This is a genomic window from Pseudomonas sp. Y24-6, assembly GCF_020295325.1.
Classification (GTDB): domain Bacteria; phylum Pseudomonadota; class Gammaproteobacteria; order Pseudomonadales; family Pseudomonadaceae; genus Aquipseudomonas; species Aquipseudomonas gregormendelii.
Genome location: NZ_JACBXG010000003.1, coordinates 457,757 through 515,427, shown reverse-complemented (window position 1 = coordinate 515,427; position 57,671 = coordinate 457,757). Strand labels below are relative to the sequence as shown.

Genomic DNA, 57,671 nt, shown 5'->3' with positions numbered 1-57,671 from the left:
CACACTGACCGCGCCAGCCAGGTTGCCGGACGGGTCGGCGCTGATGTCGCGCCCCTCGGTACCGGGTATGGCTTGTTGCCGCTCGGCCGCGCCGACGCTGGCCTCGCTGAGGTTCCAGCTGTGCGGGCCGGTGTCGCCCTGGGTACTGCCCTGGCCACTGAGGCGGAACAGGCCGTTCTGCCCGGTGGGCAATTCAAACCCTGGCAGCGCCAGTGGGTTGATTTGCTGTTGTGCCAGGTCCGGGGGCAGTTGCTGGTTGAGGGTCACGCGGGTGGAAAATGCGTTGCCTGGGGCGCTGGTGTTGGTGCTCGGGCCACTGCCGACGTACTCGAAGCCGGCACGCACCACGCTGTTGTCGAAGTCGTTCTGGGTGGTGATGTTGACGTTGCCGCCGGCCTGGATAATCGCGGCATAGCGTTGGTCGCCGGTGCTCAGTTGCGTCACGCGACCAAACTGCGGCAGTTCGGCTTCGGTGGTGCCGATGAACTGGCTCATGGCCGCCCCCAGGCCGCCGAGGTTGCCGGCGTCGTAGCCGTTGCCGTGCAGCCAGTAACGGTCGGTGAACGCCTGGGCCATGTTGACCCAGCCGCTGCCGTTGCTGGCGCGTTGGGTACGAAACACGCGCACGGTTTCGGTATCGGAGGTCTGCACGCCGGTGTTGGTGAGGTTGTTCAGCGTGGCGCTCAGGTTGCCGCTGGTGGCGATGGTGCTGCTGTGGTTGAGCAGGTCGCCGCCGTTAAGAATCAGGTCGCCACCAGCGGTGATGCTCGACGCGGCACTGGCGGCGGTGACTTGCAGTTTTTCGCGCTGCACGATTTCCCAGACGCGGTTTTGTTTGCCGCCGCAGTCGCCGGCGTTGACGCCTTCGATGCAGGGGATTTGTTCGATTTTGGCGGTGTAGATGCCCTCGTCAGAGATAGTCAGTAACGCACGGATGTTCTTGATGGTGCTGGCGGCCAGGCTCATGCGGCCGTCGCTCTGCATCAGGCCGGAGCTGTTGACGATGCTGGCGGCCCAACCACCGTCGCCGTCACGGTCGATGTCCAGGTCGCCCAGGCTGTAGAGGCTGGCGTAGCTGTTGGTCAGCGATGCGACACGCAGGCCCATGTCCCAGCCACTGAAGATCAGGCCGTGATCATTGAGCAACGCTGCCGTGGTGAGGGTGAGGTCCTGGCCGCTGCCCAGGGTGCCGTAGTTGTTCACGGCGCCGGCCTGCAGCATCAGGTCGGCGCTGGAGGTCAGGCGCCCGTAGTTGTTCAGCACGCCGGCGACGGTGATCAGGCTGTCGCCGCCGCTGGCGATGCTGGCCTCTTCAGGCAGGTGCAATTGCCCGGTGCCCAGGGTCAAGTCACCCCGGCTGCTCAGTCGACCCTTGCCGGTGTAGAGGCCTCTCAGGCCCAGGTCCAGGCTGCCATCGCTGGCGATCAGGCCGTCGTTGCGCCAGTTCACGCCGGTGCCGATCAGGCTGTTGGCGGCCAGCAACTGGCCGCTGGCGCTCTGGGTGAAGTCGTTGACGTTGACGCTCAGGCGCCCGGCCTGGATGACGCTGCTGTTGGTCCACTGGTCGGCCGTGAGGGTCAGGCCGCCCCGGGTGATGAGGTCGCCGCCGGCATTGATGACGTTGGCGGTGGCGATGTCGAAGGTGCCGTCGCCAACGTGCAGCACGGTGCCGCCGGTGTTGAGGAAGCTGCCCAGGCCCAGGCTCAGGTCGGTGTTGGCGCTTTCCAGGGTGCCGTGGCGGTTGTTCAGCAGGCCCGCGATTTGAAAGCGGCTGGCGCCTTGGGTACCGAGGGCGCGCAGTTGACCGTCCTGGTTGTCCAGGTGGGCGGCGGCGATGTTGAGGGTGCTGTCGCTCTCGAGGATGCCTTGGGCATTGCTCAGGGCACCGGCCAGGCTGAGGTCGATCTGTTGAGCGGCGATCTGCCCTGCGCGGTTGTCCAGGTCGGCGCCGTTGACGCTGAGGCGTTGTGCGGCGTAAAGGCCGCCACTGCGGTTATCGAAGTGGCCGGTGTTGAGGAGCACATCGCCCGATTGAGCGGCAAGGCGCCCGCCCTGGTTGTCGATACTGGCCGTCGTCAGGTTCAGGCGCTCGGCCTGGATGGTGCCACCCTGGCGGCTGATCCAGTGGATGCCGTTTTGCAGCCAACCGCTGAGGGTGGCGGTCAGTGTGGCGTGCAGGCTGGCCAGGACGCCGCCGCGGTTATCGAGGTTGCCGGCGTTGAGGTTGAGGTCACCGTCCTGGGCGAGGATACGACCTTGCTGGTTGTCGATATCACCGGCGACGTCCAGGGTCAGCACGCCCTGGCTTTGCAGGGTGCCTTGGTCGTTGCTCAGGCGTGCGGCTTGCAGTTGCACATTGCCGTGCTGGCTGTAGATCAGGCCGTCGGCGTCGTTTTGCACCACGCCCGTGGCGGTCAGCGTCAGCAAATCGTTGGCGGCGACTGTGCCACGCTGGCGGTTGTCCAGGCCGCCCGTCAGGAGGGTGAACAGCCCTTGGCTGGCGAGTTGGCCGCCCTGGTTATCGACTTGGCTGGCGCTCAGGCGCAAACGCCCGGCGCTGGCGAGTTTGCCCTGGGTATTGGTCAGGGCGCCGAGCAGGTTGAGGGTGACGGCGTTGTTGCCGATCAGGCTGGCGCTGCTGTTATCCAGCGCGTCGGCGGTGATGCTCAGGGCCTGCGCGGCACTGATGGCGCCACTGCGGTTATTGAGGGTCGACGCTTTTATAGTCAGGGCAGCACCGCTGTCGATCTGGCCGCCCTGGCTGTTGTTAAACTCAGCGTCGACGGTCAGTGCCTGAGCGGCGGCGCTGGAGAGGATTCCGCCGTTGCGGTTGTCGAGGCTGCCGGCGTTGACCGTCAGATTGTGCTGACTGACCAAAGCGCCGGCATCGCTGTTGAGCAAGGCGTTTTTGACGGCTATTTCAAGGTTACCGTTGCGGCTGGAGAGCGTGCCGTTATTGCGGTTGTCCAGGTTATGGGCGTTGACGACCAGCCCTTCCCAGCCGGAAATCAGGCCGTTCTGGTTGGTCACGCCAAGGCCGTCGAGCGTCAGGTACTGGCTGCTGATCAGCTTGCCGTTGTGGTTATCGAGGTGGCGGCCGGCGAGTGCAAAGCTTTGCTCGCTGGAGATCTCGCCGCCTTGGTTGTTCAGGTCGCGCAGCTGGTGGATGCCCAGCGCACCGGCGGTGGTGATCAGGCCACCGGCGTTGTTCAGGTCGCCGCCCGCCGTGCCGAAATCCAGGGCGATGGCGCTGCCCAGTAGCGATCCGCCGTTCTGGTTGTTCAGCGCGGCAGTCTGGATATTGAGGCGCTGGGTGGCGTTGATCAGGCCGTGAGCCTGGTTGTCCAGCAGGCCGTCGACGTTCAGGTCCAGGGTGTCACGGCTGGTGAGGGTGCCGCCCTGGTTATTGACGCTGGCGGCGCGCACGTCGAGGGCCGACGCGGCGATCAGGCCTTTGAGGTTGCCCAGCGCCTGCTCCACGCGCACGGTCAGTGCCTGGTTGCTCAGCAGTTTGCCGTCGCTGTTGTCCAGGCTGTTGGCGGCGAAGGTAAAGGCTTGGGCACTGGAGATTTCCCCACCCTGGTTGTTCACTTCGTTGAGGTGGCCGAGCATCAGCAGCGGTGCGCTGATCAGGCCGTTCTGGTTGTTCAACTGGCCGTGATTGAGGTTCAGGTTCAGCGCGCTGTTGCTGAACAACATACCGCCTTGTTGGTCCAGGCCGGTGACGTTGGCGGTCAAAGTCTGGTCGCTGGCGATGCGGCCGGTGTCCTGGTTGGTCACCTGGGTGGCCGTCAGTTCGAGGGTATCGCTGCTGGTCAGGTGCCCGCCCTGGCTGTTATCCAACGCGCCCGTGCCGAGACGCACAGGGCCCTTGCCACTGATGTTGCCGCGCTGGCGGTTATCCAGGCTGGCGCTGTGCAGACTGAGGCTGGCGTCGGCGACCAGTTGACCGCCCTGGTTATCGACCACGCCCAGGCTGGTCAGGCTGAGTGGACCGGCACTGGACAGGCTGCCCTGGCGATTGTTCAGGCTCGCGGCGCTCACCATCAGTGCGCCTTCGCTGTTGATCGAACCGCCGAGGTTGGTCAGGGCACCGTCGAGGCGGATATCCACTGCCGACAAGGCACTGACCGCCCCGCCGCCGTTGTCCAGGGTCTGGCCGGCCAATGAGACACGGCCCTTGGCCTGCAGCAAGCCCTGGTGTTGGTTGAGCAATTGCGCGACGCCAAGGCTCAGGTCCGTGCCGGCTAGCACCTTGCCGCCGTCACTGTTGTTCAGTTGCTGGCCGCTCAGGTTCAGCGCCGCCGAGCTGGAAAGCTCACCGCCTCGGTTATCCACCGTATCGACCTGGACGGTCAGCACGTTGGCTGCGCCGAGCAAGCCGTTGTGACGGTTATCGAGCGTGGTGCCGGTGAGGTTCAGGTTGCCCTGGGCGATCAATTCACCGCCCTGGTTGTCCAGGTGCGTCACGCTGAGATCAAGATCGCCGGTAGCGCTGACCCGTCCATCCTGGCGGTTATCCAGGTGACCCACCTGCGCCTGGAGCGGGCCGCGACTGTTGATCAGGCCCTGTTGGTTGAGCACTTGGTCCGCATGCAGGGCAAGGCTGTTGTGGCTGAGCACCCGCCCTTGCTCACGGTTGTCCAGCGTTGCGGCACTGACCTGCACGCCGTTTTGCGCACTCAGCGTGCCGCCACGGTTGTCCAGGGTTTGGCTGACGCCTGCGTCCAGGTTGCGACTGGCCGTCACGCTACCGCTGTTGCGCAGGTGCTGCGTACGGAGGCTGATATCGCCGACGCTGTTGCGGCTGTTGTCGGCGTTGATGCCGGCTTCGATGATGCCGCTGTTGGTCAGCTGGCCACCGGCGCTCAGGCTGATGCGATCACGCGCAGCCAGGCTTTGCCGGTTGCTTGAGGCGCCGCTGGTTTTAACTTCCAGTGAGGTGCCGGCGTAGACCGGACCTTGCGCCTCCAGGCTCGCCGCCTGGACGCTGATGCCTTGGCTGGACGCCGCCTGGGACAAGGTCAAATGACCATTGGCATCGATCTGGATATCGCCACCGCTGGCGGCCAGGTTGCCGGCCAACCGTACCCCGACACCGGCTTCGGTGCCCACCAGTTTGATAGCGCCGGCGTACATGCCACCCAGCGCGGTGGAGTCGATGGCCAGCTGTGGCTTGACGCTGCCGTCGTCCGCACGCGCCGTGGCATTGAGGGTCTGTGCGTCAACGTCGTTGCGGCCCGCGATCAGGGTCAGGTTGCGGGCATTGATCTGCGCATTGAGCCTGGCCGTGCGGGTGATGATCTCGAAGCTGTCGACGTTGCCGGCGTTCAGCCCCGCCCCCTCGACGCTCACGCTACCGCCATCGACCTGAAAGTGATCGAGGCGTCCGTTGTTCAGGATCGGGGTGCCGGTGGTGAGGGTGGCACGTGGGGTGTTGATGAAGCCGCAGCCGTTACAACTGATGCCATAGGGGTTGGCGACGATGACGCGCGCCGATGGCCCCGCGACTTCGGTGTACCCGCGCAGGTGGCTCGGATTACCGCCGTTGACTTCATTGAGAATGGTGCTGGCCGCCGAGCCCTGCAGGTGCGGGTTGCCGAGAATGATCCCGCCCAGTTGCGTGGCCTGGGTGCGCGTCGTGGCGTTGTTGAGGATCACCCCGTTGGCGCCGACGTTGTAGTCGCTGAACTGATTGTGCGACAGGCCACTGACATTGGGCGCGGCGATGTTGACGATGGGCACGCCATTGCCGGCCTGGCCCAGTGAGGTGCCGGGGCCGCTGACCACAATGCCATCGGCCTGCACCAGCAGCGGCTGCCAGAACAGCGCATTGGCCAGGATCAGCGCCAGGCCGCGCTTGGGCAGGCCGCAGAAGCGTTCAGGGCTTGCAGGGGCGGCAGATGGCTGGTGGGCACGGTGGGCGAAGGGACGGGTCGGCATATCAATCTCGATGCAACAGGGCGTTGTCGGCAGTGGGGTTACAGGAAGAAGTCCAGGCGAAAGTAGATCGGCGCTTCACGCTCCGTCATCGCGGCCGGGCGTTTCAGGGAATGGGCGAAGGTCACGCCGGCAGACAGGTGCTGGCCGCGGGCAAACAGCTCCAGCGAATGGCTGGAGAGCCGCCCGTGCTGATCACCGTTGTAGCGCTCGTGGGTAATTACGCCTTGGTCGTAGCCCAGGCTGGCGCCGTATTCGGCCAAGGCCGGGCGTAACCAGGCCAGGGTCAGCGGGCGCGCCCAGCGCAGGTCGTTGCGCCAGTAGGCGCCGCTGTCGCCGCTCAGCTGCTGGTCCTTGAAACCGCGCAGCGAGGACGCGCCGCCGAGGCTGATGCGTTGCGCGCTGAACAGCACATCGTCGGTGTGCTGGCCGGTGACCAGGCTGGTGAAACTCAGGGACTCGCCCGCCAGGATGAAAGGCTGCAGGTAACTGGCGGTGGCGGTGTACTTGCGAAAACGCGCCTCGGGTTCACCGGGGCCGGGATGCCCTGCGCTTTGCGCGTCGAAAGCGCCAATGCCCTGTTGCAGGCCCAGGTCGAAGTTGATGAAGGCGCTGGCGACCCGGCGACCGTGGTTGATGCCCCACTGCAGCTCGCTCAGCCGATTGCTGCTCAGGTCCAGGCGGCTGTCTTCGATGTAGGCGTTAGTGCGCAGGTGCGCGACACCGAGGCTCATCGAGGTTTTGCTTAAAGCGTCGCGATGGATCACCCGTTCTGCGCGCAGCAGGTGGTGCTGGCTGTCGCCCGATTGCTTGAAGTTGAAACCGTTGGCCTGGACCTGCGAGCGGTAATCGCTCTGGCTGTAGCTGTAGCTGAAGTTCCACCAACCCCAGGGCAGGCTGTAATAGAGCATGGCGTTTTGCGAGGTCTTGCGCCGATCGCTGACGGCATCGTGGCCACCGCGCAGCACCAGTTGATCAGCCAGGCCCAGGGGGCTGTCCCATTCCAGGGCGGTGCCCCATTGCTGTTCGCCAGTGGATTTTTGCCCGTCGTTGTTGCGCGACACGCTCGCGCGCCAGGGTTTTTGCGCCGTGTTCTCCACCCTGACCCGCGTGCCGCCCACCTGCGCGCCCGGCGCCAGCTCCATGCGGGCCTGGTTTGATGGCAACCGGTTGAGCTGGTCGACCAGTTGCTCGATCTGACGCAGGTTCAACAGCTCGCCATCGGCACCGGGAAACGCCATGGCCAGTTCACGCGCCGACAGCCCGCTGTCCTCTGCGCGGTCCAGGCCTTCAAGCGTGCCTTCGACCACGAGCACCCTGAGGTGGCCGCTGGACAGGTCCTGTTGAGGCAAATAGGCGCGACTGGTGACCAGCCCGCTGGACAGGTAGTACTCGGTGATGACCTTGAGCAGCTCATTGAGCCGGGCCACGCCCAGGCATTGGCCGAGGTAGGGTTTAAGCAGGCGCAAACGCGCGCCGGCGGGCAGGTGCCCGGCGCCCTCGATGTCGATCGTGTCGATGGCAAAGCACCGGGAATCAGCAGGCATGGCCGGTTCGTCTGGCGTGCTCGGGCTGCCGGGCAGCGCTTTGAGCTCTTCCAGCCGCTGGCGCTGCTCTTGCAATAAGCGATTCTGGCGATCACGGATAATGCCTGATCGCCGGGATTGGTAACGGGCGCGGCCAAAGTGCTGCTGATAACGCTTATATAAATAAACGAAACGCACATAAGGAATTGCGCCCTCGACAGTAATGAGGGCAACTTGGAGAACCGGGTAATAAACGAGGGGTGCTAAACTAACACTGTGATTGGTACTCGCCACCCCTTGAAACAATGCCGCTGGAGACAACGGGAACATTCCTACATACAGCGGTTAAGTTTTCCTACAGAAATTACTTACGCTTTGTTCCTGCATAGTTTTTTCGCCCAGTAGGTGCTTTGCAGGCTCTATTCAATATTCACGCTATGCGTGAGGCTAAAAACAGTCAGTAAATATTTAAGAGTCGTCGTCATTCTCAACTTTTATGAAGTCCGATCGCGGCCCGAGCCTTCGGCAGCTCCTACCGGGGGGCTTTGTTTCATTTCGCGGGATCTGGTTGGCTGGCAGGCAGCCATCGCTGGCAAGCCAGCTCCCACAATGGGCTTGGGTTCATTTCGCGAGATATGGTGGCTGGCAGGCCGTCTTTGCTGGCAAGCCAGCTCCCACAATGGGCTTGGGTTCATTTTGCGGGATCTGGTGGTTGTGGGGCCGTGGGCAATAAAAAAACTCAACAAATTCCACGCCCTGCCGAAACCCTGTGAAAGCCTCACGGATTGAATATGCCATGCGTAATAACCAGCCCATCACTCAACGCGAACGGACCTTCCCGGCTCAGCAGCGGTTGATTTCCACGACCGATGCCAAGGGCGTGATTTCCTACTGCAACGACGACTTTGTCGAGATCAGCGGGTTTTCGCGTGAGGAACTGATCCGTGCACCGCACAATCTGGTTCGTCATCCTGACGTGCCATCGGCGGTGTTCGCGCATATGTGGGGCACGCTCAAGCAGGGTCAGCCCTGGATGGGTATCGTCAAGAATCGCTGCAAGAGCGGTGATCACTATTGGGTTAACGCCTATGTGACGCCGATCTTCGAAGGCAATCAGGTAATTGGTTACGAGTCGGTGCGGGTCAAGCCGACGGCCGAGCAGATCCGGCGTGCCGAGGCGTTGTATCAGCGGCTCAATCAGGGCAAGTCGGCGGTGCCTGCCAGTGATAAGTGGCTGCCGGTTCTGCAGGACTGGTTGCCGTTCATTCTGGTGAGCCAGTTGAGTTTCATGATTGGCGCCACGTTGACGTCGCAGTGGGGCTTTGCCCTTGCCGCCGGGCTGTCGGTGCCGTTGGGCCTGATGGGCTTGAGCTGGCAGCAGCGCGGGTTGAAGCGTTTGTTGCGTTTGGCTGAGCAGACCACGTCCGATCCGTTGATTGCGCAGATGTACACCGACAGCCGTGGCGCACAGGCGCGGTTGGAGATGTCGATTTTGAGTCAGGAAGCGCGTCTGAAGACCTGCCTGACCCGTTTGCAGGACACGGCCGAGCATCTGACCGATCAGGCCAGGCAGTCTGACACCCTGGCGCACAACAGTTCGACGGGCCTTGAGCGTCAGCGGGTTGAGACCGAGCAGGTCGCGACTGCGGTGAACCAGATGGCGGCGACGACCCAGGAAGTGGCCAGCCATGTGCAGCGCACGGCGGATGCGACCCAGGAAGCCAACCGCCTGACGGGGCGTGGTCGTACCATTGCCGGGGAAACCCGTGATGCGATTCAGCGGCTGTCGGTGGTGGTTGGGGAAACCGGGATGACGGTGACGCAGCTGGCCAAGGACAGTGACGAGATCGGTGGTGTGGTGGATGTGATCAAGGGTATCGCTGACCAGACCAACCTGCTGGCGCTGAACGCGGCGATCGAAGCGGCGCGTGCCGGTGAGATGGGTCGTGGGTTTGCGGTGGTGGCGGATGAGGTGCGGCAACTGGCGCAGCGGACCAGTGAGTCCACCGGGCAGATTCATGCCTTGATCGCCAAGCTGCAGCAGACGGCCAGTACCGCCGTGCAGACCATGGAAGCCGGGCATCGTCAGGCTGAGGAAGGTGTGGCGCGGGTGCTGGAGGCGGATCAGGCGTTGGTGGGGATCAGCGAGGCGGTGGCGAACATCACCGACATGACGACGCAGATTGCGGCGGCGACGGAGGAGCAAAGTGCTGTGGCTGAGGAGATCAGTCGCAATATCAGCAATATTTCGCAGCTGGCGGATCAGACGTCGGAGCAGGCGCAGCATTCGGCGTTGTTGAGTGAAGAGCTGACGAAGACGGCGAGTACGCAGTATTCGTTGGTTGAGCGGTTTAATCGGTAGGTCAAGGTCAAGGTCAAGGTCAAGGTCAAGGTCAAGGTCAAAAGATCGCAGCCTTCGGCAGCTCCTACGGGGGGGTGTATGAGCAGAAACCCGGGGAGCTTCCGGGTTTTTTGTGGCTGATCTGGAAGTGATGTTGCCTGTTGGGGCCTCATCGCGGGCAAGCCCGCTCCCACAGTGGATTGTGGTGTTGCACAAATCCTGTGGGAGCGGGCTTGCCCGCGATGAGGCCCATACAGCCACCGCAGATGTCACTGAAGGAAACTGGCAACCTTCTGCGCAGCAGCGGCCAGATGCTGTTCGTGGGTATGCCCCGAAGCCTTCAGCGGCTTGAGGTCATGATCCCCCGCCACCAGCCAGAACACCTCGATGCTCGATGACAATTTGTACCCCTCAACGGTCTCCCGGTTGCCCAGCGCATCCCGCTCTCCCTGCACAATCAGCGTACGGGTCTTCAAACCGGCCAGGTGTTCCACCCGCGGTTTTTCCGGTTTGCCCACTGCGTAAAACGGATACCCCAGGCACACCAGCGCATCCGCGCCCAGTTCATCCGCCAGCAAACTCGCCATCCGCCCGCCCATGGACTTGCCGCCAATGGCCAGTTTGCCGGCGACATGGGGTCGCACCAAGGCATACACCTCATGCCAACATTCCAGCAGTTTGGGTGCCGGATTTGGCGGGCGTTTGCCGCCGTCGATACGCCGTTGCGCCATGTAGGGAAACTCGAAGCGCAGCACGTTGACCCCAAGCGCAGCAAGGCGCGCCGCCATGTCGTTCATCCAGGCGCTGTCCATCGGCGCGCCGGCGCCATGGGCGAGGATCAGGGTGGGCGAAGCCGCCGCTGGGGCGGCGTTCCATAACCAGCCTTTTTCCTGCACACACTGCGCCCATTGATCCCCGTCAATACTGGCCTTGTGCTCTTTGTCCATGCTTGCCTCGCTTTTAGTCTGCCTATAACTCCAGGCGAAGGACGCGCTGCCTTGTCGCACGCGTGCTCACTTCGGCTGAACCGTGGATGGGGAACCATGAACACTTCTATCAGTACCGCCTACAACTACAAGGTGGTCCGCCAATTCGCCATTATGACGGTGGTGTGGGGCATCGTCGGCATGGGGCTCGGGGTTTTTCTCGCGGCCCAATTGGTGTGGCCCGCGCTTAACTTCGATTTGCCGTGGACCAGCTTCGGGCGCCTGCGCCCGCTGCACACCAACGCGGTGATCTTCGCCTTCGGCGGTTGCGCCCTGTTCGCCAGTTCGTTTTATTCGGTGCAACGCACCTGCCAGACGCAATTGTTTGCGCCAAAAATTGCCGCGTTCTGCTTCTGGGGCTGGCAAGTAGTGATCCTGCTGGCGGCGATCAGCCTGCCGCTGGGTTACACCAGTTCCAAGGAATACGCCGAGCTGGAATGGCCGATCGACATTCTGATCACCATCGTCTGGGTCGCCTACGCGGTGGTGTTCTTCGGCACGATCATGCAGCGCAAGACCAAGCACATCTACGTCGGCAACTGGTTCTTCGGTGCGTTCATCATCACCGTGGCGATTCTGCACATCGTCAACAACCTTGAGCTGCCGGTGAGTTTCACCAAGTCCTATTCGGTGTATGCCGGTGCGACCGATGCGATGGTGCAATGGTGGTACGGCCACAACGCCGTGGGCTTTTTCCTCACGGCCGGCTTCCTGGGCATGATGTATTACTTCGTGCCCAAGCAGGCCGAGCGGCCGGTGTATTCCTATCGCCTGTCGATCGTGCACTTCTGGGCGCTGATCACCCTGTACATCTGGGCCGGTCCGCACCACTTGCACTACACCGCGCTGCCGGACTGGGCGCAGTCGCTGGGCATGGTGATGTCGCTGATTCTGCTGGCTCCAAGCTGGGGCGGGATGATCAACGGCATGATGACCCTGTCGGGTGCCTGGCATAAGTTGCGCAGCGATCCGATCCTGCGCTTCCTGGTGGTCTCGCTGGCGTTCTACGGCATGTCGACCTTTGAAGGCCCGATGATGGCGATCAAGACCGTCAACGCCCTCTCCCACTACACCGACTGGACCATTGGCCACGTACACGCCGGTGCACTCGGCTGGGTGGCGATGATTTCCATCGGCGCGCTGTATCACATGATCCCGAAAATCTTCGGTCGGGCGCAGATGCACAGCATCGGCCTGATCAACGCGCACTTCTGGCTCGCGACCATCGGCACCGTGCTGTACATCGCCTCGATGTGGGTCAACGGCATTGCCCAGGGCCTGATGTGGCGTGCGATCAACGAAGACGGCACGCTGACCTACTCCTTCGTCGAAACCCTGGTGGCCAGCCACCCGGGCTTCGTCGTGCGCCTGGTAGGCGGCGCGATCTTCCTGAGCGGCATGTTCCTGATGGCTTACAACACCTGGCGCACCGTACGGGCCTCGCAGCCTGCCGACGTCGCCACTGCCGCGCAGATCGCCTGAGGAGTCCGCGATGAAACACGAAACAATCGAGAAAAACGTCGGCCTGCTCATGCTGTTGATGGTGCTGGCCGTGAGTATCGGCGGCCTGACCCAGATCGTGCCGCTGTTCTTCCAGGACGTGACCAATAAGCCGGTGGAAGGCATGAAGCCCTACACCGCGCTGCAGCTGGAAGGACGCGACATCTACATTCGGGAAGGTTGCGTGGGTTGCCATTCGCAGATGATCCGGCCGTTCCGCGCCGAAACCGAACGCTACGGGCACTACTCGGTGGCCGGCGAGAGTGTGTGGGATCACCCGTTCCTGTGGGGCTCCAAGCGTACCGGGCCGGACCTGGCCCGGGTCGGCGCCCGCTACTCGGATGACTGGCATCGCGCGCACTTGTACAACCCGCGCAACGTGGTGCCCGAGTCGAAGATGCCGGCCTACCCATGGCTGGTCACGCAGGCGGTCGACAGCAGCCATACCGAAACCAAGATCCGCACCATGCGCACCCTTGGCGTGCCGTACACCGATGACGACGTCAGCGGCGCGGTGGCCAGCCTGAAGGGCAAGACCGAGATGGACGCCCTGGTTTCTTACCTGCAAGTGCTCGGCACTGCCATCAAGAGCAAGAGGTGAGTGATGTTTGAGATGAGCACTGGAATGATCCGCGGCCTGGGCACGGTCGTGGTGTTCGTGGCCTTCGTCGGCCTGACGCTGTGGGTGTTCAACACCAAGCGCAATCCGGAATTCGCCGAAGCGCGCCTGCTGCCGTTCGCCGACGAACCGCAACCTGACAGCCCACCAGAACCTGCAACAACAAGGAGTACCCGGTCATGACCACTTTCTGGAGTACGTGGATCTGCGTACTGACCATCGGCAGCCTGATCGGCCTGACCTGGCTGCTGATCGGCACGCGCAAGGGCGAGACCAAGGGCAGCGTCGACCAGACCATGGGCCACAGCTTCGACGGCATCGAGGAGTACGACAACCCGTTGCCGCAGTGGTGGTTCATGCTGTTCGCCGGCACGTTGGTGTTTGCCGTCGGTTACCTGGTGTTGTACCCGGGCCTGGGCAATTGGAAAGGCATCCTGCCCGGCTATGAAGATGGCTGGACCGGGGTGCACGAATGGGAAAAGGAGATGAACAAGGCTGACGCCAAGTTTGGGCCGATCTACGCCAAATTCGCGTCGATGCCCGTGGAAGAAGTGGCCCAGGACCCGCAAGCACTGAAGATGGGTGGCCGCCTGTTCGCCTCCAACTGCTCGGTGTGCCACGGCTCGGATGCCAAGGGCGCGTTCGGCTTCCCCAACCTCGCCGACAGCAACTGGCGCTGGGGCGGCGATGCCGAGATGATCAAGACCACGATCATGGGCGGTCGCATGGCGGCGATGCCGGCCTGGGGCGAAATCCTCGGTGAAGCCGGCGTGAAGAACGTGGCCGCCTACGTGCGTCACGACTTGGCAGGGCTGCCATTGCCAGCGGATACCAAGGCCGACCTGCAAGCCGGCCAGCAAGCGTTCAGCACCACCTGCACGGCCTGTCACGGCGCGAGTGGCCAGGGCACCGAGGCCATGGGCGCGCCGAACCTGACGCACCCGGCCGGCTTTATCTATGGCACCAGCCTGACGCAGCTCGAGCAAACGATTCGTCATGGTCGCCAGGGCCACATGCCGGCGCAGAATGAGCTGCTGGGCAACGATAAGGTGCAACTGTTGGCGGCTTATGTGTACAGCCTGTCCCACGGTTTGAATACCGATCGTTTGCAGGCTGAAGGCAAACGCGAATAACTCTCGACCGCTCTACTGCCGCATTCGCCTGCATGCGGCAGTTCCCTGCCCCTTTGCGACCAAGTGTCGCACCCTTCCTTAGTACGCCTTTCGGTTCCCCGGATTCGGGTCTAAGCTTGCCCAGATGCGGACTGGCATGAGCCGGTTCCAGGTCGACCCGACGCGATGCGTTCGACGAATTCGCTCGATGACAGGCCGCAAAGGCTGGTAGATACCGGCTGTCGCGCAAATCGCCTGCTGTCCCCTGATCGTTGTGTTTGAACACACCCCGTTACATCTGACCTGACCCCCTCACCTCTTTCGTCTGCTGCGACATTTTGTCCATGGGCAATTTTGTCCTTACGCGGCGCATGGAAAGGCCGCAGAATCAGCTTTTGAAAGCATTGACCCAGGTCATGGCGCGTTGCAATGACCCCCCGCTTTCTACATACTTGCGGCCGATTTTTACTCCTAATAAAACACCCAAACCGTGGAACCTTAGAATGAGCACAGCAATCAGTCCGACTGCTTATAACTATAAGGTAGTCCGCCAGTTCGCCATCATGACGGTGGTCTGGGGGATCCTTGGCATGGGGCTTGGTGTATTCATTGCCTCGCAACTGGTATGGCCGGAATTAAACTTCGGTCTGCCATGGACGAGCTTTGGACGCCTTCGCCCGTTGCACACCAACCTGGTGATTTTCGCCTTCGGTGGTTGTGCACTGTTTGCCACTTCTTATTACGTCGTGCAGCGAACCTGCCAAACGCGACTGATTTCCGACAGCCTCGCCGCCTTCACCTTCTGGGGTTGGCAAGCGGTGATCGTCGGCGCCATCGTTACCTTGCCGCTGGGTTACACCACCACCAAGGAATACGCTGAGCTGGAATGGCCCCTGGCTATTCTGCTGGCCATCGTCTGGGTCACCTACGGTCTGGTGTTCTTCGGCACCATCACCAAGCGCAAGACCAAGCACATCTATGTGGGCAACTGGTTCTACGGTGCCTTCATCGTCGTGACGGCGATGCTGCACATCGTCAACCACGCTTCCCTGCCGGTCAGCTTCTTCAAGTCCTACTCGGCCTACGCCGGTGCGACGGATGCGATGATCCAGTGGTGGTACGGTCACAACGCGGTGGGCTTCTTCCTGACCACCGGCTTCCTGGGGATGATGTACTACTTCGTTCCGAAGCAGGCCGAGCGTCCGATCTATTCCTATCGCCTGTCCATCGTGCACTTCTGGGCGCTGATCACCCTGTACATCTGGGCCGGCCCGCACCACCTGCACTACACCGCACTGCCGGACTGGGCCCAGTCCCTGGGCATGGCGATGTCGATCATCCTGCTGGCTCCGAGCTGGGGCGGCATGATCAACGGCATGATGACCCTGTCGGGCGCCTGGCATAAGCTGCGCACCGACCCGATCCTGCGGTTCCTGGTGGTCTCCCTGGCGTTCTACGGCATGTCGACCTTCGAAGGCCCGATGATGGCCATCAAGACCGTGAACTCGCTGTCGCACTACACCGACTGGACCATTGGCCACGTACACGCCGGTGCGTTGGGCTGGGTGGCGATGATTTCGATCGGCGCGATCTACCACATGATCCCGAAACTGTTCGGTCGTGTGCAGATGCACAGCATCGGCCTGATCAACGCGCACTTCTGGCTCGCGACCATCGGTACCGTGCTCTACATCGCTTCGATGTGGGTCAACGGCATCACCCAGGGCCTGATGTGGCGTGCCATCAACGACGACGGCACCCTCACCTATTCGTTCGTCGAAGCGCTGCAAGCCAGCCACCCGGGCTTCATCGTTCGCGCCCTGGGCGGTGCGTTCTTCGCCAGCGGCATGCTGTTAATGGCCTACAACGTATGGCGTACCGTACGTGCCTCGAACCCGGCTGAAGCGGAAGCTGCCGAACAGATTGCTGTAGTTGGAGCTCACTGATGAAGCATGAAGCAGTCGAGAAGAATATTGGCCTGCTGGCCTTCTTCATGGTTATCGCCGTCAGTATCGGCGGCTTGACCCAGATCGTTCCGCTGTTTTTCCAGGACGTCACCAACAAGCCGGTAGAAGGCATGAAGCCGCGTACCGCCCTTGAACTGGAAGGCCGCGACGTGTACATCGCCAACGGTTGTGTCGGCTGCCACTCGCAGATGATCCGCCCGTTCCGTGCTGAAACCGAACGCTACGGCCACTACTCGGTCGCCGGTGAAAGCGTCTGGGACCACCCGTTCCTGTGGGGTTCCAAGCGTACCGGCCCGGACCTGGCCCGTGTTGGCGGTCGTTACTCCGATGACTGGCAGCGTGCGCATTTGTACAACCCGCGCAACGTGGTGCCCGAGTCGAAAATGCCGGCCTACCCGTTCCTCGTGGAAAACAAGCTCGACGGCAAAGACACCGCCAAGAAAATGGAAGTCTTGCGCACGCTCGGCGTTCCTTACACCGACGAAGACATCGCCGGTGCCAAGGATGCTGTGAAGGGCAAAACCGAAATGGACGCGCTGGTGGCCTATCTGCAAGGCCTGGGCACCATCATCAAAAGCAAACGGTGATTTAGATGGATATCGGGATGATTCGTGGCCTGGGCACCGTTGTCGTGATGGTGGCCTTCATCGGTCTGGCGCTGTGGGTGTTCAGCCCCAAGCGCAAGTCGGAGTTTGAAGACGCTACCTTGCTGCCTTTCGCGGATGATCCCGAAGCCATCAAGCACGTCGAGCAAGCTTCTAGGAGTAACAAAGAATGACTACGTTCTGGAGTCTGTACGTCACAGTCCTCAGTCTGGGCACCATCTTCGCCCTGACCTGGCTGCTGCTGTCCACCCGCAAGGGCCAGCGCGCCGAGCAGACGGAAGAAACGGTTGGGCACTCCTTCGACGGGATCGAGGAGTACGACAACCCGCTGCCGAAATGGTGGTTCATGCTGTTCGTGGGCACCATCATCTTCGCCCTCGGCTACCTGGTGCTCTACCCGGGCCTGGGCAACTGGAAAGGCCTGCTGCCAGGTTACAACTACCTGGATAACGAAAAGCAGACCGCGTTCGCCAACGGCCAGACCGGCTGGACCGGCGTGCACGAGTGGGAAAAGGAAATGGCCAAGTCGGACGCGCGTTTCGGCCCGATCTTCGCCAAGTTCGCTTCCATGCCTATCGAAGAAGTGGCCAAGGATCCGCAAGCACTGAAAATGGGTGGCCGCCTGTTCGCCTCCAACTGCTCGGTGTGCCACGGTTCCGACGCCAAGGGCGCCTACGGCTTCCCGAACCTGACCGACGCCGACTGGCGCTGGGGCGGCGAGCCCGAAACCATCAAGACCACCATCATGGGCGGTCGTCACGCGGTGATGCCGGCGTGGGCTGAAGTGATTGGCGAGCAAGGCGTGGCGGACGTGGCTGCCTACGTGCTGACCAACCTCGATGGCCGCAAGCTGCCGGAAGGCGCCAAGGCTGACCCTGCTGCCGGGCAGAAGCTGTTCGCGGCCAACTGCGTGGCGTGCCACGGTCCGGCCGGTAAAGGTACCCCGGCAATGGGTGCACCTGACCTGACCCACCCGGGCGCGTTCATCTACGGTTCGAGCTTCGCCCAACTGCAGCAGACCATCCGTTACGGCCGCCAGGGCCAGATGCCTGCCCAGGAACAGCTGCAAGGCAACGACAAGGTTCACCTGCTGGCCGCTTACGTCTACAGCTTGTCTCACGGTGAGAAAGCTCCGGCGGAAGATGCCCAGTAACCTTTGATGCAATAAAAACGGCCCCGCCCATGTGAATGGGCGGGGCCGTTTTGTTTATGGCCTATGCTCGCTGAACGCTTCACCTGTAGGGGATTGAATTTACGGCCATAGGAGGGCCCTGGCGCTGCAAAAACTGGCCATGACTCACAAGTCAATTGATTCAAGTCATTACACCATCGGATAAATTCTCCCAACGTGACCAAAGGTCGCACCCTCGGACTAGAGCTACAGGCGTATCATTGCGCCACTGCAACACCTCTTTTTGACCGCGGTCGGCATGTACTGACCGGGGCATTTTTCCACTGCCGTGGGATGCAATGATGAGCAACCAGATACCGGTACACGACGTCACGCCACCCACCAAGAACGCGAATAACAGCGTCGACCTCTACGCCTCTCGAGAAAAGATCTACACCCGTGCTTTCACCGGCCTGTTCCGCAACCTGCGGATGATGGGCGGCGCGCTGCTGTTCCTGCTGTATTTCGGTACGGTATGGCTCAACTGGGGCGGGCACCAGGCGGTCTGGTGGAACCTGCCGGAGCGTAAATTCTTCATCTTCGGCGCCACGTTCTGGCCGCAGGATTTCATCCTGCTGTCCGGGATCCTGATCGTCAGCGCCTTCGGCCTGTTCTTCATCACCGTGTACGCCGGGCGAGTCTGGTGCGGCTATACCTGCCCGCAAAGCGTCTGGACCTGGATTTTCATGTGGTGCGAGAAGGTCACCGAAGGCGACCGCAACCAGCGCATCAAGCTCGACAAGGCGCCGATGAGCGCCAACAAGCTGCTGCGCAAGCTCAGCAAGCACTCGCTGTGGCTGTTGATCGGCTTTGTCACCGGCATGACCTTTGTCGGGTATTTCTCGCCGATCCGCGAGCTGACCATCGACTTCTTCACCGGCCAGGCGGATGGCTGGTCGTATTTCTGGGTCGGGTTCTTCACCCTGGCCACCTACGGCAACGCCGGCTGGTTGCGCGAGCAGGTGTGCATCTACATGTGCCCGTATGCGCGTTTCCAGAGTGTGATGTTCGACAAGGACACGCTGATCGTCTCCTACGACCCGCGCCGGGGTGAAAGCCGTGGCCCGCGCAAGAAAGGCGTCGACTACAAGGCCCTGGGCCTGGGCGACTGCATCGACTGCACCATGTGCGTCCAGGTGTGCCCCACCGGCATCGACATTCGCGACGGCCTGCAGATCGAATGCATTGGCTGCGCAGCGTGCATCGATGCCTGCGACAGCATCATGGACAAGATGGACTACCCGCGCGGCCTGATCAGCTACACCACCGAGCACAACCTGTCCGGCCAGAAAACCAATAAGCTGCGCCCGCGCCTGATTGGCTATGCCGTGGTGTTGCTGGCGATGATCGGCTTGCTGATGGCGGCCTTCTTCATGCGTTCGCTGGTGGGTTTCGACGTCAGCAAGGACCGTGTGCTGTACCGCGAGAACGCCGAAGGGCGGATCGAAAACGTGTACAGCCTGAAGATCATGAACAAAGACCAGCGTGACCACACCTACCTGCTTGAAGCGACCGGCCTGCCGGACCTGCGGCTGCAAGGCAAGCGTGAGATCAAGGTCGCTGCCGGGGAAATTTTCAGCCAGCCGGTGGAATTGTCCAGTGCGCCGGAGCAATTGCCATCGAGCACCAACGAGGTGAAATTCATCCTCAAGGATGCCGATGACGACAGCGTCCACGTTGAAGCCAAGAGCCGATTCATCGGCCCACAAATTCGTTGAGAGAAGTGAACATGCCTGCAGCAAATACGACGAGCCCCTGGTACAAGCACCTCTGGCCGTGGATCATCATCGCCATCCTGGCCTGCTCGGTGACCCTGACCCTGTCGATGGTGACCATTGCGGTGAACAACCCGGACAACCTGGTCAACGACAATTACTACGAGGCCGGCAAGGGCATCAACCGTTCGCTTGATCGCGAGCTGCTGGCGCAGACCCTCAAACTGCGCGCCAGCGTGCACCTGGACGGGATGACGGGCGAAGTCGACCTGCACCTGACCGGCGACAGCCAGCCAAAAACCCTGGAACTGAACCTGATCTCGCCGACCCAGCCGGAAAAGGATCGCAAGATCACCCTGACCCACAGCGACACCGAGGCCGGCCGCTATATTGGCCAGGTGAACGACAAGGTTGAAGGGCGTCGGTTTGTCGAGCTGCTGGGCGTGGAAAACGACAAGACCTGGCGCATGTTCGAAGAAGAACAGGTCAGCCATGACAAGGACCTGTTGCTGGGCGACGAGCCGCTGCAGGGTGCGGAAGACTTGAAAAAATAAAGCCTGCGCGCCCCCCCTGTAGGAGCGAGCTCGCTCGCGATGGACGTCAACGATAACGCTGGGAGCCTGATACCCCGCGGCGCTCATTCGTTCTTCGCGAGCAAGCTCGCTCCTACAGGGTTCTCAGCAGCTCCCGGAAGATCTAGATTTCCCCCATGACCACACCAACCCCCTGCTACCACTGTGCCCTCCCCGTCCCGGGCGGCAGCCGCTTCACCGCCATTGTGCTGGGGCAAACCCGCGAGTTCTGCTGCCCGGGTTGCCAGGCCGTGGCCGAAGCCATCGTGGCCGGGGGGCTGGAAAGTTATTACCAGCATCGCAGCGAAGCATCGGCCAACCCCGAAGCCCTGCCGGTGCAGCTGGTGGACGAACTGGCGCTGTACGACCGCGCTGACGTGCAGGCGCCGTTCGTGCGTCATGAAGGCGAACTGGCCGAAACCACCTTGCTGATGGAAGGCATCAGTTGCGCGGCCTGTGGCTGGCTGATCGAAAAACACCTGCGCGCCTTGCCTGGCGTCGCCGAAGCCCGGCTCAATCTGTCGAACCATCGCCTGCATGTACGCTGGGCCGATGCGCAGTTGCCCCTGAGCCAGGTCCTCGGCGAATTGCGCCACATCGGCTACGCCGCTCACCCCTATCAGGCCGACCGCGCCAGTGAACAACTGGCCAGCGAAAACCGCCTGGCCCTGCGCCAACTCGGCGTTGCCGGCCTGCTGTGGTTCCAGGCGATGATGGCGACCATGGCCACCTGGCCCGAATTCAACATCGACCTGAGCCCCGAGCTGCACACCATCCTGCGCTGGGTCGCGCTGTTTCTGACCACGCCGATCGTGTTCTACAGCTGTGCGCCATTCTTCAAAGGTGCCATGCGCGACTTGCGCACCCGCCACCTGACCATGGACGTCTCGGTCTCGCTGGCCATCGGCAGCGCCTACCTGGCCGGGATCTGGACATCGATCACTGGCGTGGGCGAACTGTATTTCGACGCGGTGGGCATGTTCGCCCTGTTCCTGCTGGCCGGACGCTACCTGGAACGCCGCGCCCGGGAGCGCACCGCCGCCGCCACCGCGCAACTGGTCAACCTGTTGCCTGCCTCGTGCCTGCGCCTGGGTGCGGACGGCCAGAGCGAGCGCATCCTGCTCAGCGAACTGCGCCTGGGCGATCAGGTGCTGGTGCATCCCGGCGCTATCCTGCCGGCCGATGGCAGGATTCTCGACGGCCAGTCCAGCGTCGACGAGTCCCTGCTCACCGGCGAGTACCTGCCGCAACCGCGCACCCTGGGCGATGCGGTGACCGCGGGAACACTGAACGTAGAGGGCGCGCTGACCGTTGAAGTCCTGGCACTCGGCCAGGACACGCGCCTGTCGGCTATCGTCCGCCTGCTGGACCGCGCCCAGGCGGAAAAACCGCGCCTGGCGGAAATCGCCGACCGCGCCGCCCAGTGGTTTTTGCTGTTGTCGCTGATCGCTGCCGCCGTGATCGGCCTGGTGTGGTGGGAGCTGGACTCATCGCGGGCCTTCTGGATCGTGCTGGCCATGCTCGTGGCGACCTGCCCGTGCGCCTTGTCCCTGGCGACGCCGACGGCGCTCACTGCGGCCACGGGCACCTTGCACAAGCTGGGCCTGTTGCTGACCCGCGGGCATGTGCTGGAAGGCCTGAACCAGATCGACACGGTGATTTTCGACAAGACTGGCACCCTCACCGAAGGGCGCCTGGCCCTGCGTTCGATCCGCCCCCTCGGTGCGCTCGACAGTGACCAGTGCCTGGGCCTGGCGGCGGCGCTGGAGAACCGTTCCGAACATCCAATTGCGCGGGCGTTTGGTCGCGCGCCGCTGGCCGCCGAGGAAGTGCACAGCACGCCGGGGCTGGGGCTCGAAGGCCTGGTGGGCGAGCAGCGCCTGCGCATTGGCCAGCCAAGTTTTGTCTGTGAACTGAGTGGCGCAGCAGTGCCGGCGATGCCCGATGAACCTGGCCAGTGGTTACTGCTTGGCGACGCGCATGGCCCCCTGGCCTGGTTTGTCCTCGACGACCGCCTGCGCGCCGATGCGCCGGCGCTGTTGGCGGCGTGCAAAGCCCGGGGCTGGCGCACACTGCTGCTGTCCGGCGACAGTTCGCCGATGGTTGCCAGCGTCGCCGCCGAGCTGGGCATCGATGAAGCCCGGGGCGGCCTGCGTCCGGATGACAAACTGCAGGTGCTGCAGCAGCTGCACCGCGAAGGGCGCAAGGTGTTGATGCTCGGCGACGGAGTCAACGACGTGCCGGTGCTGGCCGCCGCCGACATCAGTGTCGCCATGGGCTCGGCCACTGACCTGGCGAAAACCAGCGCCGACGCCGTGCTGCTCTCCAACCGCCTGGACGCGCTGGTGCAGGCGTTCAGCCTGGCGCGGCGGACCCGGCGGGTGATCATCGAGAATCTATTGTGGGCCGGGTTGTACAATGGCCTCATGTTGCCCTTCGCTGCCCTCGGCTGGATCACCCCGGTGTGGGCGGCGGTCGGCATGTCCATCAGTTCGTTGACCGTGGTGCTCAATGCCCTGCGCCTGACTCGCCTGCCGAGCGCGCCGGCCATCAGTGCCACGCCACAAACCCGCCCGCTGCCGGCCTGAGCCGCGCGGGCATGGAGTGAACCCATGCCAGCCTTATACGTGATGATCCCGGCCGCGCTGCTGATCGTGGGCATTGCGATCTACATTTTCTTCTGGGCCGTCGACAGCGGCCAGTACGACGACCTCGACGGCCCGGCCCACAGCATTCTGTTCGACGACCAGGACCCCAAGCACACGGCTGCAGTCGACGAGGCCAGCGGTCACGTGGACAAGCCTGAAGACAAGGCCCCGCCCCATGCTTGAATTGGCACCCCTGCTGGTGTCTGCGGTGATCCTGGGCCTGCTGGGTGGCGGTCATTGCCTGGGCATGTGCGGCGGCCTGATGGGCGCCCTGACCCTGGCGATCCCCAAGGAGCAGCGCAGCCGGCGCTTTCGGCTGCTATTGGCGTACAACCTGGGGCGAATCCTCAGTTATGCGACCGCTGGACTGCTGATCGGCCTGGCGGGCTGGGCGGTGGCCAACAGCCCGGCGGCGATGTTCATGCGGGTGCTTGCCGGGTTGCTGCTGATCGCCATGGGCCTGTACCTGGCCGGCTGGTGGAGCGGCCTGACCCGCATTGAAAGCCTCGGTCGCGGCCTGTGGCGGCATATCCAGCCGGTTGCCAGCAAACTCCTGCCGGTCTCCAGCCTGCCCCGGGCTTTGCTGCTGGGCGCCCTCTGGGGCTGGTTGCCGTGCGGCCTGGTCTACAGCACGTTGTTGTGGGCGGCGAGCCAGGGCAATGCGCTGGACAGTGCATGGCTGATGCTCGCGTTTGGGCTGGGGACCTGGCCGGTGCTGCTGGCCACTGGGCTGGCTGCCGAACGCGTTACCGCGTTATTGCGCAAGCGCAGTGTGCGCATGGCCGGGGGGTTGCTGGTGATATTGTTCGGGCTGTGGACCCTGCCGGGGCCGCATCAGCATTGGTTGATGGGGCATTAGGATCAAAAGATCGCAGCCTGCGGCAGCTCCTACAATGGATTGGCGTATACCCTGTAGGAGCTGCCGAAGGCTGCGATCTTTTGATCTTAATCCTCTTGATGCAAATCAAGATGCCCCATTGCCCCACCCCCTAGACTCGCCAACACTGCCAGCCTATCCGGGGGAATGCCCGCATGATGCTCGACGCCATTCGTTGGGACACCGATCTGATCCGCCGCTATGACCTGGCGGGACCGCGCTACACCTCCTATCCGACCGCCGCGCAATTCGACGCCACTATCGGCAGCTTCGACCTGTTCCATGCCCTGCGCGATAGCCGCAAGGCGCTGCGGCCGTTGTCGCTGTATGTGCACGTGCCGTTCTGCGCGAACATCTGCTACTACTGCGCCTGCAACAAGGTCATCACCAAGGACCGCGGCCGCGCACACGCCTATTTGCAGCGCCTGGAGCAGGAGATCCAGCTGATCGCCTGCCACCTCGACCCGACACAAAAGGTCGAGCAACTGCACTTCGGCGGCGGTACCCCGACGTTTCTCAGCCATGACGAGCTGCGCCAGCTGATGGCGCAACTGCGCAAGCATTTCAATTTGCTCGACGACGACTCAGGTGACTACGGCATCGAGATCGACCCGCGTGAAGCCGACTGGTCAACCATGGGCCTGCTGCGCGAACTGGGGTTCAACCGCGTCAGCATCGGCCTGCAGGACCTGGACCCTGCCGTACAGCGAGCCGTCAATCGCCTGCAGAGCCTGGAGGAAACCCGCGCAGTGATCGACGCCGCGCGCACCCTGCAGTTTCGCTCGATCAACATCGACCTGATCTACGGCTTGCCAAGACAAACGCCGGACAATTTTGCCCGCACCGTCGAGGAAGTCATCGCGCTGCAGCCGGATCGGCTGTCGGTGTTCAACTACGCCCACCTGCCCGAACGCTTCATGCCACAGCGGCGGATCAACAGCAACGAGTTGCCGACCCCGGCGCAGAAGCTGGAAATGCTGCAGCGCACCATCGAACAACTGACCACCGCCGGGTACCGCTACATCGGCATGGACCACTTCGCCCTGCCCGACGACGAGCTGGCGATCGCCCAGGAAGAATCAACCCTGCAACGCAATTTCCAGGGCTACACCACCCACGGTCACTGCGATCTGGTTGGCCTGGGCGTGTCTGCCATCAGCCAGATCGGCGATCTGTACAGCCAGAACAGCAGCGACCTGAATCTCTACCAGAACGCTCTCGCCACTTCTCAACTGGCGACCAGCCGCGGCCTGCTGTGCAATGCCGATGATCGGGTGCGCCGTGCGGTGATCCAGCAGCTGATTTGTCGCTTCAGCCTGGAGTTCGCCGAGATCGAGCAGGCATTCAACATCGATTTTCGCGGCTACTTCGGCGAACTTTGGCCGCAATTGCAGACGATGGCCAAGGACGGCCTGATCGAACTCGACAACGATCGCATCACCGTACTGCCCGCCGGGCGATTGCTGGTGCGCTCGGTGTGCATGGTGTTCGACCGTTATCTGGGACAACACAACCGCGAGCGGTTTTCCAAGGTGATCTAATGACCTGGGTCAAATCGCCGCGTGCTGGTCGGATAGTCCTCTGGTGGGTTACCCTTACGTCTTATGTGTGTTTTTCCCACAAGGATTGAAGAAATGTCCGAGCCAGTCAAACTGCGCGCTCATGGTCAGGCCCACTGCAAGGATTGCAGCCTGGCCCCGCTGTGCCTTCCACTTTCGCTGAATCTGGAAGACATGGATGCGCTGGACGACATCGTCAAACGTGGCCGCCCGCTGAAAAAGGGCGAGTTCCTGTTCCGCCAGGGCGACACGTTCGATTCCGTTTATGCAGTACGCTCCGGCGCCCTGAAGACGTTCAGCCTCAGTGATGGTGGCGAAGAGCAGCTGACCGGCTTCCACCTGCCGAGCGAACTGGTCGGCCTGTCGGGCATGGACACTGAAAAGCACCCGGTTTCCGCGCAAGCCATGGAAACCACCTCGGTGTGCGAGATTCCGTTCGAGCGTCTGGACGAACTGGCCGTGCAATTGCCGCAATTGCGCCGCCAGTTGATGCGCGTGATGAGCCGCGAGATCCGCGACGACCAGCAGATGATGTTGCTGTTGTCGAAGAAGACCGCCGACGAGCGCATCGCCACGTTCCTGGTTAACCTCTCGGCCCGCTTCCGCGCCCGTGGCTTCTCGGCCAACCAGTTCCGCCTGAGCATGTCGCGCAATGAAATCGGCAACTACCTGGGCCTGGCGGTGGAAACCGTCTCCCGGGTGTTCACGCGCTTCCAGCAGAACGAACTGATTGCGGCTGAAGGCAAGGAAATCCACATCCTCGATCCGATTCAGCTGTGCGCCCTGGCCGGCGGTTCCCTGGAAGGCTGATCACGGCAACGGCGGTTGAGCGCAACGCTTCAGCCGCCGTTATACTGTGACGTTTGCAGCCTGCCAGGACACCTCGACGATGGTCTTCGACTCCTTCGACATCAAATCCCTGATCCGCCCAGTGATCGACTTTCCAAAGCCGGGCGTGATCTTTCGCGACATCACCCCGTTGTTCCAATCGCCCACGGCCCTGCGCCTGGTGATGGACAGCTTTGCCCACCGTTATGTCGAAGCCGACTTCACGCACATCGGTGCGATGGACGCTCGCGGCTTCCTGATCGGCTCGGTGCTGGCCTATCAGTTGAACAAGCCGCTGGTGCTGTTTCGCAAGCAAGGCAAATTGCCGGCTGATGTGCTGGCAGAGGGTTATGCCACCGAATATGGCGAAGCGTTCCTGGAAGTGCACGCCGACAGCCTGTGCGAGGGTGACTCGGTGGTGATGTTTGATGACCTGATTGCTACTGGCGGGACGTTGATTGCAGCGGCCAACCTGATCCGGCGCATGGGCGCGCGGGTGCATGAAGCGGCAGCGATTATTGATTTGCCGGAGCTGGGTGGCTCGCAGAAGCTGGAAGATATGGGGATACCGACTTTTTGCCTGACGCAGTTTGCGTTGACTGATAAGTAAGTCGCCTGTTCCGACGCCATCGCGGGCAAGCCCGCTCCCACAGGGTTCTCTGTCATGCGCAGGATTTGTATACGGCGAGGATCTTTGTGGGAGCTGGCTTGCCAGCTCCCACAGGGTGCTCTGTCGTGCGCAGGATTTGTATACGGCGCGGATCTTTGTGGGAGCTGGCTTGCCAGCGATGGCGTCAGTCGCCACACCGCCAACCTCACAGCCCCATGTGCTCTCACAGGGTTCTTTGACCTGCACAAGATTTGTATACGGCGCGGATCTTTGTGGGAGCTGGCTTGCCAGCGATGGCGTCAGTCGCCACACCGCCAACCTCACAGCCCCATGTGCTCTCACAGGGTTCTTTGACCTGCACAAGATTTGTATACGGCGCGGATCTTTGTGGGAGCTGGCTTGCCAGCGATGGCGTCAGTCGCCACACCGCCAACCTCACAGCCCCATGTGCTCTCACAGGGTTCTTTGACCTGCACAAGATTTGTATACGGCGCGGATCTTTGTGGGAGCTGGCTTGCCAGCGATGGCGTCAGTCGCCATACCGCCGACCTCAAAGCCCCATCTGCTTGCTGATAATCTCGTTCATCACCTCCCGAGTCCCCCCGCCAATCGACAAGATCCGGTTATCCCGATACAGCCGCTCCACCAAACTCTCGCGCATATACCCCAGCCCGCCAAGTATCTGCACCGCATCGCTAGTAATACGATCTGCCGTATCCGTGGCAAAATTCTTCGCCATGGAAATCTCCTTGATCACACTCTGCCCCGCCGCCATTTTCGCCGCCTGGCGGTAGGTGAATTCCCGGGAAACCTCCAACGCAGTGGCCATCTCGGCCAGGCGATGCTTGAGCACCTGGAACTTGCCGATGGGCTTGCCGAACGCCTCGCGCTGACGTGCCCATTTCAGGCTTTCCTCCAACGCCAGCTGGGCGGTCATGTTGGCCATCAAGGCCAGGGCCAGGCGCTCGCTCTGGAAGTTACCCATGATGCAGGCGAACCCCATGTTTTCGCCGCCGATCAGATTGCCTGCAGGTACGCGGCAATCATCGAAGAACAGTTCGGCGGTGTCCGATGCCCACCAGCCCATTTTCTTCAACTGGCGGCCGACGGTAAAACCGGGGGTACCTTTCTCGATCAGCAGCAGGCTGACGCCGCCGAAGCCGGGCTCACCGGTGCGCACGGCGACGGTGTAGAAATCTGCGCGAACGCCACTGGTGATGTAGGTCTTGCTGCCGTTGACCCGATAGACATCGCCCTCGCGGACGGCGCGGGTTTGCAGGTTGGCGACGTCCGAGCCGCCGCTCGGCTCGGTCACCGCCAGGGCGCTGATCTTCTCGCCGCTGAGCACCTGGGGCACAACTCGATCGCGGACTTCTGGCCTGGCCCATTTCAGAATGGGTGGCAGGCCGATGTCCAGTGAACCCAGACCGGCAACCAGACCACCGGAGCCGCAGCGCATCAGCTCTTCACTGGCGGCGACCTTGGCGAACAGATCACCTTCGTGTGAGCCGCCAAAGGTTTCCGGATAACCGATGCCCAGGATCCCGGCCTGGCCGGCCTTCAAATAGAGCTCACGGGGGAAGCTTTCGGCTTCTTCCCATTGGTCGATGTCCGGCAGGATTTCACGCTCGACAAATCGTCTGACGCTGTCGCGGACCAATTGGTGGCTGGGATCGAAGTATTCCTGGAAGGCAGGCATCGGCGAACTCCACTGAAGGTCCAGTGAAGTTAACCGAGCGCTTGCTTGGTTTTCAACCAAAACATGTAGGTGCGAGCTCGCTCGCGATGGACGCTAACGATGACGCGGGAAATCTGATACCCCGCGGCGCCCTTGGGTTCATCGCGAGCAAGCTCGCTCCTACAGATATTCGGCGCCGTGTGCGGTGTGGGAGATATTCGGCGCAGTGGGCGCTGTGGGAGCAAGGCTTGCTCGCGATGGCGTCATCGCGGAGGTTACAGAGCGATCGGCTTGCGCCCCGCGAAGGAATGCGCCAGCGTCCCGCCATCCACCAACTCAAGCTCGCCACCCAGGGGAACGCCATGGGCAATGCGCGAGGCGATCAGGCCTTTGTTGTTGAGCAGCTGGGCGATGTAATGCGCCGTGGCTTCACCTTCCACCGTCGGGTTGGTCGCCAGGATCACCTCGGTAAAGGTGCCCGCCTCTTCAATTCGTGCCAGCAGTTGCGGAATGCCAATGGCCTCAGGCCCCAGGCCGTCCAGGGGCGACAGGTGGCCCTTGAGCACGAAGTAACGCCCGCGAAACCCGGTCTGCTCCACGGCGTAGACATCCATCGGGCCTTCCACCACGCACAGCAGGGTGTCATCGCGGCGAGTGTCGGCGCACTGCGGGCACAGGTCGTCCTCGGTCAGCGTGCGGCACAACCGGCAGTGACCGACGCCTTCCATGGCCTGGCTCAGCGCCGATGCCAGGCGCGAGCCACCACTGCGATCACGCTCGAGCAACTGCAACGCCATGCGCTGTGCGGTTTTCTGGCCAACACCCGGCAAGGTTCGCAGGGCATCGATCAGTTGGCGAATCAAAGGGCTGAAGCTCATGGGCAGACGTCCGACAAATCAACGAGACGCGGTTTATACCCGCGCCTCTCTTTAGCGTCAATTGCTCAGTCCTGAGCGACCCGCACCACCAGTTTGCCGAAGTTGCGCCCTTCGAGCAGGCCGATGAACGCTTCAGGGGCATTCTCGAGGCCGTCGACCACGTCCTCGCGGAACTTCACCTTGCCATCGCGCACCCACGGCGCCATGGCGCTGATGAATTCCGGCTGGCGATCACCGTAGTCATCGAACACGATAAAGCCCTGGATGCGCACGCGCTTGGTCAGCAGGGTGCGTTGCAGTTGCGGCAGGCGATCCGGACCGGTCGGTGCTTCGTGGGCGTTGTACCCGGCGATCAGGCCGCACAGCGGAATACGCGCCTTGGCGTTGAGCAGCGGCAACACCGCATCGAAGACCTTGCCGCCGACGTTTTCGTAGTAGATGTCCACGCCCTTGGGGCACGCCAATGCCAGGTCCTCGGCGAAACTCGGGCTCTTGTGATCGATGCAGGCGTCAAAACCCAGTTCCTCGACCACGTACCGGCACTTGTCTGCGCCGCCTGCCACACCCACCACCCGCAGGCCCTTGATCTTCGCCACCTGGCCGACCACCGAGCCCACTGCGCCCGATGCAGCAGCGACCACCAGGGTCTCGCCGGCCTGTGGCTGGCCGATGTCCATCAAGCCCATGTAGGCGGTCATGCCCGGCATGCCGAGCACGCCCAGGGCCATCGACGGGCTTGGGAGGCCGGAGGGCACCGGGATGACGTTGCGCCCGTCGCTGATGCTATGGCTCTGCCAGCCCGTTGCGCCGACCACCAGGTCGCCTTCGTGGAACTTCGGATTAAGCGAACGCACCACTCGACTGACAGCGCCACCGGTCATGACCTCGTCGATTTCAACCGGAGCGGCGTAGGAAGGTGCGTCACTCATGCGCCCGCGCATGTAGGGGTCCAGCGACAGGTAGAGGGTCTGCAGCAGAATCTGACCGTCGGCCAGGTCGGGCAATGCCTCGCGCTCCAGGCGAAAATTCTCTGGGGTCGGCGCGCCTACAGGGCGAGAGGCCAGGACGATACGTTGGTTGAGGGTCAATGCATCTGGCATGTGAGCTTCTCCTTGATCGTTAAATGGGGGGTATAGGGAGCAGACCTTTTTGGCGGTGGGGCGTTCGATGTTTCGTCAGGTAGACCGAGTTGACTGCTTCGCGGGCAAGCCCGCTCCCACAGGACTGCCTCTATCCTGTGGGAGCAAGGCTTGCCCGCGATGAACGGGAGCACGCCTCAATCCCTGTGGGAGCGGGCTTGCCCGCGAAGGCGGCGGGCCGGTCGCACATGAGCAACCGGCAGAAACAAAAATGCCAAGCTCAACGCCTGGCATTTTTTTGTAGCTCAACCGACGCGCTTTGGCGAATCAGAATGGCAGTTTCATACCCGGTGGCAGTTGCATGCCAGCGGTCATGCCGGACATCTTGTCCTGGCTGTTGGCTTCGATCTTGCGCACGGCGTCGTTGACGGCGGCAGCGAATACGGCTTCGAGCATCTCGCGATCATCTTCGCTCAGGCCTTCAACCATGCTTGGGTCGATGCTCACGCGCTTGACGTCGTGACGACCGGTCATCACCACGGTGACCATATCGCCGCCGGCCTTACCGGTGACTTCGGCGTTGGCCAGTTCTTCCTGCATCTTGGCCATTTTTTCCTGCATCTGCTGTGCCTGCTTCATCAGGCCGGCCATGCCACCTTTCATCATGGGAATCACCTCAAAGTACTTGGATTAAAACGGCGCCCGGCACCTGTGGCCGAACGCCTTCAGTTATTAGCCCTGACTGGCCAGGGCTTCGACAGGTTCAATAGTATGGTTACGGATCACCGCACCGAACTGCTGCATCATTTGCTGGATGAACGGATCACCATGGATCGATTCCTCCGCCTCGCGCTGACGGTTGACCCGACGCCGGGACGCGGCCTGGGCCGGGGTTTCCTGTTCGGGCTTGATCAGCTCCATGCTCAGGGTCAGCGTGCGCCCGTGGTACTGGTTCAGCGCGTCGTTGAGGCGACGCTGCTGGGTGGCGTTGAACAGAGCGCTGTGGGCCGGGTCCAGGTGCATCAACCAGTTGTCGCCTTCGACGGAGATCAGCGTGCAGTTGGCAGCGATGCTCCCGGTCATGCCGGAGATCGGCAGTTTCGGGAACAGCTCCAGCCATTGCAAGGCCAAGCCGGTGGCGGGCATGGCAGCCGGCTCGGGTTCTGGCTCGGGCGCAGGCTCGGCAGCGTGTTCACTGGCCAGCTCATCCAGGTAGCTGTAGGCCGAGTCGATGTCCGGCTCGATGTAATCCTCGTCCAGCGGCGGCTCGTCGTCCAGGTCGGTGCCCGGGGTGGCGGCATCGACTTCTGCCACGGACGGCTCGGGAATCGGCGCGGCGGCCCACTCCGGCGCGTCCGGCACCACGCTGTCTGGCGTGGGCAGCGGCATCGGCGGCAATTCGGGCTGCTCGCCAGCGGTCTCCAGCATCGGCTCGACGGCGGGCTGCAGCACGGCCTCGGGCTCGACCGGGTCGTTCCATGGCAGGTCGACCACCTCCTCGATGGCGACCGGCTCCACCACTGGCTCTGGCGCCGCAACCGGCGCAACTGGCTCAGGCGCTGGTACGGGTGCTGGAACGGGTGCTGGAGCAACAACGGGTGCAGCAACAACAGGTGCAACTGCCGTAGCGACTACCGGCGCAACAACCGGCGCGGCAGCCACTGAATTTGCGGAATCAACTGTGGCCTGGCTGATCCCCACTGGCTTTAGCGGCTGCCTCGGGGCGTCCGCCGTATCGGCCGGCCTGAACGCAAGCATGCGCAACAGGACCATTTCGAACCCGCCTCGCGGGTCCGGTGCCAGCGGCAGGTCACGGCGCCCGATCAGGCCCATCTGGTAATAGAACTGCACGTCTTCGGCCGGCAGCGCCTGGGCCAGGGCCAGCACCCGGTCGCGGTCGCCATGGCCATTGTCGACACCCTCAGGCAGCGCCTGGGCGATGGCGACACGGTGCAATACGTTGAGAATTTCCGAGAGCACGCCATTCCAGTCCGGGCCCTGCTCCGCCAGGTGCCGCACGCTTTCGAGCAAAGCCCTGGCATCGCCTTCGATCAGCGCATGCAGCACGTCGTAGACCTGGCCGTGATCGAGTGTGCCGAGCATCGCTCGCACGTCGGCAGCCATCACCTTGCCCTCACCGAAGGCAATGGCCTGGTCGGTGAGGCTCATGGCATCGCGCATCGAACCGTCGGCGGCGCGACCCAGCAACCACAGTGCATCGTCTTCGAACGGCACGTTCTCGACACCCAGTACATGGGTCAGGTGCTCGACCACGCGCTCGGGGGTCATGTTCTTCAGGGAGAACTGCAGGCACCGCGAAAGAATCGTTGCAGGGAGTTTCTGCGGATCAGTGGTGGCCAGGATGAACTTGACGTAGGGCGGCGGTTCTTCGAGGGTTTTGAGCAGCGCATTAAAGGAATGGCTGGAGAGCATGTGCACTTCGTCGATCAGGTAGACCTTGAAGCGCCCACGGCTCGGGGCGTATTGCACGTTGTCGAGCAGTTCGCGGGTGTCCTCCACCTTGGTCCGGCTCGCGGCGTCAATCTCGATCAGGTCGACGAAGCGCCCCTCATCGATCTCGCGGCACACCGAACACTCGCCACAGGGCGTGGAGGTGATGCCCGTTTCACAGTTCAGGCACTTGGCAATGATCCGCGCGATGGTGGTCTTGCCGACCCCGCGCGTGCCGGTGAACAGGTAGGCGTGATGCAGCCGCTGGCTGTCCAAGGCATTGATCAGAGCCTTGAGCACATGGGTCTGGCCGACCATTTCGCGGAACGAGCGCGGACGCCATTTACGTGCAAGAACCTGATAACTCATCGAAAACCGTCGCCACGAAGGAACACAAGCGGCTAATGCTAGCGGAGCAAGGCCAAAATTGCATCCGATGCCTCGTCTAATCTGGCTAAGATGCATGGGAGGGGGAGCTTTCAACGGCTCAGGTTTCAGACGTACCGGAGCTTTTATGCGGTTGGCCTTGGGGGCATTGTTGTTCGTGAGCTTGACCGGCACGGCCGCAGAGGCGCCGCTGCGCTTCGTGGTGCCCGACAGCTGGACCATGCCGATGGTGCAGTTTGAGCACGGTCGCCCGACCCAGGGCATCCTGTATGACGTGATGCTCAGCCTGGCGACCCAGGTGGGCGTGCCTGCGGAATTTCACGTACTGCCCCGGGCGCGGGTGCAGAGCGCCATGGAGCATGGCGAGATCGATGTGCGCTGTTATGCCGCGCAGTCCTGGCTGCCCAATCAGTCCGGCGACTATATCTGGAGCATTCCGCTGTGGGTTCAGCCCGATGTGCTGCTGAGCCGCCCTGACCCGCTGACTTCCGCCGACCCGGCCCATCTGACGCGCCAGTCGATCGGCACGGTGCGCGGCTACATCTACCCGACGCTGCAACCGCTGTTCGACGCCGACAAGCTCGACCGCGAAGACGCGCGCAACCAGGAACAGGTACTGGAGAAGCTGCTGGCAGGACGCTATCGCTACGCGGTGAGCAACCAGTGGACGATGGACTGGTTCAACCAGCGCTTGCTGCCGGAGCAACAGTTGCAAAGTGTTGCTGTGCTGCAGGAGCAGCGGGTGGGGTGTTATGTACGTAATGACCCCAAGGTGCCAGTGCAACGCATCCTGCGCACCTTGTTGCGGATGAAAATGTCCGGTGAGATCGATGACATCATTCGGCTGTATATCGGCAAGCCCTGAGATGCGGTCTCTCAGGCTCGCTTGAACTCATCCTTCAGCAAATCTGCAAACGCATCGCGCGCGCGATGCGCCGTTGAGTGCCTGTTCCATATGAAATAATTCTGGACCGGCATCAGGTCGGCAAAGGTCTGCCCGTCTATATCCCCGATCATCCTGAACTGCTCAAAAACGCCCCTTGGCACAAGGGAGACGCCTGCTCCAGAGCTCACACAACCGAGGATAGTGCCGTAGCTCGCTATGCTGGTAATGGCAGCAGGTACTCGATGCTCACCGAGCCAACTCGCCAGCGCTGTTCGGTAGGGACATCCTTCGGGCCACATGAATACAGCCTTGCCCCTCAAATCCTGCGGGGTGTGGATTTTTCCGAGGTGGGGTGAAGCGATTAACACCAGCTCCTCTTTATAGATTTCCATGTGCTCTATATCCGGATGCTGATTTTTGACCGCAATCACCGCACCGTCCAGTTTATAAGCGAGGACGTCATTCATCAGCTGCGACCATACCCCTGTGCTGAATTGCATCTGCACAGCGGGATGATGTTGATGAAACCTGGATAACAGTTTGGGCAACCTGCCGGTGGCGGAAGACTCTATCGCGCCAATGTTCAATACCCCTGACGGCTCAGCCCCAGGATCCAGCGCTCCGCGAGCCTCCTGGCACAACGAAAGGATTTTGTTTGCGTAGCCAAGAAACAACTTCCCGGAGGGGCTGATCACCAGCCCCCTGCCTTGCCTGATAAAAAGCGATACGCCCAACTCTTGTTCCAACAACTTTATTCTGTTTGTTATGTTTGACGGAACACAATGTAACAACTCGGACGCCCGAACGATACTGCCTTGCTCAGCGACCACCTTGAACATGTTCAGCTGCGACAGCTCCATTTACATATCGCTCATTTTAAGTGAATGCTTGAATCACTATAAAGCACTTGTTGCGCACTCCTCAAGCAATTAGTGTGCGGGCCTGGCCTGCTTCTAATGCTCTTCCATTTAATAGAAGCCCATGGCCGCATTAATCACTGGATACCTGATGGACGTCGAGAAAGTTTTAATCGCGCTAGGTTTTTTTGCTTTTTGTGGCGGCTTGATTGACGCTGCGGTTGGCGGAGGTGGACTGGTCCAGGTGCCGGCAATGATACACGCGCTACCCGGCCATAGTCTTGCCACAGTCTTTGGAACCAACAAACTGGCTGTCTTGGCCGGCAACCTCTGTTCCATATCCACTTACGTGAAGAGAATTAGAATTGTATGGAAGCTCATGCTTCCAACCATGATTTCAGCATTTATATTCGCTTACCTTGGCGCGCTATCGGTTTCTCTCATTCCGAAAAAGTTAATGGAATATGCAGTTTTTATCATCTTGGTGGCAATGGCCATCTACACCTTTATCAAAAAGGACTTAGGCCGATTCAGCACTGACATACAATGCGGGAGAAGACAACTCCTGCTTGGTGTATTTTTCGGAGGTTTAATCGGCTTTTATGATGGCGTCTTCGGGCCGGGCAGCGGCAGCCTGCTTCTTTTTGTTTTTGTGAAGTTTTTCGGATTTGATTTTTTAAATGCTTCAGCCTCGGCAAAACTGGTTAACCTGGGGACATTCAGCGCCGCACTGCTGTTTTTTATTCCATCGGGCAACATTTTATGGGCTGTCGGTGGAGTCGTTGGCCTGTGCAATATCGCAGGCTCGCTCACCGGGGCATTTCTAGCCCTGCGTTATGGCAGCGGGTTTATTCGAGTATTTTTTCTGATTCTACTGCTGTTCCTCATCGCGAGGATGGGACTGTCGATATCAGGTTAATCGCTATTTTCGAAGCGCAGAAATTTACAAAAATCACTGCAAGCACGCTTGCCCGTCAGAGTTCACCGCTGAGGTGATCTGGACGCTGGCGCATTTTGAGGTTTTTGACTGGTGCATCGTTGCAGGCGCAACGACTTGGAGATAGGTGGTAACCCCATCAGCCACACCCCGGCACACAATGTTCCCGCTGTGGCTGCTTCCTTCCGGATCTGACCAGGTTCACGGGTAATCGTTGCGGGGGGACCGATGGGGTCACCATAACGACACTCACCTGTCGGCGAGCCGCGCCATTGTACCTATCTGAGACGAAGTTACAACCGTTCGACAGGATAAAAAAAAATGAGTCCGGTCAATGACATGCGTTGGCCCTTAAAGATCGTCCGAACGCGGCCCGAGCCTTCGGCAGCACCAGCCGAAATTATGCTTGCGCCAATACCTCATCCGCCCGGCCACCCTCCTCCTGGATCACCAGGTGGATGAAGTGCAGCTTGGCGATCACCGCTGGTGGCAGGACGAAGGGGTAGAAATCCGGCTGGCCCATGCTGCGTGACAGTTCGTTGAGCATGCCGGCGAGTTCGATCCAGGCGTTAACGAAGGATAGGAACGCCGGGCCACCGGGGTGCTGGGGGTCGTAGAGGGTGTCGAGCGGAAATGGCTGGTAGTCGAAATCCATCTCCCGGGCGCTCATGCCAAACCCCAATGCGGTGTCCACGGCGTCCATCATGTGCAGGTAGTGCGCCCAGGTTTCGGCCCAGTCTTCCCAGGGGTGCATGGTGGCGTAGGCGCTGACGCAGTGTTGCTGCCAGTCCAGGGGGGCGCCCTGCTGGTAATGGCGATCGAGCGCCTCGGCGTAGCTGGCGCGATCGTCGCCGAACAGATTGCGAAACGGCTCCAGCCAGTGGCTGTTGGCGATCAGGCGGTCCCAGTAGTAATGACCGACCTCGTGGCGGAAGTGCCCGAGCAGCGTGCGGTAAGGTTCGTGCATCTGCACCCGGATTTTTTCCCGATGGGCGTCGTCGGCTTCCTTGATGTCCAGGGTGATCAGGCCGTTGGCGTGCCCGGTGGTGGGCGCCTGCCCTTCGAGATCGACGCCGATGAAGTCGAATGCCAGGCCGGTGTCTTCGTCGACTGTCTTGGGAATCACTTGCAACCCCAGGCTGACCAGTTGCGCCACCAGACGGCGCTTGGCCGTCTCGACCTTGCGCCAGCGTTCGTGATTCTCGGTGATGGTCAGGTCCGGAATGGTGTGGTTAAGGCTGCAGGCCATGCACAGGGCGTTGTGGTCATCGGCCGGCAGCAGCCAGTTGCAGGCGGCTGGGGAGTCGAGGTTGGCGCAACGGCGCAGCAGCCCTGCCTCGGGCTCGGCGTCGAGCAGCCAGGTGTCGGGCTGCGGGCCGGGTTGCAGGGAGGACAGGCGGCTTTTTTCCGGCTGATAGCCCAGCATTGCCGAGCAGGCCAGGCACTGGCTGTTACTGAAGAACAGCGACTGCCCGCAGCGGCACTGCCAGACCTTGCTGTTGCGGGACGTCTCGCTGATAAAAGGCGCGGCGATGCGGGAACTGAGCTGTTCGAAGAAGCGGTACATGGCGATCTCTCCCTGGGGCTGGCCAAGACTAGATCATTGGGGCCGGGATATCGTTCCCGGAGTTTGCTGGGTGGATCAAAAGATCGTCCGATCGCGGCCCGAGCCTTCCGGCAGCTCCAACGGGGGTGGTGTGAGTGCCCTGTAGGAGCTGCCGCAGGCTCGGGCCGCGATCGGACGATCTGTTGATCCTGTTTGTCAGATCGGGACGCCGTGGTCTTTCAGGAACCCGACAAACGCCTCTTCGTCCAGCACCTTGAGCCCCAGCTCGTTGGCCTTGGCCAGTTTCGAACCCGCACCCGGCCCTGCCACCACGCAATGGGTCTTGGCCGATACCGAGCCTGCGACCTTGGCGCCCAGGCTTTCCAGCTTGTCCTTGGCCACGTCGCGGCTCATCAGTTCCAGCGAACCGGTCAGGACCCAGGTTTGCCCGGCCAGCGGCAAGCCTTCGACGACTTTTTTCTCGCTCAGCCAGTGCATGCCGAACTCGTTCAACTGCGCCTCGGCCTTCAACGCGCGCTGGCGATTGTCTTCAATGGCGAAAAACTCCCGCACCGCGTTCGCCTGCTTTTCCGGCAAGGCCTGGCGCATGTCCAGCCAGTCGGCATTCATCACCGCTTCCAGCGAGCCGAACTTGTCGGCCAGCTTCTGTGCGCCGCCCGGGCCCACCGAGGGGATGTGCAGCTTGTCGAGGAACCCGCCCAGGGTGGTGCTGGCGGAGAATTCGGCGCCCAGTTCGCCCTGGTCCTGAATCTCCAGGCCGTGCTTGAGCAATTCGGCGATGACCTGGCGGTTGTGCGCGTCCTCGAAGAAGCTGTGGATCTCGTGTGCCACTTCCAGGCCGACGTCCGGCAGGTACGTGAGCACTTGTGGCAAGGCTTGCTGCACGCGCTCCAGGGAACCCAGGGAGCGCGCCAGGACCTTGGCCGTCTCTTCGCCGACATCGGGAATCCCGAGGGCGTAGATGAAACGCGCCAGGCTCGGTTTCTTGCTGTCTTCGATGGCGCTGAGGAGTTTTTTGCTCGACAGCTCGGCAAAGCCTTCGAGGTCGACGATGTCCTCGAACTTGAGGGCATACAGATCTGCCGGCGAGCTCACCAGCCCTTCGTCGACCAACTGTTCGACGCTCTTGTCGCCCAGGCCTTCGATGTCCATGGCACGGCGCGAGACGAAGTGGATGATCGCCTGCTTGAGCTGTGCGCCACAGGCCAGGCGACCGACGCAGCGATACACCGCGCCCTCACTGACCGTCTCGCGGCCCTTGCTGCGCTTGACCAGCTGGGTGCGCTCGACGTGCGAGCCACACACCGGGCATTGCTCGGGAATCTGCACCGCCCGGGCGTTTTCGGGGCGGCGCTCGGTGACGACTTGCACCACCTGCGGGATCACGTCGCCCGCGCGGCGGATAATCACGGTATCGCCGATCATCAGCCCCAGTCGCGCGACTTCGTCCATGTTGTGCAAGGTCGCATTGGCCACGGTCACACCCGCGACCTTGACCGGCTTCAAGCGCGCTACCGGGGTGACCGCGCCGGTGCGTCCGACCTGGAACTCGACGTCGAGCAGTTCGGTGAGCTCTTCCATCGCCGGGAATTTGTGCGCGATGGCCCAGCGCGGCTCGCGCGCACGGAAGCCCAGCTCGCGCTGGGAGGCGATGCTGTTGACCTTGAACACCACGCCGTCGATTTCGTAAGCCAGGCTGTTGCGACGTTCGCCGATGTCGCGGTAGTAATCCAGGCATTCGTCGATACCGTGGGCCAGCTTCAGCTCGCGGCTGATTGGCATGCCCCACTGTTGCAACTGCTTGAGGTTGCCGATGTGGGTGTCGGCGATGTCGGCCGAGACCTGGCCGATGCCATAACAGCAGAATTCCAGAGGACGGTTGGCGGTGATCTTCGAATCCAGCTGGCGCAAGCTGCCAGCGGCGGCATTGCGCGGGTTGGCGAAGGTCTTGCCGCCGACTTCCAGCTGAGTGGCGTTGAGCCGCTCGAAGCCGGCTTTGGACATGAACACTTCGCCACGGACTTCCAGGGTCGCCGGCCAGCCGCTGCCTTGCAGCTTGAGCGGGATGTTGCGCACGGTGCGCACGTTGACGCTGATGTCTTCACCGGTCGTACCGTCGCCACGCGTCGCGCCGCGCACCAGTACGCCATCCTGATACAACAGGCTGACCGCCAGACCATCGAGCTTGGGCTCACAGCTGTATTCAACCGCCGCACCGCCGCCCAGCAGGTCACCGACCGGCAGATCCAGACCTTCGGTGACCCGACGATCAAACTCACGCATGTCGGTTTCTTCAAAGGCGTTACCGAGGCTGAGCATCGGCACTTCATGACGCACCTGGGTGAACGCCGACAATGCCGCGCTGCCAACGCGCTGGGTGGGCGAGTCGCTGGTGACCAGTTCCGGATGCGCGGCTTCAAGGGCCTTGAGCTCGTGGAACAGGCGATCGTACTCCGCGTCCGGAATGCTCGGCTCATCCATCACGTGATAGCGATAGTTGTGCTGATCGAGCTCGGTGCGCAGCTCTAGAATGCGGGTTTTGGCGGCGGTCATGGGTGTTCTCTCATAAAGCAAAAGAGCAGCCTAGGCTGCTCAATCTTATCTGGATCAAGAGATCGCAGCCTCGTTTTACTCGACAGCTCCTACAGAAAATAACGCGGTCCCTGTAGGAGCTGTCGAGTAAAACGAGGCTGCGATCTTTTTGCCTCTATCGTTTCTGAGTCAGCGCACGACGTTCAAATTCCACGATGCGCTGACGGTAATGCTCGATCGTCTGGGCGGTCAGCACGCTGCGCTGGTCGTCTTTCAATTCGCCGTTCAATTCCTGGGACAGCTTGCGCGCCGCCGCCACCATCACTTCGAAGGCCTGCTTCGGATGACGCGGGCCTGGCAGGCCGAGGAAGAAGCTCACCGCCGGCGTGCTGAAGTGGTCGATATCGTCCAGGTCAAACACCCCCGGCTTCACGGCGTTGGCCATGGAGAACAGCACTTCACCGTTGCCAGCCATGCTTTCGTGGCGGTGGAAGATGTCCATTTCGCCGAAGCGCAGGCCGCTTTCCAGAATGTTCTGCAGCAGCGCCGGGCCTTTGAAGCCGGCCGCGTCACGGCAGATCACGCTGATTACCAGCACTTCCTCGGCTTGCGGCTGATCCCGCTCGCTGCTGGCGTGCGCCGGCTTGGTGTCGTCCGGGAAATCGTCGTCACGGCTGCTGAAGCTCGGACCGCCGTCCAGGTCGAGGTTGAGGTTCAGGTCGCCCTGGGACGGCTCGCCGTGGCCACGCTTGCCACGCTTGGCACCCGATTCACGGGCGTCACGGGCCGGCATGCTCACCGACGGCAGATCATGCTCGTCCAGCTGCGGTTCCTTATGGGTGTCCAGGACGCGGGGCGGGCCCAACAGCTCGGCGCTGGTGTCCTCGTCCGGCAGATTGGATAAATTTCGGTCAAGACGGAATTTCAGTTTTCCCTTGCCGCCGCGCATACGGCGCCAGCCATCAAAAAGAATACCGGCAATGACAATGATGCCGATGACGATCAGCCACTCGCGCAGACCGATTTCCATGTAATCCCGTGCCTCTATAAAAAATGCTGAAAAATAAGGGGTTTACAACTCGCAAACCGCTTTAAAACGTGGCGCCAACTCTATGTTCTGACAGGCGTTTTGCCCACGTATACGAAAAATTGATATTAAACTAGCACGACCAAAGGCAACTTTACACCGTCTGTCTTCCCGCCCAGTGCGAATATGTCAAATTAGCTGTACGACAACGCCCTCAAACACGTCATTCGCACCTATAGTCCCTTCCTGCAAATGCGCCTCAGGCATCCACCATCGCCATCGCTTCCTCGACATCCACTGCTACCAGCCTGGAGCAGCCCGGCTCGTGCATCGTCACCCCCATCAGTTGATCGGCCATTTCCATGGCGATCTTGTTGTGGGTGATGTAGATGAATTGCACCGTCTGCGACATTTCCTTGACCAGTCGGGCGTAGCGTCCAACGTTAGCGTCATCCAGTGGAGCGTCAACCTCATCGAGCATGCAGAACGGCGCCGGATTCAACTTGAAGATCGCAAAAACCAGGGCCAGTGCAGTCAGGGCTTTTTCACCGCCGGAGAGCAAATGGATGGTGCTGTTCTTCTTTCCGGGCGGCTGCGCCATGATCGTCACCCCTGTATCGAGTAGATCTTCGCCCGTCAGTTCCAAATAGGCGCGCCCTCCACCGAAAACTTTTGGGAAAAGTGCCTGTAATCCGCCATTGATCTGATCAAAGGTATCTTTGAAGCGGTTACGGGTTTCCTTGTCGATCTTGCGAATGACGTTTTCGAGGGTGTCCAGCGCTTCCACCAGATCGTCGTTCTGCGCATCCAGATAACGTTTGCGCTCGGACTGTTGCGTGTACTCGTCGATGGCTGCGAGGTTGATCGCGCCCAGGCGTTGAATGCGCGCGGCAATGCGCTCGAGTTCTTCCTCGGCGTCCTTCTCGCTGGCCTCGGCCGTGAGGGTGGCGAGCACGCCGTGCAGGTCGTAGCCATCCTCCAGCAGTTGGTCCTGCAAGGAGGTGCGGCGCACGGTCAGGGCCTGCCATTCCATGCGCTGGGTTTCCAGCTGGCTGCGAATCAGCTGCGACTGCTGCTCGGCCTGGCTGCGGCGTTTTTCCGCGTCGCGCAATTCGCGGTCGGCATCTTCCAGGGCGATCTGCGCGGTCTTGAGTTCTTCGTCGACGGTCATGCGCTTGTCGAGCAGTTCTTCGAGCTTTAGGCGCAGCTCTTCCAGCGGTGCCTCGCCCTCCTCCAGATTGAGGCTCAGTTGCTCGCGCTTTTCGGTCAGGCGCTCGGACTGCATCTCCAGGCGCTCCAGGGCCTGGCGCGTGGAATCGTGTTGCGCCTTGAGCGAACCGAGGCGCACGGCCAGCTGGTGCGCGTGATCCTTGTGCTGGCGGGCTTCCTGGCGCACTCGATCGAGGCGCTCGCGCAGGCTGTCCCGTTGCGCCAGCAGCAACTCGCGCTGCTCGGTATCGAGCGCCATGCTGTCGAGGGCTTCCTGCAACTGCAGGCGCGCCTCGCCGATGTTTTCGTGTTCCAGGGCGCGCTGTTCGGCAAGCTCGGTGAGTTCTTCGTCGAGCCGGGTGCGACGCAATGACAGCTGCTCGGCCTTGGCTTTGCCGGCGGACAACTGGGCTTTTAATTCGCCTTGCTGGCGCGCTTCGTCCTGCAACAGGCGACGCAAATGTTCGCGGCCGTTCTCCTGCTGCCGCTGTTGCGCCCGCAGATTCTGCAGCTGGGTTTCCAGGGTCTCGACGGTGGCTTCGCGCTCTTCACGCTCAAGGCCAAGGTTCTGGATTTCCTGGCCCCGCGCCAGCACACCGCTCTCGGCTTCGCTGGCCCGGCGCACCCGCAGGAAATGCCGGCCGACCCAGTAACCGTCGCGACTGATCAGGCTTTCGCCGGCGCTCAACTGGCCGCGCAGCGCCAGGGCCTGTTCGAGGCTGTCGACCGGCTTGACCTGCCCCAGCCAGGGCGCCAGGTCTATTTGCGCCTCGACCTTGTCCAGCAGGCTGCCGGGCACGCGCAGGCCATCGCTGGCCGGGCTCAGCAGGCGCAGGTCGCCCTGGGCGAAACCGGCCAGGTCGTAGTCGCTGAAATCATCCACCAGCACGGCTTGCAGGTCGGCACCCAGTACGGTCTCTACCGCCAGCTCCCAGCCTGCTTCAACTTTGAGGCCTTCGGCCAGGCGCGGGCGGTCGGCCAGATGCTGTTCACGCAACCATTCGGCGGTGCCGGTACCCGGATCGAGCGCGGCCTGCTGCAGGGCTTCCAGGGACGCCAGCCGACCGTTGAGCCGCTGCAGATCACCCTGGGCCTGCTGCTGCGCCGACAGCGCCTGCTGCAGCTCCTGGCGCAACTGCTCCAGGCGTTCGACCTGGGCTTCTTCGCTGGCCTGCAAGTCTTCCAGGGTCGCCTCGCTGGCCGCCAGCTGTTCGCTGAGCTCCATGATCGCGGCGTCTTCCGGGTCGGCTGAAAGCAACGCGCGCTCTTCACCCAGGCGCTTCTGCCGGTCGGCCAGGCGCTCCATGCTGGTTTCCAGCTGCTGGATGCGCGACTGCTGCACTTCGGCCTGGCGCCGCGGCTCGGCAGCGGTCAGGTTGAACGTGTCCCACTGCTCCTGCCAGCCATGCATGGTGGTTTCGGATTCTTCCAGGGCTGCGGCGGCCTCTTCGGCGGCCGCGCTGGTGACCTCCTGTTCCGGGGTAAGCATGTCCAGCTCTTCGCCGAGGGTCAGCAGCAGCGTGCGGTCGTGCCCCAGGTGCGATTCGGTTTCCAGGCGCGCGCGCTCGGCTTCTTTGAGATCGTCCTGCAACTGGCGCAGTCGCTGCTGGCCGTGCTGGATGCTCTGCTCGACCCGGGCGATGTCGCCGCCGACGGAATAGAAGCGTCCCTGCACCAGGTTGAAGCGTTCGGACAGGTCGTGGTGCCCGTCACGCAAGCGCTCGATGCTCGCATCGGCATTGCGCTGCTCGGCGACCAGCGCCTCGAAGGTGATTTCCTGGGTGCCGATAATGGCTTCGCGCTGCCCCACCTGGTCATTCAACGCCTGCCAGCGCAGGGCCGACAATTGCGCCTTGAGCTGACGCTCCTCGCCCTTGAGTTCCTGGTACTTCTTGGCCGACTCGGCCTGGCGGTGCAGGCGCTCGAGTTGACGGGTGAGCTCTTCGCGCAGGTCGGTCAGGCGCTCGAGGTTTTCGTGGGTGCGACGGATGCGGTTTTCGGTCTCGCGCCGGCGCTCCTTGTACTTGGAGATGCCCGCGGCTTCTTCAATAAAGTTGCGCAGGTCCTCGGGTTTGGACTCGATCAGCTTGGAGATCATCCCCTGCTCGATGATCGAGTAGCTGCGCGGCCCCAGGCCGGTACCGAGGAAGATGTCGGTGATGTCGCGACGCCGGCACTTGGTGCCGTTGAGGTAGTAGGTGGTCTGGCTGTCGCGGGTGACTTTGCGCCGGATGGATATTTCCGCATAGGCGGCGTACTCGCCCAGCAAGGTGCCGTCGGAGTTGTCGAACACCAGTTCGATGCTGGCCTGGCTGACCGGTTTGCGGCTGGTGGAGCCGTTGAAGATGACGTCGGTCATCGACTCGCCGCGCAAATTCTTGGCCGAGCTCTCGCCCATCACCCAGCGTACGGCGTCGATGATGTTCGACTTGCCACAACCGTTGGGCCCGACCACGGCCGCCATGTTGCTCGGGAAGTTGACGGTGGTCGGGTCGACGAAGGATTTGAACCCCGCCAGCTTGATGCACTTGAGCCGCACGCTTAAGCGTCCGTCAGGGCGGAAACCACCAGATCGCTGCTGCGCTGGGCGTAGGCCGTCAGCACCGTGCGGATCAGCGGGAAGTCCCGGGCCAATACAGCAGCGAGCAGGCGTTCGAACAGTTCCAGGAACTCGCTCATCGACGCTTTGCGTTGGTCCAGGGCAAGGAAATAGGCGCGGCTCATGGCCGGCTGCAGGTTCTCGACGGTTTCCTGCAGATACGGGTTGTTGGCGAAGGGATACGCCGCGCGCATGACGTTAAAACTGTCATCGACGAAGGTGCGGATGTCCTGGCGCTCGTAGCTGTCGGCCAGGCGCTGCTGGATCTGCACGAACGGCGCCATGTCCGCCTGGACCTGCCAGCCGGTTGCCACGGCATTGCCGAGCAGGATGTACAGCTCGCACATCAGCGTGCACAGGCTCTGCACCTTGTGCGCGGTCAATTCGGTGACGTGCGCGCCCCGCCGCGGCAGGATCGCGATCAGGTGGCGGCGCTCGAGGATCAGCAGCGCCTCGCGGACCGAGCCGCGACTGACATTGAGGGCCAGCGTGACCTTCTGTTCCTGGATCCGCTCCCCGGGCTTCATTTCACCGCGAATGATGCGTTCGGCGAGGTGGTGAGCAATTTGCTCGGCGAGGCTGTCCGGCGCCTTGAACGTCATGATTGTCCTTCAAACTCTTTCGATCTGCACAGGCGGCGCAGTGTAGCGCACATGAGGGGTCATGGCGGAGTGCCCACCCGGCGGTTTTTGGCACGATTCACGCAGGATTGTTAAAAAAGAACCAAACAAAAATCCCGAAACAAACCAGGCGCCCCGCAAGGGTCAATACTGATGGAACGCGCTGTTGATCGCCAAATTGCTATTTCCTGACCTTTAAGTCAGAAAATCATTGACCGAAAAGTCAGACCTGATAAATTCGGTGCAAAGCGGTTAACAACAATAATGAGTCTGCGAGGCCTTCCGTGATCCAGTTTTTACTAAACCAGGAACTCCGTAGTGAGCACGCCCTGGACCCGAACCTGACCGTGCTCAATTATCTGCGCGACCATGTGGGCAAACCCGGCACCAAAGAAGGCTGCGCCAGCGGTGACTGCGGCGCCTGCACGGTGGTGGTCGGCGAACTGCAGACGGACGACGCTGGCCGCGAGCACATTCGTTACCGCAGCCTCAACTCGTGCCTGACGTTCGTCTCGTCCCTGCACGGCAAACAACTGATCAGCGTCGAAGACCTCAAGCACCAGGGCGAGCTGCACAGCGTGCAGAAGGCCATGGTCGAATGCCATGGTTCGCAGTGCGGCTTCTGTACCCCGGGCTTCGTGATGTCGTTGTTCGCCCTGCAGAAGAACAGCGATCAACCCGACTCGCACAAGGCCCACGAAGCGCTGGCCGGCAACCTCTGCCGCTGCACCGGCTATCGGCCGATCCTGGAGGCCGCCGAGCAGTCCTGCTGCGGCAAGCCTGCGGACCAGTTCGATGCCCGCGAAGCCGAGACCATTACCCGCCTGAAAGCCATCGCGCCGACCGATATCGGCGAACTCAACAGCGGTGACAAACGCTGCCTGGTGCCGCTGACCGTGGCCGACCTGGCCGACCTCTATGATGCTTATCCACAGGCCCGGCTGCTGGCTGGCGGCACTGACCTGGCGCTGGAAGTCACACAATTCCACCGCACCCTGCCGGTGATGATCTACGTCGGCAACGTCGCGGAGATGAAGCGCATCGAGCGCTTCGACGATCGCCTGGAAATCGGCGCCGCCACCGCCCTGTCGGACTGCTACGAAGCCTTGAAGGCCGAGTACCCGGACTTCGGTGAATTGCTGCAGCGCTTCGCTTCATTGCAGATCCGCAACCAGGGCACCCTGGGCGGCAACATTGGTAATGCTTCGCCAATTGGCGACTCGCCGCCGCTGCTGATCGCACTGGGCGCGCAGATCGTCCTGTGCAAGGGCGAAATCCGTCGCACCCTGGCCCTGGAAGATTATTTCATCGACTACCGCGTGACTGCGCGACAGGAAAGCGAGTTCATCGAGAAGATCATCATCCCGCGCGCCAGCGCTGAACAACTGTTCCGCGCCTACAAGGTTTCCAAGCGCCTGGACGATGATATTTCCGCCGTCTGCGCCGCGTTCAACCTGCGCATTGAAAACGGTGTGATCGCCGATGCCCGCGTGGCATTCGGTGGCATGGCGGCGATTCCGAAACGGGCCAGTCACTGCGAAACCGTGTTGCTCGGCGCGCCGTTCAACCACGCCACGGTGGAACGCGCCTGCGCGGCCCTGGCACAGGATTTCACCCCGCTCTCGGACTTCCGCGCCAGCAAGGAATACCGCCTGCTCAGCGCGCAAAACCTGCTGCGCAAATACTTTATCGAACTGCAAACACCGCACATCGAGACTCGGGTGACCGCTTATGTCTAATCATCACGCTGTAGAGAAGACCCAAGCCGAACTGGCTGAACTGTTCGCCAAGGACCTGACCACCGGCGTCGGCCGCAGCGTCAAGCACGACAGCGCCGCCAAGCATGTGTCCGGTGAAGCGCAGTACATCGACGACCGCCTGGAGTTTCCCAACCAGCTGCACCTCTACGCGCGGCTGTCGGACCGTGCCCACGCGAAAATCATCAGCATTGATACCCGCCCCTGCTATGCCTTCGAAGGCGTGCGCATCGCCATCACCCACGAAGACGTGCCGGGTCTCAAAGACATCGGCCCGTTGATGCCGGGCGATCCCTTGCTGGCCATCGATGACGTGCAGTTCGTCGGCCAGCCGGTGCTGGCCGTGGCGGCGAAGGACCTGGAAACCGCGCGCAAAGCTGCGATGGCGGCGATCATCGAATACGAAGACCTCGAGCCGGTGCTGGACGTGGTCGAGGCCCTGCGCAAGCGCCACTTTGTACTCGACAGTCACACCCATCAGCGCGGCGATTCCACCACTGCGCTAGCGACCGCCGAACATCGCATCCAGGGCACGCTGCACATCGGCGGCCAGGAGCACTTTTACCTCGAAACCCAGATCTCCTCGGTGATGCCGACCGAAGACGGCGGGATGATCGTCTACTGCTCGACCCAGAACCCCACCGAAGTGCAAAAACTGGTGGCTGAGGTGCTGGACGTGTCGATGAACAAGATCGTGGTCGACATGCGCCGGATGGGCGGCGGCTTTGGTGGCAAAGAAACCCAGGCGGCGAGCCCTGCGTGCCTGTGCGCGGTGGTAGCCCACCTGACCGGCCAGCCGACCAAAATGCGTCTGCCGCGGGTCGAAGACATGCTGATGACCGGCAAGCGTCACCCGTTTTATGTCGAATACGACGTGGGCTTCGACAGCACCGGGCGCCTGCATGGCATCGCCCTGGAACTGGCCGGCAACTGCGGCTGCTCGCCGGACCTTTCGGCCTCGATTGTCGATCGGGCGATGTTCCATGCCGACAACTCGTATTACCTGGGCGATGCGACCATCAACGGTCATCGCTGCAAGACCAACACCGCCTCCAACACCGCTTACCGTGGTTTCGGCGGCCCGCAAGGGATGGTCGCGATCGAAGAAGTCATGGACGCCATTGCCCGGCACCTGGGCCTCGACCCGCTGGCGGTGCGCAAGGCCAACTACTACGGCAAGACCGAGCGTAACGTCACTCACTACTACCAGACCGTCGAGCACAACATGCTCGAGGAAATGACCGCCGAACTGGAAGAAAGCAGCCAGTACGCCGAACGCCGGGAAGCGATCCGGCGCTACAACGCCAACAGCCCGATCCTGAAAAAAGGCCTGGCGCTGACCCCGGTGAAATTCGGTATTTCCTTCACCGCCAGCTTCCTCAACCAGGCCGGCGCGCTGATCCACATCTACACCGATGGCAGCATCCACCTCAACCATGGCGGCACTGAAATGGGCCAGGGTTTGAACACCAAGGTGGCTCAGGTGGTGGCCGAAGTGTTCCAGGTGGAAATGGACCGGGTGCAGATCACCGCGACCAACACCGACAAGGTGCCGAACACCTCGCCGACCGCCGCTTCCAGTGGTGCCGACCTGAACGGCAAGGCCGCGCAGAACGCTGCCGAGACCATCAAGAAACGCCTGGTGGAATTCGCCGCGCGCCAGTACAAGGTCAGCGAAGAGGACGTGGAATTCCACAACGGCCACGTGCGGGTACGCGACCATATCCTGACGTTCGAAGCCTTGATCCAGCAGGCGTATTTCGCCCAGGTATCGCTGTCGAGCACCGGGTTCTACAAGACCCCGAAAATCTTCTACGACCGCAGTCAGGCCCGGGGTCGGCCGTTCTACTACTTTGCCTTCGGCGCTGCCTGCTGCGAAGTGATCATCGACACCCTGACCGGTGAGTACAAGATGCTGCGCACCGACATCCTCCACGACGTCGGCGCCTCGCTGAACCCGGCCATCGACATCGGCCAGGTCGAGGGTGGGTTCATCCAGGGCATGGGCTGGCTGACCATGGAAGAACTGGTGTGGAACAACAAGGGCAAGCTGATGACCAACGGCCCGGCCAGCTACAAGATCCCGGCGGTGGCGGACATGCCCCTGGACCTGCGGGTCAAGCTGGTGGAAAACCGCAAGAATCCGGAGGACACGGTGTTCCATTCCAAGGCCGTCGGTGAGCCGCCGTTCATGCTCGGCATCGCGGCCTGGTGTGCGATCAAGGATGCGGTGGCGAGCCTGGGCGATTACAGGCATCAACCGAAAATCGACGCACCGGCGACCCCGGAGCGAGTGTTGTGGGGCTGTGAGCAGATGCGGCAGTTGAAGGCGGCGAAAGCGGTTGAAGCAGAGGCCGAGCTGGCTTCGCTTTAAACCGCGGCGCGGCTAATCGCCAGCAGGCTGGCTCCCACAGGATTCTGTACTGAATCCAGATTTTGTGAACAACAGAAAAACCTGTGGGAGCTAGCTTGCTAGCGATGACGGTCGAACAGACACCAAAGAGTTTGAGGTGAAACATGTACAACTGGATCGACGCCCTCGCCGACCTGCAACACCAGGGTGAGCCCTGTGTGCTGGTCACCATCATCGAAGAACTCGGCTCGACTCCGCGTAACGCAGGCTCGAAAATGGTCATCAGCGCCAACCAGTCCTTCGACACCATCGGTGGCGGGCACCTGGAATACAAGGCCATGCAGATCGCCCGGGAGATGCTCGCCAGCGGCCGACAGGACACCCATCTGGAGCGTTTCAGCCTGGGCGCCAGCCTGGGCCAGTGCTGCGGCGGCGTGACGGTGTTGCTGTTCGAGCCGATGGGCCAGGTGCAGGCCCAGATCGCCGTGTTCGGTGCCGGCCACGTCGGCCGCGCGCTGGTGCCACTGCTTGCCAGCCTGCCCTGCCGGGTGCGCTGGATCGACTCGCGGGAATCGGAATTCCCCGAGCAGATCCCCCACGGCGTGCGCAAGATCGTCAGCGAAGAGCCTGTGGATGAAATCGATAACCTGCCCGCTGGCAGTTACTGCATCGTCATGACCCACAACCACCAGCTCGACCTTGAACTCACCGCCGCCTTGCTCAAGCGCAACGATTTCACCTACTTCGGCCTGATCGGTTCGAAGACCAAACGGGTGAAATTCGAACACCGCCTGCGCGACCGCGGCTTCGACAGCGCCGTGCTGCAACGCATGCGCTGCCCGATGGGCATTGGCGAAGTCAAAGGCAAACTGCCTGTGGAAATTGCCATCTCCATCGCCGGCGAAATCATCGCCACGTACAACGCCAGTTTCGGCCAGCAGACTGCCAGCGCCGGATCATCGATTGCCAAACTGCTGCCCGCTTCACGTCGCAGCCAAGCCTCCAGTTGAGAAATACACATGCCTTTGACTCGCAAAGCCTACCGCGCCGCCATTTTGCACAGCATCGCCGACCCCGCCGAAGTTGGCATCGAAGCTTCCTATGAGTATTTCGAAGACGGCCTGCTGGTGGTGGACAACGGCCAGATCAGCGCCCTTGGCCACGCCAGCGACCTGCTGCCGACCCTGCCGGCGGACATCGAGATCAACCATTATCAGGACGCCCTGATCACCCCAGGTTTCATCGACACCCACATCCACTTCCCGCAAACCGGCATGGTCGGTGCCTACGGCGAGCAGTTGCTGGACTGGCTCAACACCTACACCTTCCCCTGCGAAAGCCAGTTCGCCGACAAGGCCCACGCCGACGAAGTCGCGGACATTTTCATCAAGGAACTGCTGCGCAACGGCACCACCACCGCCCTGGTATTTGGCAGCGTGCATCCGCAGTCGGTGAACTCGTTCTTCGAAGCCGCCGAGCAGCTGGACCTGCGCATGATCGCCGGCAAAGTGATGATGGACCGCAATGCCCCGGACTACCTGACCGACACCGCCGAATCCAGCTACGTGGAAAGCAAGGCGCTGATCGAGCGCTGGCACGGCAAGGGCCGCCTGCACTACGCGGTGACGCCACGCTTTGCACCGACCAGCACCCCGGAGCAACTGACCCTCGCCGGCCAGTTGCTCGGCGAATACCCTGACCTGTACATGCAGACCCACATCAGCGAAAACCTCAAGGAAGTCGAGTGGGTCAATGAGCTGTTCCCGGAGCGCAAGGGCTACCTCGACGTCTACGACCATTACCAACTGCTGGGCGAGCGTTCGGTGTTCGCTCATGGCGTGCACCTGTGCGACGACGAGTGCGCGCGGCTGGCTGAGACCGGCTCGGCCATCGCCTTCTGCCCGACGTCGAACTTCTTCCTCGGCAGCGGCCTGTTCAATCTGCCGATGGCTGAAAAACACAAGTTGAACGTGGGCCTGGGCACGGACGTTGGCGGCGGCACCAGCTTCTCGCTGTTGCAGACGCTGAATGAGGCTTACAAGGTGATGCAGCTGCAAGGCGCGCGGCTGAGCCCGTTCAAGTCGCTGTACCTGGCCACCCTGGGCGGCGCTCGTGCGCTGCGCCTGGAAGACAAGATCGGCACGCTCAAGCCCGGCACCGACGCCGATTTCCTGGTGCTGGATTACAACGCCACACCGCTGCTGAGCTACCGCTTGAAACAGGCCAACAACATAGCCGAGACGTTGTTTGTGCTGATGACCCTGGGGGATGACCGCACGGTGCTGCAGACTTATGCGGCGGGGACCCAGGTGCATCAGCGGTAGAAAATTGCATGCATAAAAAATCCCCCGGCGCTTTTCAGCCCGGGGGATTTTTATTGCCTGTCCTGCCGCTATCGCCAGCAGGCTGGCTCCCACAGGTATTTGTGGGGTTCACAGGATTTGTATGCGACCTCAAACCCTGTGAGAGCCTGGCTCCCACAGGTATTTGTGGGTTCACAAGATTTGCGTGCGACCTCAAACCCTGGGGGAGCCAGCCTGCTGGCGATAGGCGCACCACGAAACATCAGATTTTCGCCGCAGGCCGCCCCGGCTTCTTGGTCTGCAACAAATGCGAGAACACCGCATGCAGATCATCCGACGCACTTTCCTCGTCGAGATTGAGCTTGCTGTCAATGTGATCCATGTGATGCATCATCAAATCCACTGCCAGCTCGCCATTGCGCGCCTCGATGGCGTCGATCAGCTGGGTGTGTTCGTCATACGAACAGTGGGAGCGATTGCCGCTTTCGTACTGGGCAATGATCAGCGAGGTCTGCGACACCAGGCTGCGCTGGAAGCTGATCAGCGGGGCATTCTTAGCCGCTTCGGCCAGCTTCAGGTGGAACTCGCCTGACAAACGAATACCGGCACCGCGATCACCTCGGGAAAAACTGTCACGCTCGTCGTTGACCATCTGGCGCAACTCGGCGATTTGCTCGGCCGTGGCGTGTTGTACCGCCAGCTCGGTGATAGCGCGCTCGACCAGACGCCGCGCCAGGAACACCTGGCGAGCTTCCTCGACGCTTGGGCTGGCGACCACGGCACCGCGGTTCGGGCGCAGCAGCACCACGCCTTCATGGGCCAGGCGCGACAGCGCGCGACGGATGATGGTACGACTGACCCCGAAAATTTCCCCCAGCGCTTCTTCGCTCAACTTGGTGCCGGGCGCCAGGCGCTGCTCGAGGATGGCCTCGAAGATATGCGCGTAGACAATATCGTCCTGGGTTCCGCTGCGGCCGGCTTTGCCTGCTCGCGGTTGTTTCTTGAGGGGCTGCAACTGTTCGTTCATGGGCACTCGAGTCGGGAGAACTGCGGCGAATAGACCGTGACTGTAATACGGCACAGTGGGTCGCTGGCAAGTATCGCGTAAAAAACACCGCGATTGTACACAATGGATGGTGGCAACACGACTGTATGGCTGTTTGTTGGCGCCGCTGTATTGCAACGATCGGTTACTTTTGAGTTTAGGCTTGATCGCAGAATCCGCAGCCGGAATGCGATCCCCGTAGGAGCGGTCGCTGGGCTTTGGATAATTTCGTAGGCAATAAGGAACACCCCGTCATGAACGACGCCACGCACACGCAGCTCCGCCCACTGGCCGATACCTCGCCATCGGCCATCGTCGCCGGCTTTATCGCCATGATGACCGGCTACACCAGCTCCCTGGTGCTGATGTTCCAGGCCGGCCAGGCTGCGGGTCTTAGCAGCGGGCAGATTTCGTCGTGGATCTGGGCGATCTCGATCGGCATGGCGGTGTGCTCCATCGGCTTGTCCTTGCGCTATCGCACGCCGATCACCATCGCCTGGTCGACCCCCGGCGCGGCCTTGCTGATCACCAGCCTGGGCGGCGTCAGCTACGGCGAAGCCATTGGCGCCTACATCACCTGCGCGTTGCTGGTGACGATCTGCGGCCTGACCGGCAGCTTCGAACGCCTGGTGAAAAAGATCCCGGCCTCCCTCGCCGCCGCACTGCTGGCGGGCATTCTGTTCAAGATCGGCAGCGAGATCTTCGTCGCCGCGCAGCATCGCACCGCGCTGGTGCTGGGCATGTTCTTCACTTACCTGGTGATCAAGCGCCTGTCACCGCGCTACGCGGTATTGGCCGCGCTGTTGATCGGCACCGCACTCTCGGGATTCATGGGGCTGCTGGATTTCAGCGCCTTTCACCTGGAAATTGCCACGCCGGTCTGGACCACCCCGCACTTTTCCCTGGCCGCCACCATCAGCATCGGCATCCCGCTGTTCGTGGTGGCGATGACCTCGCAAAACATGCCAGGTATCGCCGTGCTGCGCGCCGACGGCTACAACGTGCCGGCTTCGCCGCTGATCACCACCACGGGCATCGCCTCGTTGCTGCTGGCGCCCTTCGGCTCCCACGGCATCAACCTGGCGGCCATCAGCGCAGCCATCTGCACCGGGCCTCATGCCCATGAAGATCGCAACAAGCGTTACACGGCGGCGGTGTGGTGCGGGATTTTCTACGGCATTGCCGGGGTATTCGGCGCGACGCTGGCGGCACTGTTTGCAGCATTGCCCAAGGAGCTGGTGCTGTCGATTGCGGCGCTGGCGTTGTTCGGGTCGATCATCAATGGCTTGAGCATTGCCATGACCGAGGTCAAGGAGCGCGAAGCGGCGCTGATCACCTTCATGGTCACGGCGTCGGGGCTGACACTGTTTTCCATAGGCTCGGCGTTTTGGGGGATTGTGGCGGGGGTGTTGACGCTGGTGATCTTGAATTGGCGTAAAGCCTGAAATGCTAAAAGATCGCATAAAAAAACGGCGACCCTTGGGTCGCCGTTTTTCATGACATCAAGCTACCGGATTGATCGGCTTTTCCGGGTACCAGACGTCGATCAGCGGGCTGACAGTCGCTTCGGTCAGTTCGCTGCGGCCCTTGAGCCAGGCTTCAACGGCTGCACGTTGCTCTTCGGACACCGAGCCACGTTTCTGCAGGCATACCAGACCGAAGTCGTCGCCGCCAACATAGCCCAGGCCGTTGGCTTCCATGGCTTCTTTCAGGAACGCGTCGAGGAAAGCATCAATGGCTTCATCAGCCAAATCTTCTTTGAAATCCAGGTTCAGCTCGAAACCCAGCTCTTGAAATTCATCGACGCACAATTTTTTGCGCAGACGCTGGGAACGGTTAGTCGCCATTGGAACAATCCTCATAAGTAATAACGGGCGGCACTTTAGCAGTTTAAGCCGCCAATTGCCCGTCTCTATGGGAAGCGCGGCCTACCGCTGGTAAAAAAATAGCGGATTAGGTGCCCCGCTCACGGCACATGCGGATAAACCTTGGGGCATAATGCCGACACTTTCATGACCACTGAGGGAATTTATCTTCATGCCCTCGTTTTTTTCCCCCTCGACCGCAGGGTTCTATTTCACATGATCAAATCTTTGCGTCCATTGTTGCTGGCCGGCTTGCTTCTTCCATTGGCCTTTCCCGTCAACGCAGCCCCCATCAACACTGCCCTGACCCCCAACGTCGAAAAAGCCCTCAAGGCCAGCAAGCTGCAGGACAACGCCCTGTCCCTGGTGCTGATCCCGCTCAATGGCCCGGGCACGCCGACCATCTTCAACGCCGACGTCTCGGTCAACCCGGCCTCGACCATGAAACTGGTCACCACCTACGCAGCCCTGGAAATGCTCGGCCCGAATCACCAGTGGAAAACCGAGTTCTACACCGATGGCACCCTGAGCGGCGGCATCCTCAACGGCAACCTCTACCTCAAGGGTGGCGGCGACCCGAAGCTGAACATGGAAAAACTCTGGCTGCTGATGCGTGACCTGCGCGCCAATGGCGTGACCCAGATCACCGGCGACCTGGTGCTGGACCGCAACTTCTTCACCCAGCCGCAGCTGCCCGAGTTCAACGACGACGGCAATGACAACAACAAGCCGTTCCTGGTCAAACCGGATTCGCTGCTGGTCAACCTCAAGGCGCTGCGCTTTGTCGCGCGTAACGACAATGGCCGGGTGCTGGTGTCGGTCGAGCCGCCCATTGCGTCGATTCGCATCGAAAACCAGGTCAAGGCCATCAATTCCAAACAATGCACCGGTGGCGTACGTTACAACCCGGTGACCCAGCCCGATGGCAGCGTGACCGTGACGGTTGGCGGCCAGCTGGGTGAAGGCTGCAGCTCGCAGACCTACCTGTCGCTGCTTGACCACGCGACCTACACCGCAGGCGCCGTGCGGGCGATCTGGAAGGAACTGGGCGGCAGCATCCAGGGCAAGGACGTGTTGGCTGCGACGCCAAGCGGCGCCAAGTTGCTGGCCCGGGCCTACTCGCCGGACCTGGCGGAAATCATCCGCGACATCAACAAGTACAGTAACAACACCATGGCCCAGCAGCTGTTCCTGAGCCTCGGTCAACGTTATCGCACCGACGCCGACGGCGATGACGCCAAGGCGGCCCAGCGCGTGGTGCGTCAATGGCTAGCGAAAAAAGGCATTACCGCGCCGCACCTGGTCATGGAGAACGGCTCCGGCCTGTCTCGCGCCGAGCGCGTGAGTGCCCGTGAAATGGCCGCGATGCTGCAGGCCGCATGGCGCAGCCCGTATGCCGCCGAGTTCATCAGTTCGATGCCGATTGCCGGTACCGATGGCACCATGCGCAAACGCCTGAAGACCACGGCGATGCGCGGCGAAGCCCACGTCAAGACCGGCACCCTGAACACCGTGCGAGCGATTTCCGGCTTCAGCCGCGACGTCAACGGCAATACCTGGGCGGTGGTGGCGATCCTCAACGATAAAGCGCCGTTTGGTGCGTCGTCGGTACTGGACCAGGTGCTGCTGGACCTGTATCGCCAGCCGAAACTGCCTCAGACTGCTTCGGTTTTGTAATCGATCAAGATCAAGATCAAGATCAAGATCAAGAGATCGCAGCCTCGTTTCACTCGGCAGCTCCTACAGGGTTATTTGCATAGCAACCTGTAGGAGCTGTGTAGGAGCTGTGTAGGAGCTGTCGAGTGCAACGAGGCTGCGATCTTTTCAAACCACCCTAACTCATCTCCGCCTCAACCCGATCCCGCCCCCCCTGCTTCGCCGCATACACGCCCGAATCCGCCCGCAATAACAGCGCATCCGCGCCCTCACCGGCTCGCCAGCTGGCAATTCCGAAGCTTGCGGTCACTGTGCCTACGCCATCGATCGGCGACATGCGCAGCGCCTCCCACAGTTGCAGCGCCAGCACGTGTGCGTGCTCGCCGCTGATGTCCGGGCACAGCACCATGAACTCTTCGCCACCAAGACGACAGAACACATCAGTGCGCCGCAGCCGATCGCCGATGCGCTCGCACACCGCCTGCAGCACCCGGTCGCCCACCGCGTGACCATGCTGGTCATTGATGCGCTTGAAATGGTCGATATCGAGCATGATGACCGACAATTCACCGCCACCGCGCTCGACCCGGGCCATTTCCGTGGTCAGGCGTTCCTGGAAGTAGCGGCGGTTGTGGATCCCGGTCAGCGAGTCCGTCACCGACAGCGCCCGCAACTCCTCTTCCACGCGCTTGAGGTCGGAAATGTCGGAGATGTAGCCGTGCCACAGTACCCCGCCACCCGGCAGTTCCTCGGGGGTGGCCTCGCCACGCACCCAGCGCAACCCGCGGATGGGCAGCTGCACGCGATATTCCTCGCGCCACGGGCTGAGGGTGTCCGCTGACGCCCGGATCGAGGCGCGCACCCGGGTGGTGTCCTGTGGATGAATGCGCGTGAAGATCGCCTCGGCGTTGAGCAACAGCACGTCGGGCTCGAGTTCGTAGATCTCGCGGATCCCGTCGCTGGCGTAGATCACGCTGAAACGCCCGTCGAACTCCATCTTGAATTGATAAATGCCGCCCGGCACATGGGCGCTGAGTTTCTTCAGCAACAGATCCCGTGCCGCCAGGGCCTCGTGGACCCGCTTGCGCTCGGTGATATCGATGCAGATCGCCAGGTGCCCAACCCAAAGCCCCTGCTCGTCGAGCACTGGCGTGGCCAGCATGTTCACTGCCAGGTGACTGCCGTCGCTGCGCACCAGGGTCCATTCCCGCGCTTCGTGGCCGCCCTCCTCGCCGCCCTCGACCAGCATCGCCTGGCAGGTTGGAATCGGCTTGCCATAGCGCGCACTGAGTTCCGCCGAGCGAGCCTGGAGCTCCCGGGGCAGGTGCAGGTTCTCCAGGGTCATGCAGCCCACCACCTCGGCGTTGGTGTAGCCGAGCATGTGCTCGGCGCCCGCATTAAAAGTGGTG

Annotated in this window: 41 protein-coding genes, 1 other RNA gene and 1 pseudogene (2 of these 43 running past the window's edge); 25 read left to right on the top strand and 18 right to left on the bottom strand. The window is 61.8% G+C overall.

Annotation, left to right across the window (positions count from 1 at the left end; translation table 11 throughout):
- Both HYI44_RS08675 and HYI44_RS08670 read right to left on the bottom strand, forming a co-directional pair.
- A protein-coding gene (locus tag HYI44_RS08675; protein WP_318653925.1) for a hemagglutinin repeat-containing protein crosses the window boundary here: on the bottom strand, positions 1–5,943 show its 5' portion. Its footprint begins 2,229 nt before the window's first position; only the first 5,943 of its 8,172 coding nucleotides appear in the window; its start codon is at positions 5,941–5,943; the stop codon falls past the left edge of the window.
- Positions 5,944–5,981: 38 nt separating this feature from the next.
- Positions 5,982–7,666: pseudogene (locus HYI44_RS08670) on the bottom strand (ShlB/FhaC/HecB family hemolysin secretion/activation protein).
- A gap of 596 nt (positions 7,667–8,262) precedes the next feature.
- On the opposite strand from HYI44_RS08670, the gene HYI44_RS08665 reads away from it, so the two are divergent.
- The gene (locus HYI44_RS08665; protein WP_122838123.1) at positions 8,263–9,828 is read left to right on the top strand and encodes a methyl-accepting chemotaxis protein; all 1,566 of its coding nucleotides are present in this window, start codon (positions 8,263–8,265) and stop codon (positions 9,826–9,828) included.
- Positions 9,829–10,076: 248 nt separating this feature from the next.
- Here HYI44_RS08665 and HYI44_RS08660 read toward each other — a convergent pair whose 3' ends face one another.
- Positions 10,077–10,754 (bottom strand): alpha/beta family hydrolase, encoded by a 678-nt coding sequence (locus HYI44_RS08660; RefSeq protein ID WP_225569179.1) that lies wholly within the window; start codon positions 10,752–10,754, stop codon positions 10,077–10,079.
- 96 nt (positions 10,755–10,850) lie between these two features.
- On the opposite strand from HYI44_RS08660, the gene ccoN (HYI44_RS08655) reads away from it, so the two are divergent.
- From ccoN (HYI44_RS08655) to HYI44_RS08580, 16 genes are all read left to right on the top strand, one after another.
- A complete protein-coding gene (gene ccoN, locus HYI44_RS08655) occupies positions 10,851–12,275 on the top strand; it encodes a cytochrome-c oxidase, cbb3-type subunit I (RefSeq protein ID WP_122838121.1) in 1,425 nt (474 codons plus the stop codon).
- Between the two features lie 10 nt (positions 12,276–12,285).
- Entirely contained in the window at positions 12,286–12,894 is a 609-nt protein-coding gene (gene ccoO, locus HYI44_RS08650) for a cytochrome-c oxidase, cbb3-type subunit II (RefSeq protein WP_045057425.1), read from the top strand.
- Complete coding sequence (locus HYI44_RS08645) at positions 12,895–13,095, top strand: cbb3-type cytochrome oxidase subunit 3 (protein WP_045057424.1); 201 nt, start codon at positions 12,895–12,897, stop codon at positions 13,093–13,095. It abuts the gene before it with no gap.
- On the top strand, positions 13,092–14,045 hold the full coding sequence (gene ccoP / locus HYI44_RS08640) for a cytochrome-c oxidase, cbb3-type subunit III (RefSeq protein WP_225569178.1): 954 nt from the start codon (positions 13,092–13,094) through the stop codon (positions 14,043–14,045). Before HYI44_RS08645 ends, ccoP (HYI44_RS08640) begins: the two co-directional genes overlap by 4 nt.
- A gap of 482 nt (positions 14,046–14,527) precedes the next feature.
- Positions 14,528–15,970, top strand: coding sequence for a cytochrome-c oxidase, cbb3-type subunit I (gene ccoN / locus HYI44_RS08635; RefSeq protein ID WP_122838118.1), 1,443 nt, complete (start codon positions 14,528–14,530; stop codon positions 15,968–15,970).
- A complete protein-coding gene (gene ccoO, locus HYI44_RS08630) occupies positions 15,970–16,578 on the top strand; it encodes a cytochrome-c oxidase, cbb3-type subunit II (RefSeq protein WP_009042961.1) in 609 nt (202 codons plus the stop codon). Before ccoN (HYI44_RS08635) ends, ccoO (HYI44_RS08630) begins: the two co-directional genes overlap by 1 nt.
- A gap of 5 nt (positions 16,579–16,583) precedes the next feature.
- Positions 16,584–16,769 (top strand): CcoQ/FixQ family Cbb3-type cytochrome c oxidase assembly chaperone, encoded by a 186-nt coding sequence (locus HYI44_RS08625; RefSeq protein WP_003175465.1) that lies wholly within the window; start codon positions 16,584–16,586, stop codon positions 16,767–16,769.
- Positions 16,766–17,749, top strand: coding sequence for a cytochrome-c oxidase, cbb3-type subunit III (gene ccoP, locus HYI44_RS08620; protein ID WP_122838117.1), 984 nt, complete (start codon positions 16,766–16,768; stop codon positions 17,747–17,749). Before HYI44_RS08625 ends, ccoP (HYI44_RS08620) begins: the two co-directional genes overlap by 4 nt.
- 320 nt (positions 17,750–18,069) lie before the next feature.
- Positions 18,070–19,485: a cytochrome c oxidase accessory protein CcoG gene (ccoG, locus tag HYI44_RS08615; protein WP_205893298.1), complete on the top strand. Its 1,416-nt coding sequence runs from the start codon at positions 18,070–18,072 to the stop codon at positions 19,483–19,485.
- Positions 19,486–19,496: 11 nt separating this feature from the next.
- On the top strand, positions 19,497–20,036 hold the full coding sequence (locus tag HYI44_RS08610) for a FixH family protein (protein ID WP_045060275.1): 540 nt from the start codon (positions 19,497–19,499) through the stop codon (positions 20,034–20,036).
- 155 nt (positions 20,037–20,191) lie between these two features.
- Positions 20,192–22,642: a heavy metal translocating P-type ATPase gene (locus tag HYI44_RS08605; RefSeq protein WP_225569177.1), complete on the top strand. Its 2,451-nt coding sequence runs from the start codon at positions 20,192–20,194 to the stop codon at positions 22,640–22,642.
- A gap of 24 nt (positions 22,643–22,666) precedes the next feature.
- On the top strand, positions 22,667–22,885 hold the full coding sequence (gene ccoS / locus HYI44_RS08600) for a cbb3-type cytochrome oxidase assembly protein CcoS (protein WP_045060277.1): 219 nt from the start codon (positions 22,667–22,669) through the stop codon (positions 22,883–22,885).
- Positions 22,878–23,561 (top strand): sulfite exporter TauE/SafE family protein, encoded by a 684-nt coding sequence (locus HYI44_RS08595; RefSeq protein ID WP_122838114.1) that lies wholly within the window; start codon positions 22,878–22,880, stop codon positions 23,559–23,561. The genes ccoS and HYI44_RS08595 overlap by 8 nt, the downstream gene beginning before the upstream one ends.
- A gap of 176 nt (positions 23,562–23,737) precedes the next feature.
- Positions 23,738–25,120: an oxygen-independent coproporphyrinogen III oxidase gene (gene hemN / locus HYI44_RS08590; RefSeq protein ID WP_225569215.1), complete on the top strand. Its 1,383-nt coding sequence runs from the start codon at positions 23,738–23,740 to the stop codon at positions 25,118–25,120.
- Between the two features lie 93 nt (positions 25,121–25,213).
- A complete protein-coding gene (gene fnr, locus HYI44_RS08585) occupies positions 25,214–25,948 on the top strand; it encodes a fumarate/nitrate reduction transcriptional regulator Fnr (RefSeq protein ID WP_045060279.1) in 735 nt (244 codons plus the stop codon).
- Positions 25,949–26,027: 79 nt separating this feature from the next.
- Positions 26,028–26,576 (top strand): adenine phosphoribosyltransferase, encoded by a 549-nt coding sequence (locus HYI44_RS08580; RefSeq protein ID WP_045060280.1) that lies wholly within the window; start codon positions 26,028–26,030, stop codon positions 26,574–26,576.
- Between the two features lie 550 nt (positions 26,577–27,126).
- Here HYI44_RS08580 and HYI44_RS08575 read toward each other — a convergent pair.
- From HYI44_RS08575 to dnaX, 5 genes are all read right to left on the bottom strand, one after another.
- Positions 27,127–28,275 (bottom strand): acyl-CoA dehydrogenase family protein, encoded by a 1,149-nt coding sequence (locus HYI44_RS08575; RefSeq protein WP_225569176.1) that lies wholly within the window; start codon positions 28,273–28,275, stop codon positions 27,127–27,129.
- Between the two features lie 254 nt (positions 28,276–28,529).
- Positions 28,530–29,132, bottom strand: coding sequence for a recombination mediator RecR (gene recR / locus HYI44_RS08570; RefSeq protein WP_045060282.1), 603 nt, complete (start codon positions 29,130–29,132; stop codon positions 28,530–28,532).
- Between the two features lie 65 nt (positions 29,133–29,197).
- On the bottom strand, positions 29,198–30,232 hold the full coding sequence (locus HYI44_RS08565; RefSeq protein ID WP_225569175.1) for an NADP-dependent oxidoreductase: 1,035 nt from the start codon (positions 30,230–30,232) through the stop codon (positions 29,198–29,200).
- 306 nt (positions 30,233–30,538) lie between these two features.
- On the bottom strand, positions 30,539–30,877 hold the full coding sequence (locus HYI44_RS08560; RefSeq protein WP_028621409.1) for a YbaB/EbfC family nucleoid-associated protein: 339 nt from the start codon (positions 30,875–30,877) through the stop codon (positions 30,539–30,541).
- 66 nt (positions 30,878–30,943) lie between these two features.
- The gene (gene dnaX / locus HYI44_RS08555; RefSeq protein ID WP_225569174.1) at positions 30,944–33,031 is read right to left on the bottom strand and encodes a DNA polymerase III subunit gamma/tau; all 2,088 of its coding nucleotides are present in this window, start codon (positions 33,029–33,031) and stop codon (positions 30,944–30,946) included.
- 145 nt (positions 33,032–33,176) lie between these two features.
- Between dnaX and HYI44_RS08550 the strand changes: the two genes are divergently transcribed.
- On the top strand, positions 33,177–33,914 hold the full coding sequence (locus HYI44_RS08550) for a substrate-binding periplasmic protein (protein WP_225569173.1): 738 nt from the start codon (positions 33,177–33,179) through the stop codon (positions 33,912–33,914).
- Positions 33,915–33,925: 11 nt separating this feature from the next.
- Here the strand turns inward: HYI44_RS08550 and HYI44_RS08545 are convergent, their stop codons facing one another.
- Complete coding sequence (locus HYI44_RS08545; RefSeq protein WP_225569172.1) at positions 33,926–34,795, bottom strand: LysR family transcriptional regulator; 870 nt, start codon at positions 34,793–34,795, stop codon at positions 33,926–33,928.
- Positions 34,796–34,943: 148 nt separating this feature from the next.
- Between HYI44_RS08545 and HYI44_RS08540 the strand changes: the two genes are divergently transcribed.
- Positions 34,944–35,711 (top strand): sulfite exporter TauE/SafE family protein, encoded by a 768-nt coding sequence (locus HYI44_RS08540; protein ID WP_225569214.1) that lies wholly within the window; start codon positions 34,944–34,946, stop codon positions 35,709–35,711.
- 152 nt (positions 35,712–35,863) lie between these two features.
- On the opposite strand, the gene ffs is transcribed toward HYI44_RS08540, so the two are convergent.
- The 6 genes from ffs to HYI44_RS08510 all read right to left on the bottom strand — a co-directional run bounded on the left by ffs (position 35,864) and on the right by HYI44_RS08510 (position 45,265).
- An RNA gene (gene ffs, locus HYI44_RS08535) (signal recognition particle sRNA small type) lies at positions 35,864–35,960 on the bottom strand.
- Between the two features lie 169 nt (positions 35,961–36,129).
- On the bottom strand, positions 36,130–37,296 hold the full coding sequence (locus HYI44_RS08530; protein WP_122838109.1) for a putative zinc-binding metallopeptidase: 1,167 nt from the start codon (positions 37,294–37,296) through the stop codon (positions 36,130–36,132).
- A gap of 195 nt (positions 37,297–37,491) precedes the next feature.
- Positions 37,492–39,849 (bottom strand): NAD-dependent DNA ligase LigA, encoded by a 2,358-nt coding sequence (gene ligA / locus HYI44_RS08525; RefSeq protein ID WP_122838108.1) that lies wholly within the window; start codon positions 39,847–39,849, stop codon positions 37,492–37,494.
- Between the two features lie 154 nt (positions 39,850–40,003).
- Positions 40,004–40,858 carry a cell division protein ZipA gene (gene zipA, locus HYI44_RS08520; protein ID WP_194690491.1) on the bottom strand — a complete coding sequence of 285 codons (855 nt, stop codon included), beginning with the start codon at positions 40,856–40,858 and terminating at the stop codon, positions 40,004–40,006.
- 256 nt (positions 40,859–41,114) lie between these two features.
- The gene (gene smc / locus HYI44_RS08515) at positions 41,115–44,603 is read right to left on the bottom strand and encodes a chromosome segregation protein SMC (RefSeq protein WP_045060290.1); all 3,489 of its coding nucleotides are present in this window, start codon (positions 44,601–44,603) and stop codon (positions 41,115–41,117) included.
- 2 nt (positions 44,604–44,605) lie between these two features.
- Entirely contained in the window at positions 44,606–45,265 is a 660-nt protein-coding gene (locus tag HYI44_RS08510; protein WP_045060291.1) for a GntR family transcriptional regulator, read from the bottom strand.
- Between the two features lie 302 nt (positions 45,266–45,567).
- On the opposite strand from HYI44_RS08510, the gene xdhA reads away from it, so the two are divergent.
- The 4 genes from xdhA (at position 45,568) to guaD (ending at position 51,717) form a co-directional block, all read left to right on the top strand.
- Positions 45,568–47,022 (top strand): xanthine dehydrogenase small subunit, encoded by a 1,455-nt coding sequence (gene xdhA, locus HYI44_RS08505; RefSeq protein WP_225569171.1) that lies wholly within the window; start codon positions 45,568–45,570, stop codon positions 47,020–47,022.
- Complete coding sequence (gene xdhB, locus HYI44_RS08500; protein WP_122838105.1) at positions 47,015–49,414, top strand: xanthine dehydrogenase molybdopterin binding subunit; 2,400 nt, start codon at positions 47,015–47,017, stop codon at positions 49,412–49,414. The genes xdhA and xdhB overlap by 8 nt, the downstream gene beginning before the upstream one ends.
- A gap of 143 nt (positions 49,415–49,557) precedes the next feature.
- Complete coding sequence (gene xdhC, locus HYI44_RS08495; RefSeq protein ID WP_045060294.1) at positions 49,558–50,403, top strand: xanthine dehydrogenase accessory protein XdhC; 846 nt, start codon at positions 49,558–49,560, stop codon at positions 50,401–50,403.
- A gap of 9 nt (positions 50,404–50,412) precedes the next feature.
- Entirely contained in the window at positions 50,413–51,717 is a 1,305-nt protein-coding gene (gene guaD, locus HYI44_RS08490; RefSeq protein ID WP_225569170.1) for a guanine deaminase, read from the top strand.
- 241 nt (positions 51,718–51,958) lie between these two features.
- Here the strand turns inward: guaD and HYI44_RS08485 are convergent, their stop codons facing one another.
- Positions 51,959–52,723, bottom strand: coding sequence for a GntR family transcriptional regulator (locus HYI44_RS08485; protein WP_045060296.1), 765 nt, complete (start codon positions 52,721–52,723; stop codon positions 51,959–51,961).
- Positions 52,724–52,995: 272 nt separating this feature from the next.
- Between HYI44_RS08485 and HYI44_RS08480 the strand changes: the two genes are divergently transcribed.
- On the top strand, positions 52,996–54,186 hold the full coding sequence (locus tag HYI44_RS08480) for a benzoate/H(+) symporter BenE family transporter (RefSeq protein WP_045060297.1): 1,191 nt from the start codon (positions 52,996–52,998) through the stop codon (positions 54,184–54,186).
- A 57-nt stretch (positions 54,187–54,243) separates the two neighbouring features.
- Here the strand turns inward: HYI44_RS08480 and HYI44_RS08475 are convergent, their stop codons facing one another.
- Positions 54,244–54,588 (bottom strand): YggL family protein, encoded by a 345-nt coding sequence (locus HYI44_RS08475; RefSeq protein WP_007896965.1) that lies wholly within the window; start codon positions 54,586–54,588, stop codon positions 54,244–54,246.
- A gap of 234 nt (positions 54,589–54,822) precedes the next feature.
- Here HYI44_RS08475 and dacB point away from each other — a divergent pair, with 234 nt between their 5' ends.
- Positions 54,823–56,283 carry a D-alanyl-D-alanine carboxypeptidase/D-alanyl-D-alanine-endopeptidase gene (dacB, locus tag HYI44_RS08470; RefSeq protein ID WP_122838102.1) on the top strand — a complete coding sequence of 487 codons (1,461 nt, stop codon included), beginning with the start codon at positions 54,823–54,825 and terminating at the stop codon, positions 56,281–56,283.
- Between the two features lie 157 nt (positions 56,284–56,440).
- Here the strand turns inward: dacB and HYI44_RS08465 are convergent, their stop codons facing one another.
- Positions 56,441–57,671: the 3' portion of a GGDEF domain-containing protein gene (locus HYI44_RS08465; protein WP_225569169.1), read on the bottom strand. The gene runs 1,160 nt beyond the window's last position; only the last 1,231 of its 2,391 coding nucleotides appear in the window; its start codon lies beyond the right edge, outside the window — the gene reads right to left on this strand; the stop codon is at positions 56,441–56,443.

Excerpts from the sequence above, each read along its gene's own strand:
- HYI44_RS08665 (WP_122838123.1), top strand. The coding sequence starts at position 8,263 with ATGCGTAATAACCAGCCCATCACTCAACGCGAACGGACCTTCCCGGCT.
- HYI44_RS08660 (WP_225569179.1), bottom strand. The coding sequence starts at position 10,754 with ATGGACAAAGAGCACAAGGCCAGTATTGACGGGGATCAATGGGCGCAG.
- ccoN (WP_122838121.1), top strand. The coding sequence starts at position 10,851 with ATGAACACTTCTATCAGTACCGCCTACAACTACAAGGTGGTCCGCCAA.
- ccoO (WP_045057425.1), top strand. The coding sequence starts at position 12,286 with ATGAAACACGAAACAATCGAGAAAAACGTCGGCCTGCTCATGCTGTTG.
- ccoP (WP_225569178.1), top strand. The coding sequence starts at position 13,092 with ATGACCACTTTCTGGAGTACGTGGATCTGCGTACTGACCATCGGCAGC.
- ccoN (WP_122838118.1), top strand. The coding sequence starts at position 14,528 with ATGAGCACAGCAATCAGTCCGACTGCTTATAACTATAAGGTAGTCCGC.
- ccoO (WP_009042961.1), top strand. The coding sequence starts at position 15,970 with ATGAAGCATGAAGCAGTCGAGAAGAATATTGGCCTGCTGGCCTTCTTC.
- HYI44_RS08625 (WP_003175465.1), top strand. The coding sequence starts at position 16,584 with ATGGATATCGGGATGATTCGTGGCCTGGGCACCGTTGTCGTGATGGTG.
- ccoP (WP_122838117.1), top strand. The coding sequence starts at position 16,766 with ATGACTACGTTCTGGAGTCTGTACGTCACAGTCCTCAGTCTGGGCACC.
- ccoG (WP_205893298.1), top strand. The coding sequence starts at position 18,070 with ATGAGCAACCAGATACCGGTACACGACGTCACGCCACCCACCAAGAAC.
- HYI44_RS08610 (WP_045060275.1), top strand. The coding sequence starts at position 19,497 with ATGCCTGCAGCAAATACGACGAGCCCCTGGTACAAGCACCTCTGGCCG.
- HYI44_RS08605 (WP_225569177.1), top strand. The coding sequence starts at position 20,192 with ATGACCACACCAACCCCCTGCTACCACTGTGCCCTCCCCGTCCCGGGC.
- ccoS (WP_045060277.1), top strand. The coding sequence starts at position 22,667 with ATGCCAGCCTTATACGTGATGATCCCGGCCGCGCTGCTGATCGTGGGC.
- HYI44_RS08595 (WP_122838114.1), top strand. The coding sequence starts at position 22,878 with ATGCTTGAATTGGCACCCCTGCTGGTGTCTGCGGTGATCCTGGGCCTG.
- hemN (WP_225569215.1), top strand. The coding sequence starts at position 23,738 with ATGCTCGACGCCATTCGTTGGGACACCGATCTGATCCGCCGCTATGAC.
- fnr (WP_045060279.1), top strand. The coding sequence starts at position 25,214 with ATGTCCGAGCCAGTCAAACTGCGCGCTCATGGTCAGGCCCACTGCAAG.
- HYI44_RS08580 (WP_045060280.1), top strand. The coding sequence starts at position 26,028 with ATGGTCTTCGACTCCTTCGACATCAAATCCCTGATCCGCCCAGTGATC.
- HYI44_RS08575 (WP_225569176.1), bottom strand. The coding sequence starts at position 28,275 with ATGCCTGCCTTCCAGGAATACTTCGATCCCAGCCACCAATTGGTCCGC.
- recR (WP_045060282.1), bottom strand. The coding sequence starts at position 29,132 with ATGAGCTTCAGCCCTTTGATTCGCCAACTGATCGATGCCCTGCGAACC.
- HYI44_RS08565 (WP_225569175.1), bottom strand. The coding sequence starts at position 30,232 with ATGCCAGATGCATTGACCCTCAACCAACGTATCGTCCTGGCCTCTCGC.
- HYI44_RS08560 (WP_028621409.1), bottom strand. The coding sequence starts at position 30,877 with ATGATGAAAGGTGGCATGGCCGGCCTGATGAAGCAGGCACAGCAGATG.
- dnaX (WP_225569174.1), bottom strand. The coding sequence starts at position 33,031 with ATGAGTTATCAGGTTCTTGCACGTAAATGGCGTCCGCGCTCGTTCCGC.
- HYI44_RS08550 (WP_225569173.1), top strand. The coding sequence starts at position 33,177 with ATGCGGTTGGCCTTGGGGGCATTGTTGTTCGTGAGCTTGACCGGCACG.
- HYI44_RS08545 (WP_225569172.1), bottom strand. The coding sequence starts at position 34,795 with ATGGAGCTGTCGCAGCTGAACATGTTCAAGGTGGTCGCTGAGCAAGGC.
- HYI44_RS08540 (WP_225569214.1), top strand. The coding sequence starts at position 34,944 with ATGGACGTCGAGAAAGTTTTAATCGCGCTAGGTTTTTTTGCTTTTTGT.
- HYI44_RS08530 (WP_122838109.1), bottom strand. The coding sequence starts at position 37,296 with ATGTACCGCTTCTTCGAACAGCTCAGTTCCCGCATCGCCGCGCCTTTT.
- ligA (WP_122838108.1), bottom strand. The coding sequence starts at position 39,849 with ATGACCGCCGCCAAAACCCGCATTCTAGAGCTGCGCACCGAGCTCGAT.
- zipA (WP_194690491.1), bottom strand. The coding sequence starts at position 40,858 with ATGGAAATCGGTCTGCGCGAGTGGCTGATCGTCATCGGCATCATTGTC.
- HYI44_RS08510 (WP_045060291.1), bottom strand. The coding sequence starts at position 45,265 with ATGACGTTCAAGGCGCCGGACAGCCTCGCCGAGCAAATTGCTCACCAC.
- xdhB (WP_122838105.1), top strand. The coding sequence starts at position 47,015 with ATGTCTAATCATCACGCTGTAGAGAAGACCCAAGCCGAACTGGCTGAA.
- xdhC (WP_045060294.1), top strand. The coding sequence starts at position 49,558 with ATGTACAACTGGATCGACGCCCTCGCCGACCTGCAACACCAGGGTGAG.
- guaD (WP_225569170.1), top strand. The coding sequence starts at position 50,413 with ATGCCTTTGACTCGCAAAGCCTACCGCGCCGCCATTTTGCACAGCATC.
- HYI44_RS08485 (WP_045060296.1), bottom strand. The coding sequence starts at position 52,723 with ATGAACGAACAGTTGCAGCCCCTCAAGAAACAACCGCGAGCAGGCAAA.
- HYI44_RS08480 (WP_045060297.1), top strand. The coding sequence starts at position 52,996 with ATGAACGACGCCACGCACACGCAGCTCCGCCCACTGGCCGATACCTCG.
- HYI44_RS08475 (WP_007896965.1), bottom strand. The coding sequence starts at position 54,588 with ATGGCGACTAACCGTTCCCAGCGTCTGCGCAAAAAATTGTGCGTCGAT.
- dacB (WP_122838102.1), top strand. The coding sequence starts at position 54,823 with ATGATCAAATCTTTGCGTCCATTGTTGCTGGCCGGCTTGCTTCTTCCA.